Raw genomic sequence first — 56638 nt, 5'->3', positions numbered from 1 at the left:
TTGTCGGTCGTGTCGGCGAGTTCGAGTCGTTCGCGGATCGCGCGGCGCCGGCGTTCCGGGTCGATCGTCTCGAGCATCTGCCGCGCCGCCTTGCGGCTGCGCGGATCGTTGCGCAGGTCCGGCAGCACCGCGACGAACACGTAGACGGCGACTGCGACGTACGAGCCGATCAGCAACAACCAGATCCAGTACAGGGGCCGGCCGCTGCGCACGACGTGGATGGCGCAGAGGATCGTCAGCGCGAGCGAGGCGAGCAGGATCAGCGGCATGGCGGCTGGGCGTGGCGGCGTCGAAACGGCGCATCCTGCGCATTCCGCCGCGGCCACGCAAGCCGTCGCGACGCGTCGCAGGATCTGCGACGAACGCGCGTGAACCTCTTCGCCGCAGTGGATGCCGTCTTTCGCCCCACGGACGGGGCGATCCCCTCCTTGGCATGTCCTCGCCCCGTACCGTCGTCAGCGGTGCGGGGCTTTTTTTCGGTTGGGGATGCCGTGGCCGCCGTGGGTCGCCTTCAAGCCGTCAAACGCCGTCGCTCCGGCGAACGCCGGCGCAGCCGTCCATGGCTGTCACCGGGACGGCGTTACGGCTGGTCGCCCGAGAACTTGGTCGCCTTCGCGCCCTTGATTTCGCCGACGGTCGCGGTATCGCTCACGAAGAGCTCGACCTCGCGGCGGAAATCCAGCGTGCCTTCGACGATCGCGTGCGGGCCGATCACGATGCGCGGGTTGCGCTGCTTGCCCCACGACCAGCCATGCGGCTTCTCGACGAGGATGCCGCCCTCGACGCGCGAGTCGGCGCCGACCTCGATGTCGCCGCTCACCGTCTCGATGCCGCCGCCGATGTGCGCGGCGTCGAGCACGTAGCGACCGTTCACGTTGGAGGCGCGGCCGGCGATCTCCGCGCCCTTGCCGAGCCGCACGCCGCCGTTCACGGTGTTCACCGTGCCGCTGATCCGCGCGCCGGCACCGAGGTCGATGCCGCCATTGACGGTCTCGAGCGACTCCGCCGTCGCGCGATCGCCGAGTTCGATCGAACCGTTGACGGTCGATACCTTGGTCGCGCTACCGCCACCGTCGATGCGGATCGAGCCGTTGACCGTGCTCAGGGCGCCGGCCTGCTGGTCGCCCTCGATGTGGATGGAGCCGTTCACCTTGTCGACGTCGATGCCGCGCGCGGAGGCGGTGCCGGCGAACAGCAGCGAGGCGAGGGCAAAGGACAGTGCGGTCTTGCAGTGCATGGCGGTCTCCGGTCGGGTACGTCGGCAGCTTGGATGCGCCGGCACGCGGAAAGGTTGAAAGCCCCGTCCAGCGCGTCGTTCCGCTAGCATTGGCGCCTGCCTACGCCACGGAATGTGCCACGTGTCACGACCCAAGCCGATCCTGCTGCTGATCCTCGACGGATGGGGCCATCGCGCCGAAACGGCCCACAATGCGATCGCCCAGGCCGACTGCCCGAATTGGCGGCGCCTGCTCGCCGAGTGCCCGCACACCCTGGTCGACACCCATGGCGAATTCGTCGGACTGCCGGATGGCCAGATGGGCAATTCCGAAGTCGGCCACATGAACATCGGCTCCGGCCGCATCGTCTACCAGGACCTCACGCGCATTGACGCGGCGATTGCCGACGGCTCGTTCGACGCCAATCCCGCGCTGGTCGGCGCCTGCGACGCGGCGCGACTCGGCGGCGGCACCCTGCACGTCTTCGGCCTGCTCTCGCCCGGCGGCGTGCACAGCCATGAACGGCACATCTTCGCGATGCTCGACCTCGCCGCGCGCCGTGGCGTCGCGCGCGTCGCCGTCCACGCGTTCCTCGACGGCCGCGACACGCCGCCGCGCAGCGCCGGCGCGAGCATCGAGGCGCTGGCCGCGAAGTGCGCCGCGCTCGGCAACACGCGCATCGCGACGGTCAGCGGTCGCTATTACGCGATGGACCGCGACCACCGTTGGGAACGCGTGCGCCTCGCCTGGAGCGCGATCGCCGAAGCCGTGGCCGAATACCACGCGATCGATGCCGCGACCGCCTTGCACGACGCCTACGCGCGCGGCGAGAACGACGAATTCGTCAAGCCGACCGTCATCGACGGCGGCGCGCGCGTCGCCGACGGCGACGCGATCGTGTTCATGAACTTCCGTGCCGACCGTGCGCGTGAACTCTCGCATGCGTTCGTCGACGCCGACTTCGACGGCTTCCCGCGCGTGCACGCACCGCGCCTGTCCGCGTTCGTGACCCTGACCGAATACGAGCAGGGCCTTGCAGCGAGCGCGATCGCCTGGCCGCCGCAGTCGATGCACAACACCCTCGGCGAATACCTCGCCGCGCAGGGCCTGCGCCAGCTGCGCATCGCCGAGACCGAGAAGTACGCGCATGTCACGTTCTTCTTCTCCGGCGGGCGCGAGGAACCCTTCGAAGGCGAGGATCGCATCCTCGTGCCGAGCCCGAAGGTCGCGACCTACGACCTCAAGCCCGAGATGAGCTGCCCCGAGCTCACCGACCGCCTCGTCGATGCGATCGGCTCGGGACGCTACGACTTCATCGCCTGCAACATCGCCAATCCCGACATGGTCGGCCACACGGGCGACGAGGCGGCCGCGATCAAGGCCGCCGAAGCGGTCGATGCCGCGCTCGGCCGCCTCGTTCCGGCGATCCGTGCGGCCGGCGGCGAGATGCTGGTCAGCGCCGACCACGGCAACCTCGAACAGATGGTCGACGCGAACGGCGTGCCGCACACCCAGCACACCGTCGGCCCGGTCCCGCTCGTCTACGTCGGGCGCAAGGCGCGCCTGCGCCACGGCGCCCTGCGCGACCTCGCGCCGAGCGTGCTCGCGCTCATGGGCCTGCCGCAACCGCCCGAGATGAGCGGGCGCAACCTCGTCGAATTCGACTGAGCCGTGCGGCGGTACCTGCCCGCGCTGTGCTGCCTCGCGGCGGTGCTCGCCTGCGCTTTCCCCGCGCGCGCGCAGGACGCCGGCGAGGCACAGCGGGCGGCGCAGGAGCAGGAAACGAGGAAGAAGCTCGACGCCGTGCGCGCCGAACTCAGGCAGCTCGCCGAACAGCAGCGCGTCGCCGGTGGCGAACGCGACGAGGCTGCGCGTGCGCTGCGCGACAAGGAACTCGCGCTCGCCGCGGTGGCGCGGGACGTGCAGGCGCTCGACACCCAGGTCGCCGCGCAACAGGCACGACTGGACGAACTCGACGCGGGCAAGGCGAAGCTCGATCGCACGCTGGCGCAGCAGCGCGCGGCGCTCGGCGGCCTGCTGCGTTCGGCCTACGCGCTCGGCCGCGGCGAGGAGCTCAAGCTGCTGCTGCAGCAGGACGACGTCGCGGCGATCTCGCGCGTGCTCGCCTACCACCGCTACTTCCAGCGCGCGCAGGTCGAGCAGATCGAACGCCTGCGCGCCGACCTGCAGCGGCTCGCCGACGTGCAGGAAGAGATCCGCCACGCGGCCGACGAGCTCGCCGCGACACGCGACGCGCGCCGGCAGGAGGGCGCGAAGCTCGACGCCGAACGCGCGGGGCGCGCCGAACTGCTCGGCCAGCTCGAAGCGAAGATGAAGGACCAGGCCGCGCGCATCGCCGCCCTCGGCCGCAACGAGGCCGAGCTTGGCAGCCTGCTCGAACGCCTGCGCGACGTCTTCGCCGACATCCCCGAGCAGATCGCCGGCGCGGCCTCGTTCGCGAGCCAGCGCGGCCGGCTCGCGTGGCCCCTGCAGGGCAGGATCGTGACTCCGTTCGGCGCGCCCGACGAATCGGGCCGGCGCAGCAGCGGCCTGCTGCTCGCGGCGAAGACCGGCAGCGCCGTGCACGCGGTGTCGCACGGTCGCGTCGCGTTCGCCGACTGGCTGCGCGGCTACGGCCTCATGCTGATCATCGACCACGGTGACGGCTACCTCAGCCTGTACGGTTGCAACGAGACCCTGCTCAAGGACGTCGGCGACTGGGTCGATGCGGGCGAGACGATCGCGACGAGCGGCGCGAGCGGCGGCCAGAAGGTGGCCGGCCTGTATTTCGAACTGCGCGCGAAAGGCAAGGCGGTCGATCCGCGCGGCTGGCTGCGCTAGCTGAACGTTTCGCCGGATTCGCGGTCATAGCAGCGCGCGCGCCGCGTCGCGGGACTACACTGCCCGCGTGGCGCGTGTGCGCAGGTCGCCGCGGACCGGCTCGGGTTCGTGGCGGCAGGTTTCCAGCGGTGGAGCGACCGGATGGCCGCGCCATCGTCCACCCCGAGGTCCGGCCCGATGGTCCAGCGTCTGCTGCTTTCTTCCCTGTTCCTGTGCGCCGTCGCGCCCGTGTTCGCCGACGAGCCGCCCGGCGGCGCGAGTGCGCCCGCCGATGTGAAGGCGCCGATCGACGCCCAGGCGCCGGTGGCGCCGGCCGCTCCGCCGAAGAGCGCGCCGCTCGACCTCGGCGACATCCGTGCGTTCACCGCGGTCTACAGCCTCGTCAAGCAGGCGTACGTCGACGACGTCGACGACCATCGCCTCATGCAGGCGGCGATCCGCGGCCTCCTCGGCGGGCTCGACCCGCACAGCGAATACCTCGGCAAGGAACAGATGGAGGATCTCACCGAGGACACCACCGGCAGCTATGCCGGCCTCGGCATCGAGGTACTGCAGGTCGACGGCAGCCTCAAGGTCATCGCGCCGATCGACGACTCGCCGGCCGAACGCGCCGGCATCAAGGCCGGCGACACGATCGTGCGCATCGACGGCAAGCCGGTGCAGGCCGACGACGTCGACAGCGCGATCGCGCAACTGCGTGGCAAGCCCGGTTCGCCGATCACGCTCAGCGTGCTGCACGAGAAGCAGACCACGCCGGTCGACATCGCGCTCAAGCGCGAGGTGATCCGCGTCGCGAGCGCGGGCGGCCGCCTGCTCGAGCCCGGCTACGCGTACCTGCGCGTGAGCCAGTTCCAGGCCGAGACCGGCGCGCAGCTGCGCAAGCGCATCGAACGGCTCGCGGCCGAGAACAAGGCGCCATTGCGCGGCGCGGTGCTCGACCTGCGAAGCAATCCGGGCGGCCTGCTCACCGCGGCGATCGAGGTCGGCGACGAATTCCTCGAGGGCGGCGTGATCGTCAGCACGCGCGGCCGCATCAAGGATTCGGAGATGACGTTCCGCGCGACGCCGGGCGACCTGCTCGCGGGCGCGCCGATGGTCGTGCTCGTCGACAACGGCACCGCGTCGGCGGCGGAAATCGTCGCCGGCGCATTGAAGGACAACCACCGCGCGCTGCTCATGGGCCGGCGCACGTTCGGCAAGGGCTCGGTGCAGACCGTGTTGCCGCTCGACGCCGAACATGCGGTCAAGCTGACCACGGCGCGCTACTACACGCCGAGCGGCATCTCGATCCAGGCCGCGGGCATCCAGCCGGACATCGCGCTCGCCGACCTCGCGCTGAGCGAGCGCGACAGCGATCCTTCGCCGATCGTCGGCGAGCGCGACCTGCGCAACCACCTCAAGGGCGCGAACGAGGGCAACGCGGTCGAGACGCCGCCGGCGGCCGACCGCGACCTGCAGCGGGACTACGCGCTCAACGAGGCGCTCAACGCGCTGAAGGCGCTTGCGTTGCGGGCGCCGCATGCAGCGGCCGCGCCCGGCAAGGGTTGACGACGGCGGACGGCGACGCTGCCCCGGCCGCGTTTCCTTACCTGTGGCTCGTGCGAATTCCACTCGCGGCGACGGCCGCCCTGCTGCTGCTCTTGTTCGGCGGCGGCAAGGCCGGGCCGCTGTTCGTCATTGCGTTTTTCTCGTTGCTCCTCGTTTTCTCGCTGCTGCAGGTGTTTGCGCTCCCGCTTGCGGTCCGTGCGTGCATGCGAGCGCGCGCATGGCCGGCCCGTGCCCTGCTCGCGATGGGCTGCGGGGTGCTGCAGATCGCGTTCGTTGCGTGGTTCGTGGTACGCATCGTGTTCTCCGATCTCACTTGACGTGAAACATCCATGGAGAGAAATGCCATGAAGAACTGGCTGCACGCGAACCGCCGCATCATCGCGTTCCTGCTCCTGCTCGGCGTGTTCCGCAGCGCGGTCGCCGACTGGAACCCGGTGCCGACCGCATCGATGCGCCCGACCATCCTCGAAGGCGACGTCGTGCTCGTGAACCGGCTCGCCTACGACGTGCGCCTGCCGTTCTCCGACACGGTGCTCGCGCGCCTCGGCGATCCGCGCCGCGGCGACATCGTCACGTTCTCCTCGCCACGGGACGGCACGCGCCTGATCAAGCGCATCGTCGCGCTGCCGGGCGACACGGTCGAGATGCGCGAAAACCGCCTGCTCGTCAACGGCGAGGAAGCGCGTTACGAGTCGCTCGGACGCGAATCGCCCGCACATCCCGGCCAGCACGGCATCGCCGCCGAACGCGAACGCGAGGCCGTCGCGGGTTCCGAGCGCGTCGTGCAGTGGCTGCCCGGCAGTGCCGCGCGGTCGAGTTTCGGTCCGGTCACCGTGCCCGCCGACCAGTACCTCATGCTCGGCGACAACCGCGACAACAGCGAGGACTCGCGCTACATCGGCTTCGTGCCGCGCGCGAAGCTCATCGCGCGGGCCGAACGCATCCTCGTCTCGGCCGATATCGTCGACCACTGGCAGCCGCGCTTCGCGCGGTTCGGCGCGGCATTGCATTGACGCCGGCGGCGGCGGACCATACGCGGCCCACGCACCGGAGTCGCGATGAACACCCCGCAGGACATCACCGAGGACCAGTTCTTCGAACTGGTCGACCGCTTCGTCGCGCAGGCCAACGAATTCGGCCAGCGCTTCCCGCAATCGCGCGTGAGCGCGGCGATCCTGTTCGCCGCCGCGCGCTTCAACGCGTTCCAGTGGGTCAACCGCAGCCAGCTGCTGCAGCAGACGCCCGACGAGGCGACCGTCGCGTTCCGCGCCGAATACGAGGCGATGTTTCGCGAGAACCTGCGCAGCTTCGGCGTGTTGCAGCCGGACGCCTGAGCCGTCCGCCGCGCGCCGCTATTTCGCGCGCGGCGGCGCGAGCGGGAACGGCATGATCTTGTCGCCGCTCGCGGCGTCGCGGATCGCGGCGACGCCGCGGCGCGCGACTTCCTCGATGCGCACGATCGCGTGCATCGGCACGTGCAGCATGGTCGTGTCCTTGAATTCCTCACGCAGGCGCTCCTCGCTCGGGTCGACGACGAGGGCTTCGCCGGGCGTGTCGAACACGAGTTCGCCGACCTCGGTGAAGCCCCAGAGGTGGCTCGACGCGACGTGGCGGGCATAGAGCTCGATGCTCTTGCCCTGCGACAGGAAGCTGACCTTGTAAAGTTTCGTCTTGCGCATGCGGCGATTGTAGCTTCCGCGCGAGACATCGCACGGCGTCGTCGCCGGGCCGGGAATGGCAGGCATGCGTTCCCGCCATCATCCAGTGATCCATCGATGGCCGAGCCGGGGACGGGGCAGGAGGCCTTTTCCCCGGCATCGACTAATTCCGCAACCTCCGCGCAATCGCCGGCCGCGACAGCAGCGCGAGCAGGATGCCGATCACGAAGCCTGCGATGTGCGTCCACCAGGCCACCGCGCCGAACGCCGGGCCGACGTAGGTGAACAGCAGTTGCAGCGCCGCCCAGAACCCGATCAGCAACGGTGCAGGGATGCGCACGAATTCGAGGAACACGCCGAGCGGCAGCACGAGGCCGAGGCGCGCGCGCGGGAACAACGCGAGGTAGGCGCCGACCACCGCCGACACGGCGCCGCTCGAGCCGACGATCGGCGCGCTCGTGCCGGCCAGGGTGAGGGCGCCGACGAGGTTGGCGAGCGCGCCGCCGGTGACGAACATCGCGAGGAAGCGCGGCGATCCGAGCGCGCGTTCGGCCGACACGCCGAACACGACGAGGAACAGCAGGTTGCCGGTCAGGTGCAGCCAGTCGGCATGGATGAAGATCGCCGTGACGAGGCGCGCCGCACGCAGCTCGAGCAACTGCTGCCACCACGGTGCAAGCGGATCGAGCAGGGTCGAGGGCACCGTGCCCCAGCGCGACAGCGTCGCGAGGCGCTCGCCCGGCGGCAGGGTCACCAGCCAGAGGAAGGTCGCCACGCAGGCGGCGACGATCAGCAGGGTCGCCCATGGAGGCCCGGTGCGGCGCGAACTCGGCAGGTAGACGAACATGCCGGGCGTCGCCTGCGTCAGCGTCCGTCGCGCGGGTACAGGAAACGCTGGCCCTTGAAGTCGAGCACCATGCCGTCGGCACTGATCTCGTGCAGCACGACGCCGTTGCCGAGATCGTCGCCTTCGACGTGGCGCTCGCCTTCGAGCACGATGAAGCGCTCGGCCGGGACGTCCGAATAGACGTGCATGGTCAGCTTGAGGTCGGGCAATTCCTTGCGCGTGCCGTAGGGCAGCTCCCACACGCTCGGCAGCGGTGGTGCAGCGGGCTTGGCCGGCGCGGCCTGCGTCGCGGGCACGTTCGCCGTCGTCGCCGGCGGTGCCGGCTTCGCGCCGGCGGGCGGCGTGGGTTTGGCCGGCGCGTTCGCCGTGTCGGCCGCGGGCTTGGCCGGCGCTGGCGCCGGCGTCTTCACGCCGACCGTCGCGTCCGTCTTCGCCCCCGCCTTCGGCGTCGCGGCAGGCGCGGGCGCGGCCGGCGCCGGTGCAGGCGGCTTGGCCGTCCCCGGCGTGCCGACGAGCGCCGCGTTCGGCGGCGGGTTCGCGACACCCGGGCGGTCTTTCGTCGGCATCGGCGTGAGGACCGCGGCAGCGGACGCCGGCGGCGCCTTCGCCGGCGGCGCGGGCTTGGGTTCCGGGCGCGCGACGCGTGCGGGCGCGGTCGGCGGGATTGCCTTCGCCTCGGGCGCCGGCGCCGCGCTCACCGGCTGCGCCTCGTCGACGGGCGGGCCCGGGGGCGTGCGTACGAACCACCAGCCGGCACCGAGTGCGAGCACGATGAGGCCGGCGAGCAGGGGCAGCAGGCTGCGGCGTCGCCGGCTTTGCGGCGCGGGCGTGCCGAGCGTCGGCATCTCGCCGAGGCGACGCTGCTGTTCGGACTTCTTCAGGGCTTCGAGGATCAACGACATGAGGGGTTCCGGCTGCGTTCGCGTTGCAGGTTATTCCACGGTGCGGGCCAGGTGCGGCCCGGCGTCGTCCAGCGCCGACAGCGCGAACAGGGTTTCCGGGCCGATGATTCCGTCGGCCTTGATGCCATAGGCTTGCTGCAGCTTGCGCACGCGTTCCTCGAAGGCTGCATCGAACGTCGCCGGCGAGGCTGCACCGGCGCCGCCGTCGAACGTCTTCAGGCGCTCGGTCGCCCAGGCGACCCCGCTGCCGCTCGCGCCGCGCTCGAGCGTCGCCGGAATGTCCGCCGGCAGCCGCCAGAGCACGACGAAATCGCCGTTCCAGAACTTGGACAGCGAATCGCGCGCGAGTTCGTAGCGCGCGCCGGCAAGATCGAGTCGGACGTGCTGCTTGCCGACGCCCTGCAGCAAGGCGTGCGCGGGATGATCGCCCTTGCCGAGCAGGAGGATCAACGGGCGATCGAAGCGTACGAGCTGTTCCAGCGTCGCGCGGCCGCGCAGGCAGGCGACGCCAGGCGCGACGAGCGCCGCGCACCGGCTCGCCTCGCGCACCGACACCGAGTCGGCATCGACTTGCCAGCGTGCGAGCAATTGCGTGAACGCGGTGAGTTCCGTTTCGGGCTTCTCGGCCAGGCGCGCCTCGAGCCGGGTCGCTTCGACATCGACGGCGGGCGGAGCCGCCGTCGTCGGCGGCGCCGGCACGAACTTCGGCGGCTCCGGCCGTTGCTGCCACCACCACGCGCCGGCGGCGGCGCCGACGGCGAGCAGGGCGGCGGTCGCCCACGCGCCGTAGCGGCGGAACCAGTAGCGCGCATGGCCCGGCAGCGTCTCGTCCGCGGCGCGATCGACGAGGCGTTCGCCGATGCTGTCCTGCTCGCGCGCATAACCGGCCATGAGGGCGCGATCGGCGATGATGTTGACCAGGCGCGGGATGCCGCCCGAGCGCTGGTACAGCGCCTTCATGCCGAGTCGCGAGAACGGGATGCGCATGCAGCCGGCGACGGCCATGCGATGGCGCACGTACGTCTCGGTCTCCGCCGCATCGAGCGGCGTCAGGTGGTAGCGCGCGGTGATGCGTTGGGCGAGCTGGCGCAGCTCCGGCCGCTCGAGCATCTCGCGCAGCTCCGGCTGGCCGAGCAGGATGATCTGCAGCAGCTTCTGCGTCGGCGTTTCGAGGTTGGTGAGCAGGCGTACCTGTTCGAGCGACTCGGTCGAGAGGTTCTGCGCCTCGTCGACGATCAGCACGACGCGCAGGCCCTGCGCATAGGCGTCGAGCAGGAACGCATTCAGCGTGTCGGTGAGCGCCTTGAGGCTGCCACGCTTGCCCTCGATCGGCAGCTTCAGCTCCTCGCAGACGGTCTCGACGAGCTCGACCGGCGACAGCTTCGGGTTGAGCACGAGCGCGATGCGCGTGTTCTCGGGCAACTGCTCGAGCAGCAGGCGGCACAGGGTCGTCTTGCCCGTGCCGACCTCGCCGGTCAGCTGGACGAAGCCGCCGCTGCCACCCTTGCCAATGCCGTAGAGCAGGTGCGCCAGCGCGTCCCGGTGCCGTTCGGACAGGAACACGTAGCGGGGGTCCGGGGTGATCGAGAACGGCGGCTCGCGCAGGCCGTAATACTCAAGATGCATGCGCGTACTTTACCCGACCGGGGCTGGGCGACGCCCGCGCGCCCGCCACGGCCTCGCCCGGCGGCCATGGCGTGGCTTCCTGCAAGGGTCTTCCGGCGGCCCGGCCGCGCAGCGCTGCGATCCGCGGCACCGGGCGGCGCGCGGCGCCGCCCGCGGACTCAATGCGCGCGCACGTGCCGCGCGTGGCGCGGTGGCGCGGCCGCGGCTTCGCCGGAGAACAGCGCGATCGCGGTGCGCGCGACCTGGCCGGTGTCGTAGTAGGCGTAGGCGCCGACGCCGAGCGCGCCCACCACCGGCAGCCAGCGCGTGATGCCACGGCCGACGAGGCGCCTGGACAGGCTCACGCCGATCTTCGCCGCGATCTTCTCGATCAGGCGCAGCGGCAGGTCCTGGACCAGCAGGCGCGCACCGACCTGCACGCCGACGTCGCGCAGGGCCTGCGCGGCGGCGTGGCGGAACAGGCAATAGAGCATGTGCGAACGCGTGAGGTCGGCGCCGACGCCGTACACCGCCGCGATGTCGGCGACCATCTGGCGCTGGATGCGCCAGATCGCGACGAGCTCGGGCACGATCGTGAGCCAGCCGAGCGGACCGGGCGGCAGCGCGAGCGAGCCGGCGGCGAGCGCCGCCTTGTTCGCCGCCGCCGAGGCGATCGCGCGTGCGCGATCCTCGGGCGTGCGGCTCGCGCGTTCGTCGCTGCCGGGCACCTGGCCGGCGATGTCGAGCACCGCGCGCGTGAGGCGCTCGCCGAGGCTTTCGTCCGCCGTGTCGACCCGGCGGGCGGGAACGTGACGGGTCATCCGACCCTCCATGCACCGTCGTTGGCGCGAGTGTCGCATGCAGCGGCTGTATGCGCGGCGACCGGCGTTCGGTGCGCGTCGCTGCGTGCACCGCCCGCCGCGGCTCGGCGCGTCCGGTACTTCCAGTGGCGGCAGGTCGGCGACCCGCTCGATGCGGCCGAACTATCCGGTCAGCTGCGCGTCCTTGCCCGTGCCGGCGACAGGATTGCCGAGCCGGAAGCCGAATGCGACGTGCTGCTTGAATGCGGCCATGCTGCACAGCAGCCGGTCCGCGTGGGCGAAGTGCGGAGACCCCACTTGATCGTTTCGTCCGCGGGCGGGCATGCCGCGCATGCGCATTCGCGCAGGTGCGCGAGGATCGGCTGGGCGAATGGCGCGGCCCCGGCGATGCAGGCGTCGACGCGTGGATCGCGGCAATCCATCGCGCCGGCGGATGAGGGCGTCAGTGCGTGCCGACGACGACGATGGTCTTGCCCGACACCTCGATCATGCCCTGTTCCTCGAGCTGCTTGAGTACGCGCCCGACCATCTCGCGCGAGCAGCCGACGATGCGGCTGATCTCCTGGCGCGAGATGCGGATCTGCTTGCCCTTCGGGTGGGTCATCGCATCGGGTTCGTCGATGAGGTCGAGCAGGGTCTTGGCGACGCGGCCGGTCACGTCCATGAAGGCGAGCCGGCTGACCTTGCGCGAGGTGTGCAGCAGGCGGTTGGTCAGCTGCGAGCCGATCGCGAACAGGATCTTCGGGCACTCGTCGCGCAGTGGCCCTTCGAACAGGTTGAACATGCGCTCGTAGCCGATCTCGGCCAGTTCGCATGGCGTGCGCGTGCGCACCATGACTTCGCGCCTTGGGGTTTCGACGAACAACCCCATTTCGCCGATGAACTCGCCGCGGTTGAGGTAGGCGAGGATCAGCTCGCGGCCTTCCTCGTCCTCGGACGAGACGGTGAGCGAGCCGTCGATCACGTAGTAGAGGATGTTGGCCGAGTCACCGGGCCGGATGATCGCGGTCTTGCTCGCGTAGCGTCGGCGGTGGCAGGCGCCGAGGAACCGCTCCATCGCGGCGCGATCGGGCGTGAGCATCGGCGGCGCCTGGACCTTGTTGACCTCGCGCTGCAGGTTGTAACGGAAATCGGCGATCTTGGCTTGCGCTTCCATTGGGTCCCCTCCGCGCGGGGTGGGCCCGCGGCGGTCGTGCTGGCCATGGCGGAACGCACGGGGCTCCATGCGTTTGCGAGCCCGCCGGGGGCCGGATGATTCATCTTATTGCAATTTGTGTCGCGCGTGGCGACACGCGGCGGACGAACGGGCCCGGAACGCCGCGCGGCGGCCGCGCGCATCCGGTTTCATCGTGCTGCCGCTTGGCCCATAATCCGCCCCCTTGGCGGGGCTCCGCGGAACTCCGCGGCGGCCCCTTCGCTCGTTCCCGCTTCCGAGGTAGTACGCCGTGGTCAAACCGATCCCGCGCCTGCAGCTGCAGGGTTTCAACAACCTGACCAAGGCGCTCAGCTTCAACATCTACGACATCTGCTACGCGGTGTCGGAGGACCAGCGCCAGCGCTACATCGAGTACATCGACGAGCAGTACGACTCGGACCGCCTCACGCAGATCCTCACCGACGTCGCCGAGATCATCGGCGCGAACATCCTCAACATCGCGCGCCAGGACTACGACCCGCAGGGCGCGTCGGTGACGATCCTGATTTCCGAGCACCCGGTCGTCGACAAGCTCGGCAAGGACGTCATCTCCGACGCAGTGGTCGCGCACCTGGACAAGAGCCACATCACGGTGCACACCTACCCGGAGACGCACCCGCACAACGGCATCGCGACGTTCCGCGCCGACATCGACGTCGCCACCTGCGGCGTCATCTCGCCGCTGCGCGCGTTGAACTACCTCATCGACAGCTTCGAGTCCGACATCGTCACGATGGACTACCGCGTGCGCGGCTTCACGCGCGACGTGAAGGGCCGCAAGCACTACATCGACCACAAGATCAACTCGATCCAGGACTACCTGGCCAAGCACATCCGCCAGAAGTACGAGATGTTCGACGTCAACGTCTACCAGGAAAACATCTTCCACACGAAGATGCACGTGAAGGACTTCGACCTCGACACCTACCTGTTCGAGGCGAACGCCGACGACCTCTCGTTCAAGGACCGCCAGCGCATCGAGCAGCTGCTCAAGCGCGAGATCGAGGAGCTGTTCCACGGGCGCAATTTGATGTGATGGGAATGGGGAATAGGGAATAGGGAATAGGGAATGGTGAAAGCGGCTTGCACCAAGCCGCTTGGGCTTTGCAAGGAATGAGGCACGGCGGCGGGAATGGTGGCTTCTGACCATTCCCCATTCCCCATTCCCCATTCCCCATTCCCCATTCCCCATTCCCCATTCCCCATTCCCCCTACAACCGATACGCCACCGCCTTCATCACCCGCGAGGCGAACCGCATCAGCGAAGGGATCGGCGCGGGCAAGGCGATCGCGCCCGCGGCAAGCGCGTGGTCGGCGTGGCGCGCTTCATCGTCCTTCATGCGTGCGACGATCGCGCGGCTGCGCGCGTCGCCGTCGGGGAGGATCTCGAGGTGTTCGCCGAGGTGCGCTTCGACCTGGCGCTCGGTCTCGACGACGAAGCCGAGGCTGACCCGGTCACCGACGAGGCCTGCGCCTGCGCCGATGGCCCATGCGCCGGCATACCAGAGCGGATTGAGCAGGCTCGGCCGGCTGCCGAGTTCCTCGAGGCGTTCGCCGCACCAGGCGAGGTGATCGGTTTCTTCGGCGGCGGCGGCGAGCATCTGCCGGCGCAGCGGCGCTTCGCGCGCGACCGCGGCCTGGCCGAAGTAGAGCGCCTGCGCGCAGACCTCGCCGACATGGTTCACGCGCATGAGCCCCGCCGCATGGCGGCGCGCGCGCGCGTCGAGCGCGGGGTCGGCGATGTCGCCTGCGGGTGACGGCTGCGATGCGGCCGGTTTGGCGACGGTGACGGTTTCGAGCGCGCGACCGACCTCGACGAGCAGGCGGTCCAGCGGCGAGAGCGAGCGTTCGATCATGGCGCCATTGTCCGCAGAAGCGCACCGCCCTGCCATCGTCGCGACACTACGTACCGGCGTCCGTCTCGAGCTGCATCGCGAGCAGCGTGAGTGGGTGGTGCACCGGCAGCGCCGACGTGCGCGCCGCGAGTCCGTTGCCGAGATGGATGCGGCAGCCGATGTTCGTCGTCAACAACAGGTCGGGCGCGAGCGCGGCGGCCTGGTCGAGCTTTTCGGCCCGGAGCCGGTCGGCGAAGGCGGGATGCTCGATGAAATAGCTGCCGGCGGCGCCGCAGCAGCGCGGTTGGCCGGGCAGTTCCAGCACGGCGAGCTGCGGCACGCGCGCGAGCAGCGCGCGGATCGCCTCGAGCCCGCCGGCGACGTTGACCTGGGTGCACGGCAGGTGCAGCGCCGCGCGCCGCGCGAGCGGGCGGAAGCGCAGCGCGTCGAAGCCCGGGTCGGCCGCGAGGAAGGCATGGATGTCCGGCACGGCCAGCGTCGTGCCGGCGGCGACCTCGTCGCGAAGGTCGCCGTGGCAGCCGCTGCTGCAGCCGAGCACGACGTCGGGTCGCAGCGCGAGCAGTGCGTGGCGGGTCGCCGCGGCCTCATGGGCGGCCGCTTCGACGAAACCGCCGTGACGCGGCAACGCACCGCAGCAGTGTCGATCGAGCTCGACCACGCGATGCCCGGCCGCCTCGAGCAGGACGCGCGCGGCGGCGAGCGTGTCGGCCTCGTAGACGCTGCCGACGCAGCCGCGGACCAGCGCGATCGCGCGCCCCGTCGCGGGCGCCGCACGCCGTGGCGCGGCGAACCCGGGCACGCGCGGAGCCGCGGGCACCGTTTCGACGAGCCGGCGCCCCCGTGACCCGCGTGGCAGCAGGCGCGCGACCCTGGGCAGCCAGCGGGCCACGCGCAGCGTCGCGCCGAGCCGGGCCAGCCGGCGCAGGAGGTGCGGCGAATGCAGCCAGCGCTGCAGGTGCCCGGGCGGCGTCGCGGCCACGAGCGCGGCGCGGGTCTGCACGAGCAGGTCCTCGTAGCGCACCTGCGAGGGGCAGACCTTCTGGCAGGACAGGCAGCCCAGGCAGTGGTCGAGGTGCGCGAGCGTCGCCGCACCTGGCGCCAGCCGCCCTTCCGCCAGCGCGCGGGCGAGCGCGATCCGCCCGCGCGGCGATTCGGCTTCGGTGCGTTCAAGGCGGTAGGTCGGGCAGTGCGGCAGGCACAGGCCGCACATCACGCACTGGTCGGCCAGCGCCGCCACGCCGGGGTCGGCGCGGGGGACGCCGGATGCAGGTACGGACATGCGTTCCATGCTATCATCGCCGGCTCGCACCGGATGGCGCGCCCGCTTGCGGGCCGGCTGCGCATCCGCTATTCTCCCGCGCCCTCATTTCCGACGGCCCGGTTTTATGGGCCCAGCCAGAGTCTTACCGATATGAAAACGATCAGCGCCAAGGCTGAAACCGTCAAACGCGACTGGTACGTGGTCGACGCCGCCGGCAAGACCCTCGGCCGCCTGTGCACGGAGCTTGCGCATCGCCTGCGCGGCAAGCACAAGACGATCTACACCCCGCACGTGGATACCGGCGACTACCTCGTCGTGATCAACGCGGAGAAGGTCGCCGTGACCGGCAACAAGATGGAAGACAAGAACTACCATCGCTTCACCGGCCACATCGGCAACCTCAAGACGACGTCGCTGAAGGACATGCTCGCGCGTCATCCGGAGCGCGTGATCGAGATCGGCGTCAAGGGCATGCTGCCGAAGAACCCGCTCGGCCGCGCGATGTACCGCAAGCTCAAGGTCTATGCCGGCCCGAACCACCCGCACACCGCGCAGCAGCCGCAGGTGCTCGAGGTCAAGGCCTGAAATCCGAGCCCGCGCCTCCCGGCGCGGACTAATCCACGAAGCTGAAGAACAGACACATGGCGATCCAGCAGAACTACGGCACCGGCCGTCGCAAGTCCTCCGCAGCGCGCGTGTTCCTGCGCAAGGGCAGCGGCGCGATCACGGTCAACGGCAAGGCCCTCGACGACTTCTTCGGTCGCGAGACCTCGCGCATGATCGTGCGCCAGCCGCTCGAGCTGACCCAGAACCAGGACAAGTTCGATGTGCTCGTCACGGTCGAAGGCGGCGGCATGACCGGCCAGGCCGGCGCGATCCGCCTCGGCATCGCGCGTGCCCTGGTCGAGTACGACGAGACGCTGAAGTCGCCGCTGCGCAAGGCCGGGTTCATGACCCGCGACGCGCGCGAAGTCGAGCGCAAGAAGGTCGGCCTGCACAAGGCCCGCCGCGCGACGCAGTACTCAAAGCGCTGATCGATCGTTCCGCTGCCGTCGACGGCGGCAGCGGCGGGCCCTCGGGCCCGGGGATGGGAGCCGGCTCAGACGGCATCGCCGCGGCTCCCGCGAAGTCCCGCCCTCATTGGGGGATCGTCTAACGGTAGGACAACGGACTCTGACTCCGTTTATCTAGGTTCGAATCCTAGTCCCCCAGCCACTCGTCTAAGCCCCTGTCTCGACAGGGGCTTTTTCGTTTCTGGCCCTCGTGCGCTTGGTCACCGGCTTGGACACAAGCCAAATGCATCCCGCACTATCTGGTCCGAACTCGATCGGGCACCTACCACTTCCGACTCAAGATCCCTGCGGCGCTCCAAGCAGCACTGGGCGTGCGCGTCGTCAAACGGAGCCTGGCGACTCGGGATGCGCGGGAGGCCGCTCTGCGTGCGTGGAGCCTGGCTGCGCGTTACGCTGCCGCCATCGCGCGCGTCAGGGAGGACGGTATGCCCAAGCCCCCATCCATCGACGATTTGGTGAGGCAGGCGGACCTAGGCGGCCTTCGCCCCTTCGAGCTGGAGCTCGACCCCGCGACCCGAATGCCGACCCGCATCAAGACCGACGGCACAGCCGAGGACAACGCGGCTGCCTTGGCAGCGATGAAGGTGGTCTTCGCCAGCCCCCTGCCCGAACGTGCCGCGCCCTCGCCGCCAACACCACCGAAGCGCGTGAGCATACGTCTCGGCGAACCGGGGGCTTTTTTCGTCGCCCTTTCCATGATCCTCCTTTGCGCGGCGCTCCCCGCGCTTGCACAGACGCTCGGCGACCTCGGCCGGGGCGGCCACCTGCACGAAGAAGAATCGCGTTTCCTGCCGGGCATGTACCACTACCGGAAGGCGTGCGAGCTGTTTGCGAGAGGCGACGCCGCGGCTGCGATCGGGCAATGGACGGTCGCCGCCGGTTGGGCGGTGAAGGAGGCGCAGTACGACCTCGGCATCGTCTACTTCAAGGGCGAGGGTGTCGCGACGGACCGGCCGCTCGGGCTCGCATGGCTCGCGCTCGCCGCCGAGCGCAAGGACCGTGCGTTCTCGAAATCACTGGCTGCGGCCTGGGCCGGGACGTCGAGTGCCGAACACGCGCGGGCGAACGAACTCTTTCGCGACCTCGTTGCGCGATACGGCGACGACGCCACGCTCGCCAAAGCGATCGCGCATTTCGATCACGAGCTTGCGCAGATCACCGGATCGCGCGTCGGGATGCCTGGCCATGTAAACGTCTGGACGCCCGAACACGGCAACCTGGACGCCGCCGTGTACCGCAGGCAATTGCAGGAACGCTCCCGGCAGAACTTCGGTTCGGTGCCGGAGGGGCGCGTAAGCATCGGGGAGATCCAGGTCCCCGCGGCGAAGTGAGCGCGCTCGCCGCGCTGGGCGACACACAAAAAGGCCCCCGCATCGCAGCGAGGGCCGGGTCCAAGACAGACAACTCCGACGCCGGGAGTGTTGCGGCGTCGCTTACCAAATACGGCTGGCGCGGCGCGTTTTCAACGGTGGCGGGGCGGGCGTTCAGCCACGGTCGGGCGCGTGCGCGTGCGCAGGCAGGCGAGGCCGGCGCCGCCGAGCAGGGCCGCGAGCAACATCGCCACGCGCGCGGAGAGGCCGGGGACGGCGGTCGGCTCGAGCACGGGCGCGCCCTGTTCGAACGCGCCGATGTCGGGGGCGGCGCCGTACGCGCGCGAGAAGGCCGCGCCACGTTGGTCGAATGCGAGGCCATCCACGTTGCTGCCGGCGTCCAGCGCCGGGCTGCCCGGGGCGAGCGCATGCGTACGCGTCGGGCCGCCATTCGAACGCAGCGGGCCGAGCAGCGGGTCGTCGCCGAGCGTGTCGGCGGGCAGTGCGAGCGAGCCGTCGCCGGGGCCGATGAGGTCGTGGTGGCCGGCGATCGTGAGCGACGTGCGTCCCTGCAGGTTCGGCGACCCGGTCGGGTCTGCCGTGTTGCCGTAGACGATGGTGCTGTAAAGCGCGCTGCCGTCGGCCTCCACCCACGCGCCGCCACCCGCGCTCGCGCGGTTCGCGGTGATCGTACTGCTCACGGCGCGCACGGTGGACGGCCAGCGCATGAACAGCCCGCCGCCCGCGCCATCCGCGGCGACGTTGCCTGAAACCGTGCTGTTCGACAGAAGCAGGGGATTGAACGTGGCGATGCCGCCGCCGCGGCCCTCGCTGTAGTTCGAATCGATCGTCGAGTCGCGGATGTTGCCGCCGACGATCGTGACGATGCCGCCGCCGATGTCGTAGCTCGTGCGGCCATCGCGTACTTCGTGCACGGCGCGGTTGCCGCTGACCGTGCTCGCGGTGAGGTCGAGGTTGTAGGTGAAGATCGCGCCGCCGAACGCGGCGGTGCCCGCATCCTCGTGCACGCCCTTGGCGACGCTGCCGGAAACGATGCTGTGGTCGAGCGTCACCGCGTAGGCGTAAAGGGCGCCGCCGTACGAGCCTTCGCCCCCTGCGTAGCAGCTGCGCACGCTCGTGTCGTCGAGATACAGGAACGCGGCGGATGCGATACAACCGCCGCCGGAGACGTGGAAACCGGTCGCGCGGTCGCGGCCGTTCTCGATCGTCAGCCGCTTGACCGTCAGCGCCCCGTTCGCCGGGTGGATCAGCACGCGGTCGAGGTGGTTGCCGTCGAGCGAGAGATGATAGCGGGACGGGCCGGTCAGGGTGAGGCTGTCGACGTCGACTTCGATCGCGCCGGTGGTCAGCGTGATGCGCGAGCACGTGAGCTGGCTCAGGTCGATCTCGTCGTTGTCGTTCGCGGCCGCGACGGCGGCACGGAGGCTGCCGGGGCCGTCGTCGGCACAGTTCGTCACGGTCAGCACGTCGGCGGGCGCGGACGGCCGGCCCGGGCGCGCGCGCTCCGCGGCGAAGGCCGGGAATATGCGCCGCGCGGGATCAGTGCGCAGCTGCGGTGCCGTGGCCGCCTGCGTCGCGAGCCCGTCGGTCGCGGCGACGCAGGTGCTGGCCGCGAGGGCCGTCGCGAGCAGGCGGCGCGGCAGGCGGTGCGGACACGGGGTCATGCGGTGTTCTCCCAGACGCCGGCCTGAGCAGCCGGTCCCCCGATGGGAGCATGGCCGCGGCGGGACGGTCAACGCTTCAGCGCATCTCCTCGGCACCCACGAGCACCACGTCGGCGCGTCGCTGCGCGAACAGGCCGACCGTGACGACGCCGGCGATCTGGTTGAGCTCGCGTTCGAGCTCGACCGGCGCGGTGATGCGCAGGCCGTGCACGTCGAGGATCCAGTTGCCGTTGTCGGTGACGACGCCATCGCGCCAGACCGGCTGGCCACCGCGCCGGACGATCTCGCGCGCGACGTAGCTGCGCGCCATCGGGATCACCTCGACCGGCAACGGGAACCGGCCGAGCACGTCGACGCGCTTGGCCGGATCGATGATGCAGACGAAGCGGCGCGCGGCCGCGGCGACGATCTTCTCGCGCGTGAGCGCGGCGCCGCCGCCCTTGATCAGGCACTTCTGGCCGTCGCACTCGTCGGCCCCGTCGACATAGAGCGGGATGTCGCCGACCGCATTGAGATCGAGCAGCGGGATGCCGCGCTCCTTCAGCAGGCGCGAGGATTGCTCCGAGCTCGACACCGCCCCTTCGATGTCCGCGCGCCGCTCGGCCAGCGCGTCGATGAAATGCGCCACGGTCGAGCCGGTGCCCACGCCGACGATCATGCCGTCCTCGACGTAGCGCATCGCGGCGCGCCCGGCGAGGCGCTTCTGGTCGTCCTGGCTCATCGCGTGCTCCGCTGGCTGGTTCGAGGTCGCGCATGGTACGCGTTTCGCGGGTGCGGCTCACTGCCGGCGACGGTACGCGCCCGCCGCGGCTCCGCGCCGGCGGGCGTCCTCCGTCACTCCAGCGCGAGGATCACGTCCCATTGCGCCTTCGTCACCGGCAGCACCGACAGGCGGTTGCCTCGCTTGAGCAGCGCGAAGTCGTCGAGGCGCGGCTGCTCCTTGAGCTCGGCGAGCGTGATCGTGCGCTTCAGCTTGCGCTTGAATGCGACGTCGACGAGCATCCAGCGCGGCTCCTCGCGCGTGCTCTTTTCGTCGTAGTACTCGCTCTTGCGGTCGAATTGGGTCGGATCCGGGTACGCCGCACTCGCGACCTCGGCGAGGCCGGCGACGCCGGGCACCTCGCAGCTCGAGTGGTAGAACAGCACGCCGTCGCCCTCGCTCATCCCATCGCGCATGAAGTTGCGCGCCTGGTAGTTGCGCACGCCCGTCCACGGCTCCTTGCATACGCGCGCGAGGTCGTCGATCGAGAACACGTCGGGTTCGGATTTCATGAGCCAGTAGCGCATCGCGGCGGGCCGTCGGCATGGAAAGCCGCGAGCGTAGCGGGTTTTCGCGCGAGCGTCCGCCGCGCGCCGCGTCAGACGCCCTCGACCGGCGCGGTGAAGTCGAGCAGCTCGCGTTCGGTCGCGACGTAGTCGAGCCGCACGTCCCAGGGCTGCGCGTCGAGCGCGTCGATCTCCTGCATCGCGTATCCGACGCCGACGAGGACCGGCTTGCCGACATCGGTGCGGCCGGCGAGAAAGCCGAAGCTGCGGTCGTACCAGCCGCCGCCGAAGCCGAGCCGGTGGCCGTTGCGGTCGAAGCCGAGCAGCGGCACGAGGACGACGTCGATGTCGGTCGGCGCGAGCAGGTCGGCCGGCTCGCACACGGGCTCCGGGATGCCGAAGCGATTGGTTTCGAGCGCGGCGCCCGGCCGCCACGGCGCGAAGCGCAGCAGGCGGTCCGCGCCGATGACGGGCAGGCAGTACTGCTGGTCACGCGCACGCAGTCCACCCATCAGCGCGGCGAGCGGCAACTCGCCGTCGACGGCCCAATAGCCGCCGATGCGCCGATCGGTCATGAACTCCGGCACCTGTTCGAGCTGCGCGACCACCGCCTGCGCCGCCGCGATCCGCTCCGCCGCCGGCACTGCCGCACGCCGCTCGCGAAGCGCCTTCCTGAGCGCCGCGCGGTCGAGGGGCGTGGAGGAATCAGTCATGTCGCCGGGTCTCCTGAAGCTGCATGATGTGGCGGCCGGCAACGCAATGAAGCGAGTTCGGATGCCCGCTTTCGCGGGCATGACGTCCGAAGGGCTTGCAAGGTCGCCGCTGCGGCGTGACCGGTCGTGCGCGCGGCCACATGCGAGACGCGTGCATCAATCTGCGCGCATCGATCCGCAAAGGGGCCTTGCCTGAAAAGTGCGGCCATGGATGGCCGCTCTGGACGCGACGCCGATTCGCCCGCGCGGCCACGCATCGAGCCGCGTCAGGGACGAAAGCAAAAGAAGATGTCCTCCACCATGTGCCGGTGCGCATCGAACGACCTTGATCCCTGGGATCAGGTGGGAGGGCTGACGGAACCATAAGGCTTTCCGCTCGTGGCGGACCTGCACACAGGTTTTCGCTGGCCGTCCCGGGGTCGTCTATAGGAACAAGGCAATATGTAAGAGTGCGCTGCCGGACACTGCAGAGGACACCTGGTGCCTATTGTAGTGAGGCCGGCAACAGGCGTTCAAGCTTCAGGTTGATCGCTTGCAGTTTCTCTGCCAGCTGGGTCGACTCGCGCGAGCCGCGGGCGCGTTCGTCCAGCAGCTCGTGGCAGATGTTCAGCGCGGCGAGGATCGCGATGCGGTCGAGTCCGGCGGTACGCGCGCCGTTGCGCATCTCGCGCATCTTCTCGTCGAGGTAGCGCGCCGCTGCGAGCAGGCCGGCGCGCTCGTCCGGCGTGCAGGCGACGTGGAATTCGCGGTCGAGGATGTGGACGGTGACAGGTTCGCCGGAGCCATTCATGCCTGGTTCTGCTCCAGCGACTTGAGTCGCATGATCATCGCCTCGACGCGCGAGCGCGCCTGCTCGTTGCGTGCGATCAGTTGCGCGCGCTCGTTGGCGAGCTGCTCCTGGCTGTTGCGCAGGCTGCGGTTCTCTTCCTGCAGCGAACGACACAGGTCGAGCAGACGGTCGACCCGTTCGCTGATCGCCAGCAGGCTTTGTTCGAGCGCGGACATGCGACCGAATATAGCGGGAATCCGTGGCAGGGAACAGCGAGCCGGTGCGCGGCTTTGCGGCCCGGCAAGCCGGCCCGGCGAGCCCCTCAACCACGCTCGCCGAGGGCGGTCCGGCGGCGCTGGGCGCGTTCGCGCAGGAACGCCAGGCACTGGTCGGCCGGCAGCGGGTAGGACAGCCAGTGGCCCTGCACCTCGTCGCAGTCCTGCTCGCGCAGGTAGTCGACCTGTTCGACCCGTTCGACGCCCTCGGCGACGACGTTGAGGCCGAGCGAATGGGCCATCGCGATGACCGTCGCGGTGATCGCTTCGTCGTCCGGGTCGGTCGTGATGTCGCCGACGAATTCCTTGTCGATCTTCAGGGCGTCGATCGGCAGGCGCTTGAGGTAGCTCAACGAGGAGTAGCCGGTGCCGAAGTCGTCGATGGCGAGGTTGACGCCGATCGCCTTGAGCCGGCGCAGGGTCGTGATCGACTGCTCCGCATTGGCCATGACCATGCTCTCGGTGAGTTCCAGCTCGAGCTGGTTGGGCGCGATGTCGTGCTCGGCGAGCACGTCGCACAGGCGCCGGATCAGGTCGCCGCGCAGCAGCTGCGCGACCGAGATATTGATCGACATCGTGATGTCGTGCAGCCCCGCGTCGCGCCATTGCGCGAGCTGCGCGCAGGCGTGCTCGACCACCCAGTCGCCGATCTCGATGATCATGCCGGTTTCCTCGGCGATCGGGATGAACACGCCGGGCGAGACGTCGCCGAGGTCGCCGCTGCGCCAGCGCAACAGCGCTTCGACGCCGGTGATGCGGTCGTCGAGCAGGGACAGCTTGGGCTGGTAGTGCAGGGTCAGCTCGTTGCGTTCGAGCGCCTTGCGCAGCGCGGCGACCGTGGTCGCGCGCAGGCGCGCGGCGGCATCCATCGCCTCGGTGTAGACCATCCACGTCTTGCGGCCGTGTTCCTTGGCCTGGTACATCGCGGTGTCGGCGAACTTGAGCAGGTCGCTCGCGGCCTGGCCGTGGTCGGGGTGCAGGCTGATGCCGATCGACGGCGAGATCACCACTTCCTGGCCGTTGTCGAGTTCGAGCGGCTGCTCGAACGCGGCGATGATCTTGGCCGCGACGTGCTCGGCCTCGGTGCTGCTGCCGATGTCCTCGATCACCACCGTGAATTCGTCGCCGCCGACGCGCGCGACCGAATCGCCCTCGCGCACGACGTGGCGCAGGCGCGCGCCGGCGGCCTTGAGCATGCTGTCGCCGGCGGCGTGGCCCATCGAGTCGTTGACGTGCTTGAAGCGGTCGAGATCGAGGAACAACACCGCGACCTTGCGCCCGTTGCGGCGCGCGCGCGCGATCGCGTGGGCGATGCGCTCGCTCAGCAGGGTGCGGTTCGGCAGGCCGGTCAGCGCGTCGTAGTTGGCGAGGTAGCGCAGTTCCTGTTCCGCGCGCTTGCGGTCGGTGATGTCGGACGTGACGCTGACGAAGTGCGTGCGCTTGCCGTTGGCGTCGCAGATCTCGGAAATCTCGACCCAGCTGAGGAATTCCTCGCCGGTCTTGCGCCGCTGCCACAACTCGCCGCGCCAGTGGCCGTCGCGGTTGAGCACCTCGCGCAGCTCCAGGTACTGCTCGACCGGATGGCGGGCGCAGTTGAGGATCGCCGCGGAGCGCCCGGCGATCTCCTCGACGCGCCAGCCGGTGATGCGCGTGAACGCGGGGTTGATCGTCACGAAGCGGAACTCGAGGTCGGTCACCGCGACCGCCTCGCCCATGCTGCGGATCACCTCGTGCGCGACACGGCGCTCGTGCTCCGCGGCGCGTTCGGCGGTCACGTCGCGCGCGGTGCCGCACATGCGCAGCGGCTGGCCGTCGCTGTCGCGTTCGACGATCTTGCCGCGGGTGAGCGACCACGCCCAGGTACCGTCGCGGTTGCGCACGCGGTGTTCGGATTCGAACGTGTCGGTGACGCGGTTGATGTGCTGGTCGAGGCGCCGCTCGAGCGCGGGCAGGTCGTCGGGATGGGTGTGCTCGCGGAACCACTCGCGCGTGAGCGCGATCGGCTGGCGCGAGACGCCGTCGAACAGGTCGCCGGAGCCGGTCACGACGATCGTGCCGTTGGCCATGTTCCAGTCCCAGAAGTCGTCGCCCGAGCCCCACAGCGCCAGGCGCAGGCGGTCCTCGCGCTCGCGCAGGTCGCGGTGATGCGAGCGCTCCTCGCGACGCCGCTGGCGCTGCGCACGCCAGATCACGAACGCGACGATCGCCGCGCTGACCAGGTACAGCGTGCGTGCGGCGAGGCTGTCCCACCATGGCGGCGTCACGCGCAGCTCGGCGCGCGCGACGCGATCGCTCCAGTAGCCGTCGCGGTTGCTCGCGCGCACCTTGAACGTGTAGCGACCGGGGTCGAGGTTGGTGTAGGTCGCGTCATGGCGCGTGCCGGCGTCGACCCAGTGCTCGTCGAACCCCTCGAGTTGGTAGGCGAAGCGGTTGCGTTCGGGCGCGGCGAAATCCAGCGCGGCGAACTCGAAGCGCACGACGCGTTCGGCGGCGGCCATCGTCAGCACGCCACCCTCGCTCTGCGCCGGCGTGCCCTGCGAGCCGACGCGCACCGCGGTGAACACGACCGGCGCCGCGTAGCGGCTGCCGACGATCGTCTGCGGGGCGAACAGGTTGAGGCCGTTGACGCCACCGAATGCGATCTGGCCGTCGGCGAGCGTCGCGGCGGCGCCGCCGTTGAACTCCATGCCTTGCAGGCCGTCGGCGAGCGTGAACGCGCGGAACGTGCCGCTCTGCGGGTCGAACGAGGCGATGCCGCGGTTCGTGCTCAGCCACAGGCGCGCGAGGCGGTCGTCGCGGATCGCGTAGACGGTCGCGCCGGGCAGGCCGTCGCGCGGCTGCCAGCGCGAGAAGCGAGCGCGGTGGGCGTCGAGCGCGTCGAGCCGGTTGAGGCCGGCCTGCGTGCCGACCCACAGGTGGCCGTCGGCGCTTTCGTGCAACGAGCGGATCAGGTTCGCCGACAGCGAGTGCGGGTCGCGCGCGTCGCTGCGGAACACGCGCACGCTGCCTGACTGCGGATCGACGAGGTTGAGGCCGTTGATGTTGCCGGACCAGATGCGGCCCGCGCGGTCCTGGTACAGCGCGAGCACGCGATCGTCGCTGAGGCCGCCAACGATGCCGTCGCCCGCCGCGCGCTGGTAGCTCGTCCAGCGCTCCGTGCCGGGCTCGTAGCGCGCGATGCCCGCGCGCGTGGTGCCGAACCAGAGGCTGCCGTCGGCGGCCTGCAGCAGGCTGCGCACGTTGGCGTCGGCAAGGCCGTGCGCACCGGTCGGATCCTGCGGCAGGAACGTGATCGTGCGCCGCGCCGGGTCGAACAGGCCCGCGCCGTGGTCGGAAGCGATCCACAGGTGGCCGTGGTCGGCCTGCGCGAACGCATAGACGACGATGTCGCTGATGCGCAGGTCGCCCCGGATGCCGTGCAGGGTGACGTCGTCGTAGTACTCGAAGCGGTTGCCGTCGCGCAGGTAGCGCTTGAGGCCGTCCTTCGCACCGATCCACAGGCTGCCGGCCTCGTCCTCGAACACCGCGCGCACGTAGTTGGTCGCGGTGTGCGGCCGCTGCGGATCGCGGTCGGCGATGTAGTGGAACGGCGTGCCCTCCGGGTCCACCTTGCTGATGCCGCGCTCGTGGGTGCCGAGCCAGAGCAGGCCGGAGCGATCGAAGCGCATGCTGGTGACGACCGCATCCGGCAGGCTGCCGGGCGTGTTCGGGTCCGGGCGGAGCCACTGCGTGTCGCCGTGCACCGGGTCGAACAACGCGATGCCCGCGTTCTGCACGCCGAGCCATAGCCGGTGGCGCGCGTCTTCGACCATCGCGCTGATCAGGTGCTCGCCGCTGTCGGGCCAGATGCGTTGCGCCGTACCCTGCGCGTCGATCAGGTAGAGGCCGTCGCTGGTGCCGACCTGCAGGCGGCCGTCGAAGCGCGAGAGCAGGGCGCGTGCGTCGGCGATCGCATCCGCCGCGACGCGTCGCGGTGCGTCGTCGCCGTCGGCCAGGCGCAGCAGCCCGATCGAACTTGCCGTCCACAGCGTGCCCTTGTCGTCGACGTGGAACTGGCGGAACAGGACGCCGCGGTTGTCGCTCGAGGCGACCGGCCAGCGCCGCGTGGCGCGGCCCGTGCGCGGGTCGAGCAGGACGATGCCCTGGTCGCAACCGATCCAGAGGCCGTGGCGCGCATCGGCGAGCACGGTATGCACGTTGGCGACGTCGCCGAGGTCGGCGCGTTCGAAGGCGCTGGTGTGCGGTGCATGCCGCACGAGACCCGAACCCAGCGTGCCGATCCACAGCGTGCCGTCGCCGTCCTCGACCAGCGAGGAGATCGGTCCTTCCGGCAGGCTCGTCGGGTCGTCGCCCGAATGGGCGAACGTCGTGAACGCATAGCCGTCGTACTGCTGCAGGCCGCTGTCGGTGCCCACCCAGAGGAAGCCGTCGCGATCCTGCAGGAACGAGCTCACCGTATTCTGGGCGAGCCCCTGTTCGGTGCTGATGGTCTGGAAGTAGAAGTCGCGTCGCAGGGCATCGGTGCCCGCGTGCGCCGGTGCCGCGAACGCGCAGGCCAGCGCAACCAGCCCGCCGCACCAGCGGCGAAGCGGGCGCGATCGGACCGATGACGACGCGGGTCTCGGACGGCTCACGGGCATTGACGGAATCGGGGCTGAACGCAGTGTAGGCAAACACCGCCGCCGGTTCCATGCACGGGGCGCCCGGTGCCCGCCCATGCGGCGCGAGCCGGCCTGCTAGACTGCGACCTTGCCCGCGGAACGGACCGATGGCCGCACTTCCCAGTCATGAGGAACTCGCCGGCGTGCTCGCCACGCTGCGCCTCGGCGTGCATCCGAGTGACCTGCACGGCTCGCTGACGGGCTATCTCTGCGCGGGCGGCCTCGCCGGCGACGACGACTGGCTCGAGCGCCTCGAGCTCGCGCCGGGCGACGCGGATGCGGGGCAACACGCCGCGCTGCGCGCATTGCTCGCCGCGGCGCGCGCGCAGTTCGAACAGGACCCGGCACGCGTCATGCCGCTGCTGCCGGCCCGTGGCGCTCCGCTCGCGCGGCGTGCCGACGCGCTCGTCGAATGGTGCCGCGGCTTCCTCGGCGGCTTCGGCCTCGTCGGAACGACGCTGCGCGCGCACCTGTCCGACGACGCGACCGAGATCCTCGCCGACCTCGGCACGATCGCCGGCTCCCGGCTCGAGGTCGGCGGCGGCAAGGAGGACGAGCAGGCGTTCACCGACGTGCTCGACTTCGTGCGCACGGCGACCGCGGTGCTGCACCGCGAGACCAGCGCCGGCCGCCGCACGGCGCGCTCGCTGCACTGAGCCGGCCACGCGCCGGCGTTGGGTATCCCGCGCGAATCGCGGATACTACGCGCGACTTCGCAGCCCTCGCGCGCACCACCGATGATCGAACCCAGGGAATACGCGCGCCGGCGCAAGCAGCTGATGCGCATGGCCGGTCCCGACGCGATCGTGATCGTCGCCGCCGCGCCGGAGCGCGTGCGCAACAACGATGCGCACTATCCGTACCGCCAGGACAGCGATTTCCACTACCTGACCGGTTTCCCCGAGCCCGACGCCGTGCTCGCGCTCGTGCCGGGCCGCGAGCCGAGCGAGACGATCCTGTTCTGCCGCGAGCGCGATGCCGAACGCGAACGCTGGGATGGCCCGCGCGCGGGCACCGAGGGCGCGGTCGCGACCTGGGGCCTCGACGATGCGTTCCCGATCGACGACATCGACGACATCCTGCCCGGCCTCATCGAAGGCCGCACGCGCGTCTACTACCACTTCGGCCGCGACAGCGAGTTCGACCTGCGCATCATCGGCTGGGTCAACCGCGTGCGCGCGCAGGTGCGCCTCGGCGCGAAGCCGCCGCACGAGTTCGTCGCGCTGTCGCACCTGCTGCACGACCTGCGCCTGTACAAGTCGCGCGCGGAACTGCGCCTCATGCGCCGCTCCGCGCAGATCGCCGCGGAGGCGCACGTGCGCGCGATGCGCGCGACGCGGCCGGGCCTCAACGAGCACGAAGTCGAGGCCGAGCTGCTGCACGCGTTCCGCAAGCACGGCGCGGTGCCGAGCTACGAACCGATCGTCGGCGGCGGCGCCAACGCGTGCGTGCTGCACTACCGCGCGAACAACGCGGAGCTGCGCGACGGCGACCTGCTGCTCGTCGACGCCGGCGCCGAATTCGAATGCTATGCGTCGGACATCACGCGCACCTGGCCGGTCAACGGGCGCTTCTCGCCCGAGCAGCGCGCGCTGTACGACATCGTGCTCGCGGCCCAGCTCGATGCGATCGGGGAGGTGCGTGCCGGGCGCTCGTTCGACGCCTACCACGAGGCCGCGGTGCGCACGATCACGCGTGGCCTGTGCCGGCTCGGCCTGCTCGCCGGCAGCGTCGAGAAGAACCTGCGCGAACATGCCTATCGGCGCTTCTACATGCACAAGACCGGGCACTGGCTCGGCCTCGACGTGCACGACGTCGGCGACTACCGCATCGACGGCGAGTTCCGCGAGCTCGAACCGGGCATGGTCGTCACGGTCGAGCCGGGCCTCTACGTCGCACCCGACGCGAAGGGCGTGCCGGCGAGGTTCCGCGGCATCGGCATCCGCATCGAGGACGACGTCGTGGTGACCAACGGCGATCCGGAAGTGATCTCGGCCGGCGTGCCCAAGCATGCGGACGAGATCGAGGCACTGATGGCGGGTGGGCGATGAGCCTTGCGCAGATCGTGTTCGCATTGGCGGCTGCGGCGTCGGAGCTGGGGGCTGGGGGCCGAGGCCCGGCCAGTCCGCAATCCGGCGCGCCCGCACTGATCGGAACGGCGGCGCTCGCCCTGATGGCCGGCGCGACCGCGGACACCCGCGCTTCGCAGCCCTCCGCCCTCCGCCCTCAGCCCTCGACCGCCACGCGCGCTCCGCAGCCCCCGACCCTCGCCTACGGCCTGTTCGGCCCGCTGCACCTCAGCCGCCCCGCGCACGACATCGCCCACACCGTCCTGCTGTTCTCCGACCGTGAAGGCTGGACCGCGCGCCAGCAGACGCTCGGCGACGCGCTCGCGGGCGCGGGGGCGTTCGTCGTCGGCATCGACCTGCCGGCGTATCTCGCGCGCATGGAGGCGATCAAGGACACGTGCTCGTATCCGGCCGGCCATGTCGAGGAAGTCGCGCACTGGATCGAGCGCCACGAGGGCGTCGCCACCTACTCGGTGCCACTCGTCGTCGGCGACGGTGCCGGCGCGACGTTCGCCTATGCGCTCGCCGCGCAGGCGCCGGCCGGCACCTTCGAGGGCCTGCTCACGCTCGGCTGGGATGCGGCGCTGCGCTTCCCCAAGCCGTTCTGCGCCGGCGATGCCGGCGCGATGACGCAGGCGGACGCGCCCGGCGGCTGGCGCGTGCAGCCGGTGAAGCAGCTGCCGCTGCCGTGGTCGGCGCATCCGTTCGCGGCCGGAGCGCGCCTCGACACCGGCAGCGTGCCGCTCGCGTCGGCATGGCATTGGCTCGGCGCGGTCGCGCCGGCCCTCGCCGCCGGCGATCCGGCGCATGGGATTGCCGACGCATGGCGCCGCTGGCGGCGCGGCGCGGATACGCAGCGCACGACCCTGCCCGACGACGTCGCCGACCTGCCGCTCACCGAAATCGCGCCGACCGCGGGCGCGAAGGATCCGGCCAATGCGCACCGCATCGCGATCATCGTCACCGGCGACGGCGGCTGGGCCGGCCTCGATCGCGGCGTCGCCGATGCGCTCGCGGCCGAGGGCGCGCGCGTGATCGGTTTCTCGACGCTCAAGTTCTTCTGGCACAAGCAGACGCCCGATGCCGCCGCCGCGGCGATCGCGCGCGTGATCACCCATTACGGCGCGGCCGATGCCGACGCGCGGTTCGTGGTGATCGGCTATTCGTTCGGCGCGAGCCTCGTGCCGGTCATCGTCAACCGGCTACCTGCCGCGGCACGCGCGCGCGTGCAGGGTGGCGTCATGATCTCGCCCGACGACGCGGCGGTGTTCGAGATCCACGTCGGCGACTGGTTCGGTTCGACCCATCACGACGATGCGCTGCCGATCGGACCCGAACTCGCCCGGTCGCAGGTGCCGCTCGTGTGCGTGCACGGCGACGACGAGGACGACAGCCCCTGCCGCGGGCCGCTGCCGGCGGGAGTGCGCGCGGTCGGCTTGCCGGGTGGCCATCACTACGACGGCGACTACGCCGCGCTCGGCGCCGCGATCGTGGCGAACCTGCCGGGTGCGACAGCGCGTTGAGCCCACCCGCTGGAGCGGATCGACCGGCATCGTCTATGCTTTCGCGCGCCCGCGATCGACGCAACGGATCGACGCGGGCTGCTCGAGGGGGAGAGCCATGGGCCGGTGGCCTGGAAAACGCGTCGTCGTGGTGGTCGCGCTCGCCTGCGCGGCCGGCGGCGCGTGCGCGCAGACGCTCGACGAGGACGAAGCGCGCATCGAGCAACTGATGGCGGCGCGGCCGGTCGAGCCCCCGGTTGCCGCGCCCCCGCCCGCGCCGAAGCCGGCCTACGACGATTCCGTCAAGGAGACGCCGGTCGTGGCGGCCGTCGTCGCGCCGCCACCGGGCGCGAATGACGAATGGCTCGCCGCGCCGGCGCAGGACGACAGCATCCCCTTCGACGAACTGCGCTACCACGTCGGCGAGCGCGTGCTGGTCACGACGACCAACGAACGCGAGCACAACGGCATCATCACCTCGGCCGATGCGCGCGAGGTCACGATGGAGATCCGTCGCAAGGGCGGCCTGGCGACCTACGTGCTCAAGAAAGAGCAGATCCTGCGCATCGAGCCCCGCTGAGGACGCCGCATGTTCCCCGCACTCCTGCTCGTGGTCGTTGCGGTCGCCGCCGGGCTGCTCTACGTGTTCGCGGCCGTGCGTGTCTGGCGTTCGGAACCCAGGCTCGCGCTCGCGATGCTGCTGGTCTGGCCGGTCGGCGCGTACGTGCTCGCGCGCTACTGGAACCGCGAGGAAGAAGGCGTGCGCGTGCCGCTGCTCGCCGCGTTCGGTGTGTTCGCCCTCTGGCTCGGCTTCTTCGCGCTGCGCCCGGGCGAGGTCGCGCCCGGGGCGGCGGCCGGCGGCGGGGACGCGATGGACGCGACCGCCGATGCCCACGGCGCGGCGCAGCGGCGCCGCGCGCTCGCACACGTGGCGACGAGCCGCGGCCGCGTCGACATGCCGGTGGCGAAGGCGTCGATCGTCGTGCCCGAGCATTTCCGTTTCATCGATCGCGTGGCGCTGCAGCGCGCGTTCGCGGGCAGCGGCGACGGGCCGGGGCCGCGCACGGTCGGCTGGCTCGTGCACGAGCGCGTCGACCTCGCCGCGGAGGATGCATGGTACGTCGACGTCGAGCATTTCGCGGACGGTTTCGTCAGCGACGAATCGTTCGCCGGCCAGTCGCGTGAAACCCTGCTCGCGGCGGGGCAGCGCGCGACCAAGGCGCTGTCCGACCGGCAGGAAGCGGGCGAGGCCGAATTCAGCCTCGTCGACTACGTCGAAACGCCGCGGCTCGACGCCTCGCGGCACACCGTCGCCTGGGTCGAGGAGATCGCCTACACGGGCAAGCACGCGTACCACGCGCTCGACTGCCATGCGGTCCGCCTCGGCCGCTCCGGCGTGCTGGCCTTCTCGATCACCGGCATCGCGCCGGCGCGGCGCGAGCTGTGCCTGCGCAGCGTGCGCCTGCTCGCCGGACGCAGCAGTTTCGAGCCGGGGCAGACCTACGCCGATCGTTCGCGTCTGCTCGACCGCAAGGCCACGTACGACCTCGTCGCGCTCGTCACCGGCGCAGCGCCGGGGTTGCGGCGGCATTGATGCGCCGCGTGCCGGCGCTCAGCGGCCGCTGAGGAAGCGCCGGTAGCCACCCGAGACGAGCGCCGCGATGTCGATGAGCAGGCCCGGTACCCATAACCCGCGCGGATAGGCGAGGTAGGAGCCGGTCCATTCGGGCTGGAACTTCTCCTTGTAGCGGCGCAGGCCCTGGTAGTTGTAGAAGCGGCCGCCGTACTGGAACGCGAGCGCGGCGAGGCGCTCGTTGATGCGCGCGTACGGGTTGTCGCCGACGCTCGACAGCGGTGCCATGCCGAGGCTGAAGGTCGCATGGCCTTGTTCCTTCGCCCACTGCATCACGCGCGCGAACAGGAAATCCATCGTGCCGCGCGGCGCGTCGTCGACGTGGCGCATGAGGTCGACGCTCGCCGTGCCGTTCGGCCCGTACGGCGGCAGCACGTTGGCGAACGCGATGAGTTCGCCCGAGCGGCGCACCAGCGCGAGCGGGCTCCAGGCGAGATAGTCCGGATCGAAGCGGCCGAGCGAGAAGCTCTTCTCGTGCGCGCCCTTGTCGGCGAGCCAGGCGTCCGAAACGCGCTCGACCTCGGTCATCAGCACGGTGTCGAATGGCGGCTCGACCATTTCGAACGCGAGCTGTTCCTTCACCGAGCGGTTGACCGCCTGGCGCAGGTCCTCCCAGCGCTTGCCCGCCAGCGTGAACTCGTCGAGGCGGATCGTCGCGAGCTCGCCGAGCTTGAACAGGTCGAAGCCGAGGTCGTGGTAGAGCGACAGGTCCGGCTCGAGCACCTCGTAGAACACCGGCGCGCGGTCCTGCGCATCGGCGAACTGGCGGAAGTCGAGGATCGCGCGCTTGATCGCGCCCTCCGGTCCGCACGGCGAGCCGAGTGCGACGAGGCGGTCGCGCACGGCCGCGTACGCGACCACCGTGCGATGGTCGCCCGACCAGAACAGGTGCTTGTCGCTCATGAAGGAAAGGTGGCCGAACTCGCCGCCGCCATGCTCGCGATAGACCTCGCGTGCGCGCTCGAGCTCGGCGTGGTCCGGCAGCTTCAGCGACGGCCGACGCACCGCGAACGACTGCCATACGAGATAGCCACAGACGCCGAGCCCCGCCGCGAACAGGCCGCGCACGATGCGCGAGGAGTGTTCGCCGAAACCGAAGTACCAGAGGTCGAAACTGTCGTCGCCGAGCATGGTGCCGACGCCGACGGCGAAGAACGCGCACACGACGACGATGAGGCCGGCGAGCCAGGTGAACGTCGTCAACGAGGTCAGGCTCATCGCGCGCTGGGTGAACTCGCGCTTGCGCACGCGCAGCAACGCGGCGATCGCCAGCAGGAACAGCGCCTCGCCGAAATGCAGGCCCTTGGTCACCGCCAGTACCGCGGCGAAGATCAGCAGCGGCTGGGCCAGGTTGTAGGCGACGCGCAGGCGGCCGTCGATGCCGCGGCCGAGGCCGAGCAGCAGCACGCCGGTGAGGACCGACAGCCAGTACGAACCCTCGACCGCGGCGAGCGGCAGGTTCGCGCGCACGACCACGGTGTGCTCGTGCACCGCGGGGATCGCCGCCGACGCGAGCAGCAGCAGGCCGGCGCCGAACGTGAGCATCGCGAGCACGCGGATGCCGAAGCCGGCGAGCAGGTTCGCCGGCAGGCCGAGCACGCCGAACAGCGGATGCGTCTGCAGGCGCGCGGTCGCGCGCGCGATGCCCGGCAGCTGGCCGACGAGCATGCCCGAGCCGAGGTAGAGGCCGGCGAGCAGCGGCAGCAGGTAGTAGGCGATGCGGAACAGGAACAGGCCGGCCAGCACCTGCGCGTTGTCGTAACCGCCGCTCGACAGCGCGAGCAGCATGAGCCCGTCGAACACGCCGAAGCCGCCCGGGATCAGGCTGAGCAGGCCGAGCGTCTGCGCGGCCGCGAAGCTGCCGAGCAATGGACCTGGCTTGACGTGCGCCCCGGCGAGGTAGAGGCAGCCGTACAGCACCGCGGCGCTGAGCACCCAGTCGACGAACGAAAGCGCGGTAAGCGCGAGCTTGAGGCGCAGGGGTGGCAACTCGCGCCCGCCCGGCAGCCAGCGCATGAGGCGGCGCCGGCCGGTCAGCACGAAGAACGCGGGCAGGTACGCCGTGGCCGCGGCGAGCACCGCGAGCGCGACCCAGTGCGTCGTCGCGCCCGGCGTGATCGGGCGCGAGCCGAGCGCGAGGGTGATCACGATGAGCACGGACAGTCCCAGCGGCAGCGACAGCACCTGCAGGCCGATCAGCGCCGCGCCGCGCGCGAGTTCCACCTTGCGCGCGGCAAAGGCGAGCAGGCGCACGCCCGAGCCGATCGCGCCGGAAAGGTTGAGGATGTTGGCGAGCGAATTGGCGACGAAGGCGAGACGCAGCATCTCGCCGGCCGGCATCGGCAGGCCGAGCCAGCGCGCGATGACGACGTCGACGAGGCCGGTGAACGCGACCGCAACGAGTGCGAGCGCGCCGACCCCGAGCGCTGGCAGGGTCGGCACCTGCAGCAGGGTGCGCTGGATCTGCGGCAGGTCGAACTCGTCGACGCCGTGCCAGACGAGGGCACCGACGAGCGCGAGGAAGGCGATCGGCACGAGCCAGCGCAGATAGGCCGTCCAGCCGCGGCGCGCGGGGGACACGGGGACAGTGTCGGTGGTGCTCATCGGCGCTCGCGTCGTCCTTGAATCCGGTGCGCGATTCTAGCGGTGTCCGGCGCACCGGAACCCGCGCCGTGGGGCGGAACGATCGGAGCGGTTCGGGGCGGGTGCCAGCCGGAGCACTCGGCGGCGATGGTCAGGGCGGTGGCGTCTTCTCCGCCGCATCGCGGGCGGCCGCCGCGTCGGCGGCGAGTTCGAACCACATCGCATTGAGGATCGCGAAGGCGAGCGCGAGGCCGAGGCCGAGGATCCAGCTGAAGTACCACATCGCGAGAGCTCCTTCAGTACATGCCGTGCGTCTGCTTCACATGCTCGAGCGAGACGCGCCCGCGCAGCACGCGGTAGACCCAGGCGGTGTAGGCGAGGACGATCGGCAGCAGCAGCGCGGTGACGAGCAGCATGAGGCCGAGCGTCGTGCGACTGCTCGATGCGTCCCACACGGTGAGGCTGCTGCGCGGATCGAGGCTCGAGGGCAGCAGGAACGGGAACAGTGCCAGGCCGGCCGATGCGATCGTGCCGCTCACGGCGACCGAACTGGCGACGAACATCGCGAGGTGATGGCGGCGACCGCACAGCGGCAGCGTCGCGAGCGCGGCGGCGAGCGCGACGATCGCGGCTGCGACGGCCCAGCCGCCGAGCGGCGAATCGACGAGCCAGTTGCTCCCGACGATGACGGTTTTCGCGAGCGGATTGGACGGGCCTGCCGGGGTCGAGCCGCCCTGCAATGCATACCCGGTCACGCCGAAATACAGCACGAACCCCGCCGCCACGTACAGCGCGACGAAGGCCGGCGCGAGCAGGCGCACCGCGCGCTCCGCGCGCGCGAGCACGACGCCCTCGCTCTTGACCGCGACCCACGCCGCACCATGCAGCAGCAGCAGCGCGACCGAAACGAGCCCGGTCAGCAGCGGGTACGGACGCAGCAGGTCGAAGAACCCGCCTTCATGGGTGAGCCTCAGCGTTTCGTCGTAGCGGAACGGCACCCCGAGGAAGAGATTGCCGAACGCGACGCCGAACACGAGCGCGGGCACGATGCCATGCAAGGTCAGCAGCCAGTCCCAGAAGCCGCGCCAGCGCGCGTCGGTGAACTTGTTGCGGAAATTGAAGCCGACCGGCCGCACGATCAGGGCGAGCAGGGCCAGCAGCATCGCGAAATAGAAACCGGAGAAGGCGGCCGCGTAAAGCAGCGGCCACGCCGCGAAGATCGCGCCGGCACCGAGGATGAGCCAGACCTGGTTGCCTTCCCAGACCGGTTCCACTGTTTCGAGCACCGCGCGGCGCTCGGCATCGTCGTGGCCGAGCACGCGCAGCAGCGCGGCGATGCCGAGGTCGAAGCCGTCGGTGACGGCGAAGCCGACCAGCAGTACCCCGAGCAGCGCCCACCAGACTATGCGCAGGGTTTCATAGTCGGGCATCACGATCCTCCTTGCGCACCGTGCGCGTTACATCGCATGGACGGCGCCGCCGTCATGGTCTTGCCGCCACGACCGAATGGTCCGGCACGGGCTCCGGCGTTGCCGGCGGCCACATGCCGAGGCCATCGGGTCCCTTGCGCGCGTACTTGAGCATGAGCACGGCGTCGACGACCGCGAGCGCGCTGTAGAACAGCACGAAGCCCGCGAGGCTCGTCGCGACCTGCGCCACCGATACCGACGAGACGCCGAGCGCGGTCGGCAGCACGCCTTCGATCGCCCACGGCTGGCGGCCGTATTCGGCGACGATCCAGCCGAGTTCGATCGCGAGCCACGGCAGCGGCAGGCTCCACAGCGCCGCCTTGAGGTACCAGCGGCGGCGATCGAGCTCGCGCCGCGCCGAGAGCCAGAACGAGTACGCGAACAGGGCGATGAACCACAGCCCGCAGCCGACCATGATGCGGAATGCCCAGAACAGCACGGGCACGTTCGGGATCGTGCTCGCCGCGGCCGCGCGGATGTCGTCGGGACTCGCCGTCGCCGGATCGGCGAGACTGCGCTTGAGCAGCAGCGCATAGCCGAGGTCGCGCTCGTGCGCCTCGAACTCGGCGCGCGCCGCCGCGTCGTTGCGATCGACGCGCAGGCGCTGCATCGCCGCGTATGCCTTCATGCCGCCGGCGATGCGCTGCTCGGCATCGCCGACGAGTTCGCCGATGCCGGGCAGGACGCGATCGAGCGAGCGCGTGCCGATGATGCCCATCAGCCACGGGATGTGGATCGCGTAGTGGGTCGTGCGTTCGGCGACGTCGGGGAGGCCGAAGGCGGTGAACGCTGCCGGCGCGGGTTCGGTCTCCCACATCGCCTCGATCGCGGCGAGCTTCATCTTCTGGTGTTCGGTCACCGTGTAGCCTGATTCGTCGCCGAGCACGACGACGCTGAGCGCGGAGGCGAGGCCGAAGCTCGCCGCGACCGTCATCGAGCGCTTGGCGAAGTCGATGTTGCGGCCCTTGAGCAGGTACCAGGCACTGATCGACAGCACGAACATCGCGCCGAGCACGTAGCCCGCGCTGACCGTGTGCACGAACTTGGACTGCGCGACCGGGTTGAACACCACCGCGCCGAAATCGGTGACTTCCATGCGCATGGTGTCGAGGTTGAAGCGCGAGCCCACCGGGTTCTGCATCCACGCGTTGGCGATGAGGATCCACAGCGCCGACAGGTTCGTGCCGAGCGCGAGCAGGAAGGTCACGACGAGGTGCTTCACGCGCGAGAGGCGGTCCCAGCCGAAGAAGAACAGCCCGATGAACGTCGCTTCGAGGAAGAACGCCATCAACCCCTCGATCGCCAGCGGCGTGCCGAAGATGTCGCCGACATAGTGCGAGTAGTAGGCCCAGTTGGTGCCGAACTGGAACTCCATCGTCACGCCAGTGGCGACGCCCATCGCGAAATTGATGCCGAACAGCACGCCCCAGAACTGGGTCATGCGTTTCCATACCTCGCGCCCGGTCATCACGTAGACCGCTTCCATGATCGCGAGCATCCACGACAGGCCGAGCGTGAGCGGCACGAACAGGAAGTGGTAGAGCGCGGTCAGCGCGAACTGCAGGCGCGACAGGGTGACGACGGTCTCATCGATCATCGGGAGCCTCGTGGGCAGGCGCGAGCAGGTGGTCGGCGACGGCGGCAGGACGCGTGTCCGCGTGCGGCAGCGGGCGGATGCAGAAGAACCAGATCAGCGCAAGCGCGACGAGCTTGAACACGATGATCGCGCCGAACTCGACGCCGAAGCGGCGCCCGCCGCGGCTGCGGAACCAGGACGCTTCGGCGGGGCGATGTGATTCGGCCACCGCGTCAGGTTACGCCGGTCCGACTCCGCTGTCTCGCGACAGGTTGCCGCGGCGTGCCGGTCGCCCGGAGGGCGGCCTGCTTCGTCTTCGGCAACGACGCCAGCGCGCGCCGATACGACCACTCGACGAGCTCGCGCAGGTACGCGGCGGACACCGAACGCACGTCGACGACCGTGACCCAGTGGAAGCGCGCCAGGTAGCGCGCGGGCTTGATGCCGGCAACGCCGGTGAGCTCGAGGAAGCGCTCCGGCGTCGTGCGGAAGCTGAAACGCCACTTCTCCGGTTCGGAGAGTTTGAAATACGCGAACTGCCTGCCGCCGACGTCGTAGAGGAGGATGTTGTACGGCGGATCGAGCGCGCGCGAGGTCGCGCCGGGCAGGCGCGCGCAAAAGGCCTCGAGCGCGCGCGTATCCATGCCCGTGCAGCGTCAGCCGAGCGCGGCGAACGCGTCGCGCGTGAGGTTCTCCGGCTCGCCCTCGGTGCAGGCCACGTCGTCCTCGATGCGGATGCCGCCGTACTTGCGGAACGCATCGACGCGCGCCCAGTCGACGTCCTTCGCCGCCGGCTTGTTCGCGAGCTCGGCGAGCAGCATGTCGATGAAGTAGAGGCCGGGTTCGATCGTCACCACCATGCCCGGTTCGAGTGCGCGCGTCATGCGCAGGTACGGGTGGCCCGGCGGCCGCGGCAGCGTACCGCCGCGGTCGCTCGCCTGGAAGCCGGCGACGTCGTGCACCTGCAGGCCGATCGGGTGGCCGAGGCCGTGCGGGAAGAACGTCGAGGTGACGCCGGCATCGAGCGCGGCCTCCGCGCCCATGCGCACGAAGCCGTGGTCCTTGAGGATGCCGCCGAGCACGAGGTGCGCATGCACGTGCAGGTCGGGATAGGCTTGTCCCGCGCGCACCTTCGCGACGAAGCCGCGTTGCGCGGCGTCGACCGCGTCGATCAGCGCCTGGAACTCGCCGGCATCGGCGGCGGCGTAGGTGCGCGTGATGTCGCTCGCGTAGCCGTGGAAGCTCGCGCCGGCGTCGATGAGGAAAGAATGCGCGCGCGCCGGCGGCGCGTGCGCGAGTTCCATGTAGTGCAGCACCGCGGCGTGTTCATTGAGCGCGATGATGTTGTTGTACGGCAGCTCGTTGTCGCCCTGGCGCGCGCTCCCCATGTAGGCGACGTGGATGTCGAACTCCGATGCGCCGGCGCGGAACGCGCGTTCGGCCGCGCGGTGCGCGCGCGCGCCGATCTTGCTCGCGACGCGCATCATCGCGAGCTCGTAGGCGCTCTTGTACGAGCGCTGCCAGTGCAGGTAATCGAGCACGCCTTGCGGATTGTTCGGGGCGAAACCGTCGAGCGCCGCACCCGCCTCGCCGATCACCGCGCAGCGCGCGACGTCGTTGGGCAAGTGCGCGCGCGCCTCCTTCGCTTCGCGGATCACGACGATGTCGAAATGCTCGACCCAGTAGCCCGCGGGCGCGTCGGGCACGACGTGCCAGTAGTCGTGCGGCTGCAGGTAGACGAGCTTGGGCTTGCGCCCGGGCGTGTGGACGATCCACGAACCGGGTGCCTTCGTGACCGGCAGCCAGTGCTTGAAATGCGGATTGACCGCGAACGGGTACGGCCGGTCGTCGAGGAACTGCATCGCCGGCTGGCCCGCGGCGATCACGAGATGGTCGAAGCCCTCGCGCAGCAGCGCCTTGTCGGCGCGCGCCTGCAGCGTGGCAAGGTGCTCGGCGTAGAGAGGGTGCAGGTCGGGATGCTGGATGTCCATCGCAGGCTCCGGAACGGAACCCGCATTGTGCCGTCAACGCAGGGTCGCGTGCAGCCTGGAACACGAAGCACCCCGCGGCACGCGAGCAGCCGGAGCAAGGAGCAAGAATGTCTTCGCGTGCCTGGCGTGCTTCGTGTCCGCCCTTGCGCATCCGCCGCGTCAGCCGCGCGCCGGCCTGAACTCCCTGCGCAGCCAGTCGTCGAGCAGGCGCTTCTCGAAGCGCAGCGGATCGCTGTCGTCGGGCGTGCTGCGCATGAGGAACGCGCTGTCGCGCAGCCTGCGTTCGCCCGAGGCGAGCACGCGGCCATCCGCGCCGGTCAGGGTGAACCGCAGGTCGATGCGCGGCGGGTAGATGTCCTTGACGATGCGCACGTCGTTCCACTCCGGGCCGCGCCAGGGTTCGACGCGCCCCGCGCGGTCGATGTCCGTGAAGGTCACGTCGAGGCGCTCGCCGGCAGGCAGGATGCGGTCGGCGCTGCGCTCGAGGTGCCGGGACAGCAGCGCGAGCCATTCTTCCGGGCGCATCTGGCGGATGCCCGGGTTGTCGCGCGTATCGGAAAACGCGTGCGGATCGGTCCAGTCGACGTTCACGCGCGCGGACGGTTCGGCCGCGGCCGCGAGGGTCGCGAAACCTGCGGCGGCGAAGACGATCGCGGCGGCGCGTGCGGCGAGTTGGCGGGTCATGTCGGGCTCCTTCGTGTTGCGATGCTTTCAGGACGGTGCTTGGACCCCCGCCGTCGCGCCGGGTTGCATGCGCACACAGCGATGGCAGCGCGCGTTGCGCCACGATTCAGCAGCGACTGGGAGCGGGTCGCGCCGCGTGCAACGTGCTGCAGCGGACCACCGGCATGGCACGCAACGGCGTTCGCCAGTCCGATCGAGTGCGCGGGAGGAGGCGCGCCAGGGGGCCGTTCCTGGGCCGCTGCGACGCCCGGCGGCATTCCGCCGTCGCAACGACGTATGACCAACGAGGGGATGCACGATGGGCAAGAAAAGAAATTCCGCGCTCGCCGCCGCGATCGTTGCCGCGGCCTTCGCCCCGGCTGCGCATGCGATGCACGTCGATCCGCACGGCCTGGGCCAGGTGCTCGTTTTCCCGTACTACACCGCGAACGGTGGCAACGACACGCTATTGGTGATCAGCAACGCGACGGCGCAGGCGAAGGCGCTGCGCGTGCGCTTCCACGAAGGTTACGACGGGCGCGAGGTGCTCGACCTCGACGTCTACGTCGCGCCGCACGGCGCATGAGCGGCCAGCGGCACGTCTGCCGGCGACGATGCATCGGTCGCGCGACTCGTCACGAGCGACTCCAGCTGCACGGTGCCTGCGCTCGCCACGCACGCGATCGACTTCCGCACGGCGTCCTACGCGGGCGAGAACACCACGACCGGTCCGAGCGGCAACGCCGATGGCGGTCCGCAGACGGCCGATCGCACGCGCGAAGGCCATTTCGACGTCTTCGAGATGGGCGAAGTGACCGGCAACCAGCACGGCAGCGCCGACGCGATCGCGGCGGGCGATTGCGCGGCCATCGCGTCCGCGTGGTCGGCGGGCGGCTACTGGCGCGCCGACGCGGGAGCCGACCTGACGCCGCCCGCCGGTGGCGTGTACGGCGCCGAATATGTCATCGACGTCGCGCGCGGCACGATGTTCGGCGTCGACGCGCTCGCGATCGACGGCTTCCGTTCGGCGCACACGGCGCCCGGCGCCGTGGCGCCCGACCTCGACAGCGCGAGCGCGCAGGCGAATGGCCGCTACGCGGCGCAGGTCGCCGTCGATGGCGCGCTGCGCACGCTCGAATACGCCGATCCCGTCGATGCCGTGAGCGCGCTGTTCATGGCCACGACGCTCGAAGGCAGCTATGCGCGCAGTCCGGCGCTCGGCGCCCGCACCGGCTGGATCGTCACCGCGCCGACCAAGCGCTGGTATGTCGATCCCGCGCGCGTCGGCGACCTCGCCAAGGCACCGTTCGAAACGAGCTTCGTTCATTCCTACACGAGTGGCCAGATGACCAGCGGCGGCGTCGTCACCGAGCGCTGGGCGAGTTCGTATCCGTACGCGTGCACGACGGTCGGCGCGGTCGGCCATGCCCGCGACGGCAGCGCGGTCCCGCTCGCCGCGGTCAACTCCGGTGGCGGCGCCGACGCCGCGGGCAGGGCCGCGAACCCGGCCCTCACGCCCTGCCTCGAAACCTCGGTGCTCACGTTCGAGACGAGCGCCGGTGCAGGCGACATCGAACTGCCGGTGTCGGCGACCGGCTCGCGCCTGACCAATGCGACCGATCCCGGCGCGCACGTGTCGCGCAACTTCAGTGGCATCGAGCTCCTGCCGGAGGCGGGCAGCGTTTCCATCGACCTCGCCCACGACATGACCGGGGCGGCGGTGCCCTCGCGCGCGCTCGCCGCGGCAGCGAACGGCGACGTGCTGGCCGGACTGCCCGTGCTCGCCTTCGCGACGACGACCTGGGTGAACGGCAACGCCGCCGGCGTGCTCGCCAACTACGGCGCGAGCGCGGCAGTGCGCAGCCGCGTCGCCTGCACGAACGCGGGCGGGCCCTGCCGCTGAAGGCCTCGTGCGGATGGCGGCCACCGGGCCGCCGTCTGCATGGCGGCGCATCGGCGGTTCGCCGGCGAACGCCCGCCGCCGCGGGTGTTCCCGCCAACTGGCTGCGTCGCCGCGAACGTGTTTCAATGCACGCCGAAGCGGGGGTGCCGGCAATGGCCGGCTGAGAGAGTCCCTTCGAACCTGATCCGGTTAGCACCGGTGTAGGGAGCTTGGTGGGACGCGCGCATCCGCGCGCGTCGGCGGATACCGCGCATGCGCGGACTTCCGCGGCAGGCTCCCTCCGTAGATCGACGCCGAGGAGCTTTGCATGAACGCCGTCCCGTCCGCGCTGCTGCGCGAAACCGCCGAACTGTCCGGCTCCGTGACGCGGCCGATCCCCGGCTCGCGCAAGATCTACGTCGACGGGTCGCGCGCCGACCTGCGCGTGCCGATGCGCGAGATCGCGCTCGCCGACACGCCGTCGGTGTTCGGCGCCGAGAAGAACGCGCCATTCACGGTCTACGACACCTCCGGCCCGTACACCGACCCGGCCTACCGCGTCGACCTCGCGGCCGGCCTGCCCGCGCTGCGTGCGCGATGGATCGAAGAGCGCGGCGACAGCGAGCGGCTCGCCGACTTCAGCTCGCCGTTCACGCGCCGCCATGCGAATGCGCCGTCGCTCGCCGAAGTGCGCTTCCCGGCGATCCCGAAGCCGCGCGTGGCGAAGGCGGGCATGAACGTGTCGCAGATGCACTACGCGCGGCGCGGCATCGTCACGCCGGAAATGGAATTCGTCGCGATCCGCGAGAACCAGCGCCTCGAGGCGATCCGCGAGGCGCACCTGCTGCGCCAGCACCCGGGCCAGTCGTTCGGCGCGTCGATCCAGAGAGTGATCACGCCCGAGTTCGTGCGCGAGGAAGTCGCGCGCGGCCGCGCGATCATCCCCTGCAACATCAACCATCCGGAAAGCGAGCCGATGATCATCGGCCGCAATTTCCTCGTGAAGATCAACGCCAACATCGGCAACTCCGCCGTGACGAGCTCGATCGCCGAGGAAGTGGAGAAGATGGTGTGGGCGATCCGCTGGGGCGCCGACACGGTGATGGACCTCAGCACCGGCAAGCACATCCACGAGACGCGCGAATGGATCCTGCGCAACTCGCCCGTGCCGATCGGCACCGTGCCGATCTACCAGGCGCTGGAGAAGGTCGGCGGCGTCGCCGAGGACCTCACCTGGGAGCTGTTCCGCGACACACTCGTCGAACAGGCCGAGCAGGGCGTCGACTACTTCACGATCCACGCCGGCGTGCGCCTGCCGTTCGTGCCGCTGACCGCGCGGCGCGTCACCGGCATCGTCAGCCGCGGCGGTTCGATCATGGCCAAGTGGTGCCTCGCCCATCACCGCGAATCGTTCCTCTACGAACGCTTCGAGGAGATCTGCGAGATCATGAAGGCGTACGACGTCGCGTTCTCGCTCGGCGACGGCCTGCGCCCGGGCTCGATCGCCGATGCGAACGACGCCGCGCAGTTCGCCGAACTCGACACGCTCGGCGAGCTCACCCAGGTCGCCTGGAAGCACGACGTGCAGGTCATGATCGAGGGCCCCGGCCATGTGCCGATGCACCTGGTCAAGGAAAACATGGAGCGCCAGCTCGAGAAGTGCGGCGAGGCGCCGTTCTACACGCTGGGGCCCCTGACCACCGACATCGCGCCCGGCTACGACCACATCACGAGCGCGATCGGCGCGGCGATGATCGGCTGGTACGGCACCGCGATGCTCTGCTACGTGACGCCGAAGGAACACCTCGGCCTGCCCGACAAGCAGGACGTGCGCGACGGCATCATCACCTACAAGCTCGCCGCGCACGCGGCCGACCTCGCCAAGGGCCATCCCGGCGCGCAGGCGCGCGACAACGCGCTCAGCAAGGCACGCTTCGAGTTCCGCTGGGACGACCAGTTCAACCTCGGCCTGGATCCGGAGAAGGCGAAGGAGTTCCACGACGAGACGCTGCCCAAGGAAGCGCACAAGAGCGCGCATTTCTGCTCGATGTGCGGCCCGAAGTTCTGCTCGATGAAGATCACCCAGGACGTGCGCGACTACGCGAAGGAGCACGGCGTCGGCGACGAGCAGGCGCTCGCCGAGGGCATGGCGGAAAAGGCCGCCGAGTTCCGCGCCCAGGGCGGCGAGGTCTACCGCCCGGGTTGAGCCGCCGGCCTTCAGCTGGCGGACATGCGCGCGCCGTACCCTAGGGCGGCGTCGCCCGCGCCGCGGGCACGCCATCCCATCCCGGAGGAGGCAGGCATGGCCGCGAGTCCGCGTAGCGACAAACCGTTCCTTTCCGACATCCAGACGATCCGCAAGCGCGCCCGCGCGCACATGGAGCGCGGTGCCGTCACCGACAGCTACACGCTCGATCGCGCGACGGTGCTGAAGCTGCTCAACGAGGCGCTCGCGACCGAGATCGTCTGCGTGCTGCGCTACAAGGCGCACTACTACCTCGCCTCGGGCATCAACGCGAAGAGCGTCGCGGCCGAATTCCTCGAGCACGCGGCCGAGGAGCAGTCGCACGCCGACCGCATCGCCGAGCGCATCACCCAGCTCGACGGCCAGCCGAATTTCTCGCCGGACGGCCTGTCCGGCCGCAGCCACTCCGAGTTCGTCGTGCCCGAGGACCTCGCCTCGATGATCGAGGAGAACCTCGTCGCCGAGCGCATCGCGATCGACAGCTACCGCGAGATCATCAACTACGTCGGCGACCGCGACACGACCACCAAGCGCCTGCTCGAGGAGATCCTCGCGGTCGAGGAAGAACACGCCGAGGACATGAAGACGCTGATGGAGAACTTCGGCCAGAAGGGCGAGCCGGCCAAGCCGGGTTCCGCCGGCGGGAAGAAGAAGTAGGGCCGCGATGGCCTAGAATGGCGGCGTGAGGGCGGGCGATCGGCGCCCGCGGCGCCGCCCGTCCCGGGCGGGGCGCACCGTCGGCAACGGGGAATGGCATGCAAGGAAATGGCTTCGGTCGCGTTCGTGCGTGGCTGCTGCGCGGCATCGGCGCGGTGTTCGCGCTCGCCGTCGTGCTCGTGCTCGCGCTGATGTGGTGGTGGGATTACGAGCCCGGCCATTTCGACGTCGTCCCGACCGCGCAGGCGCGCCTCGCCGCGAAGGGCGAGCGCGTCGTGACCGGAAGCGTCACGACGGCCGCGCTGATCACGACGGCGGAAACCCTGCTCGACAAGCGCGGCGGTTATCTCAGCAACGACCGCCTGCCGCCCGGCGTTTTCATGGACAACGTCCCGAACTGGGAATTCGGCGTGCTCACCGCCACGCGCGACCTCGCCCGCGCATTGCGCAACGATTTCAGCCGCTCGCAGACGCAGTCGGTCGAGGACAAGGACCTGCAGGAAGCCGACCCGCTGTTCAGTTCGCCCAACGATCGCTGGCTGCTGCCGAGTTCGGAGAGCCAGTACCGCAAGGCGATCGCGCGCGTCGATGCCTACCTCACGCGCCTCGCCGACGGTGACGACAGCAACGCGCAGTTCTACGCGCGCGCCGACAACCTCGCCGACTACCTGCAGGTCGTCTCGGCGCGGCTCGGCTCGCTGTCGCAGCGCCTGTCGGCCGCGGCGGGCCAGGTGCGCATCGATACCGACCTCGCCGGCGACGAGCATGCACGCCAGTCGACCCCCGCGCCGAGTCCGCGGCTCGTGAAGACGCCATGGACGAAGATCGACGACAACTTCTACGAAGCACGCGGCTACACCTGGGCGCTGCGCGAGCAGCTCGAGGCCGTGCGCGCCGACTTCGCGCCGATCCTCGCCAGCAAGAACGCGACCGTGAGCCTCGAGCAGGTGATCCGCGAACTGGAGGAATCGCAGAAGGCACTCGGTAGTCCGATCGTGTTGAACGGCACGCCGTTCGGCTTCTTCGCCAATCATTCGCTCGTGATGGCCAACTACATCTCGCGCGCGAACGCGGCGGTGATCGACCTGCGCGAGCTGCTCAAGCGCGGCTGAGGGCGACGCCGAAGCGAAAGCCGAAGCCTGAAACACGAAGGACACGAAGGAAAAGCGGAATCAGGAAAAGAGCTTGAAACACGGAGCACGCGGAGCACACGGAAAAAGCAAAAGCGGGAAGAGCTTTTGACTCGAGAGCTTTTCCTCCGTGTGCTACGTGTTTCAATCTTCAACTCTCTTCGCTTTGCTTTTCCTTCGTGTCTCAGGCTCTTGATCTGCTTTTCGGCCCGGCAGCAACGCCCGTTGGGCCGGCCGGTGGGCTGGGCGAATGGTTGCCGCGGTCGCGCGCGCGGCGGTCGGCGTGCCAAGATTCGCGTTCTGCCGGCTGCGAGTTCCCGATCCCGTGTTTCCTTCGACCGACCCCGACTGGCGCGCCGTCCTGCTGCATCCGCTGGCGGTGGCGGCCGTGTTGCTGTTGCCGATCGTGTTCCTGCTCGGGCCGCTGCCGATCGACGAGACGCGCTATCTCGCGGTGGCCTGGGAGATGCGCCAGACCGGCGAGTTCCTCGTGCCGCACCTCAACGGGGCGACCTACGCGCACAAGCCGCCGCTGCTGTTCTGGCTCATCAACGCCGGCTGGCTGCTGACGGGCGTGCACGCGTGGACCGCGCGTGCGATGACCCTGTTGTGCTCACTCGCGAGCCTCGTGCTCATGCAGCGCCTGGCACTGCGCCTGACCGGGTCCACCGCGACCGCGCGCACGTCGATGTGGTTGCTGCTCGGCGCGATCTACTTCGCGCTGTTCTCCAACGCGATCATGTTCGACGTGCCGCTGGCGACCTGCGTGCTGCTCGCGATGCACGGCATCCTCGATCTCGCCAATGCACGCACGCGACGCGGGGTCCTCGTCACGGGTGGCGCGATCGGCCTCGGCATCCTGGTCAAGGGACCGGTCATGTTGCTCGATGTCGCCTTCGTCGCGCTTGCCGCGCCGTGGTGGAGCGCCGACCGCCTGGCCGGCCGGCGCGGGCGCTATTTCGGCGCCTTCGCGCTGTCGATCCTCGTCGGCGCGCTGATCGGCCTCGCCTGGGCGGTTCCCGCGGCCCTGCACGGCGGCGAGGCCTACGCGCGCGCGATCTTCCTCAACCAGACGCTCGATCGCATCGGCGGCGTCAAGGGCACGAGCGCGCACGGTCGCCCGGTGTGGTGGTACCTCGTGGTGTTCCCGCTCATGCTGTTGCCCTGGCCGCTCATGCTGCGCGCGGGCGCGACGAAGCTGCGCGAACTCGCGACCGAAACGCCGTGGCGATTCGGCGTCGCCTGGGTGCTGCCGACATTCGTCGCGTTCTCGCTCGTCGCCGGCAAGCAGCCGCATTACCTGTTGCCGACGATCCCGGGCGTCGCGCTGCTGCTCGCGTTCGCACGCGAGCGCGGCGCACTGCGCCTGCGCGCCGGCGCATTCGGCGCGTTCCTCGTGCTGTTCGGCGCGGCGACCGCGGCGCTCCCGTGGCTCGCGCCGAAGCTGCCCTCGCTGGCATTCGCCGCGGACGTATCGCCGCTATGGGGATGCCTCATCGTCGCGATCGGCGGCGCGCTCGCGATCGGTCGCATGCGTCTCGTCCAACCGGCCGGCGCGGCGGTCGCGATGGTCGCGGTCGGGTTGGCGATCAAGCTCGCCGTGCTGCAGGGTTCGGGCGATCGCTACGACATCCGCGCACTCGCCACGCGCATCCATGATGCGCAAGAGGCCGGCCGCCCGGTCGTCCATCTCGGCTGGCATCACGGCGTGTTCGAATTCGCCGGCCGCCTGACGCAACCCGTGCCCGCACTCGACACGCTCGAGGCCTTCCAGGCCTGGGCGCACGAGCATCCCGACGGCTACGTCGTGAGCTTCTACCGCCGCTTCCGCTTCCGCGCAGACCCGGTCTACGCGCAGAAATTCCGCGGCGGCGAAGTGTCCATGTGGAACGCCGCCGACGCCCTCGCCTCGGGCGTCGACCCAGCATCCTCGCATGCCGGCGACGAACCCGACGAAAGCGACGATTGATCCGGGTCGCTGCGCGGCGCAGGACAGCCGAGCCTTCGTGCCCTCATCTTTCCAGCTTGGTTCCTGCTTCGGCTTCGACCCCGGCGTCAGGGTGCGGGCTTGTTCGCCGTGGCCTCGTAGCGTTCGACGCCGGCGGTGATCTCGGCCTTGGCGGCCGCGGCGTCGGCCCAGCCTTCGAGCTTGACCCACTTGCCCTTCTCGAGGTCCTTGTAGTGCTCGAAGAAGTGGCCGATGCGTTCGAGCCAGTGGCCGGATACCTGGCCGATGTCGGCGATATGGCCATAGCCGGCGAAGATCTTCGCGTGCGGCACGACCACGAGTTTCTCGTCGGCGCCCGCCTCGTCGGTCATGCGCAGCATGCCGACCGGGCGGCAGCGGATCACCGAGCCCGGCACCAGCGGCAGCGGCAGGATCACCAGCGCGTCGAGCGGGTCGCCGTCGCCACCGAGCGTGCGCGGCACGTAGCCGTAGTTGCACGGATAGCGCATCGGCGTCGACAGCACGCGGTCGACGAAGATCGCGCCGGAGGCCTTGTCGACCTCGTACTTGACCGGCTCCGCGTCCTTGGGAATCTCGATGATGACGTTGATCTCGTCGGGCACGTTGGCACCGGCGGGGACGCGCTCCAAACCCATGTCGTTGTCCTCAGGCTGTTCGAATCGGCGCGCCGCAGTCGGCGCGCGGCGGGCCGTCCCGCGCGGCGCGAAGGATACGGCAAAGCCTGCGGCAGTGCAGCAAACGCCGTCGCGGCGAAGCGGGACGCAGCCGCGAAGCGGCATCCGCAGGGCGGTACGCGCGCAGCGCGTGCCGCCGACCACCTCAGGAGGCGAGTTCGGCCTTGAGCTTGGCCACCTGCTCGGGGAACCACTGCCCGTTCTGCTCGAGCACCTCGGCGACGACCTGCTTCGCATCGTCGCGGCGGCCGAGCGCCTTGAGCGCCTTCACGCGATACAGCGCGACGCCGAGCCGGTTCTCGCCGTAGGCCTTGTCAGCCGCCTTCTCGAGCCAGGGCAGGGCCTCGGCGGCGCGCTTGCGCTCGAGCAGGCTGCGCCCGAAGCGGTATGGATAGACGTAGTCGTCGGGCCATGCCGCGACGAGCTTCGGGTACAGCGCGTCGAGTTCGGCCTCTCGATGCGCGCGCGCGAGGTAGACGCGCAGGTTGTCGGCGAGGTTGCGGTCCTTGCCGTAGTCGCCGCCGAGGCGCCTGCGGGCATCGGCGATCGCGCGGTCGAGCACGGCCTTCTCGGCCGCGGCGTCGCCGAGCGCCGCGTCGACGTCGGCGGTCGTGACCACCGCGCTGCGCTGGTCCGCGCATGCGGGTGTTGCGACGTAGATGTCGCGCGCGAGCATCGCCTCGAGGGCGGCGCGCTGTGGCTGGAGGAGCGCCGCGCGTTCGGCCTTCGGCTGCTTTTCGCTCGCTTCGAGCAGCGCATCGACGACGTAAGGGCGATCGCAGCCGATGTCGCCGGCGAGCACGCGGCGTGCGGCGGCGATGGCGCCTGCATGGTCGTCCTGCGCGCGTGCCCTGGAAAGGTCGAGGCGGTCGCGCTGCAAGGTCACGGTCGGGTCCTTGTCGGCGTTCGCGCGCACCTGCGCCGGCAACGTCCCATACCACGCGAGGCCGTCCTTGCCCGCATCGCGCGCCTGGAAGGCGCCGAGCACGGCGGCCACGGCCTCGATCGAACCGCCCGCGGCCTGCTGCTTCAGCGCGTCGAGCGTGTTCGATCCGGCGATGATGCGGTCGATCATCGGGTAGAACTTCGCGCGCGGCTGCTCGGCCAGGATGCGGCCGAGCTCGCTGCCCTGCTCGTCGAGCACGACGTAGGCGGGCAGCGCCTTGACCGCGAGCTTCTTCATCCATGCCGCGCCATCGGGCGAATCGGCGTCGACCGCGGCGACCACGGCCTTGCGGCCGAGCGCGTCCCACTCGGTGCCATTGAGCACGTGCGTTTCCATGAAGTAGCACGAGTAGCACCAGGGTGCGCTGAAATCGAGCAGCAGCGGCTGGTGCGCGCGCTTCGCCTTGGCGAGCGCGGCGTCGACGTTCGCGGGGGCGGCCGCGTGCGACGCGCCGGCGACCGCGAGCGCGAACAACAGTGGCGTGCGCATCATGGCGCCGCCTTCGACGCGAGCTGCTGCCACAGGAAGGTGTACGCGAGTGCGTGCATGAAGGCCGATTGCCGGTTGTCGGCGGCGGCGCCGTGGCCGCCTTCGGTGTTCTCGTAGAACCAGGCGTTCGAGTAGCCGAGTTCACGCATGCGCGCCGCCATCTTGCGCGCCTGCACCGGGCCGACGCGATCGTCACTGGTCGCGGTGTAGAACAGCACGGGCGGATAGTCCTTGCCCGGGGCGAGGTTCTGGTACGGCGAAAAGGTCTTGATGAAGGCCCATTCCTCCGGCTTGTCGGGGTCGCCGTACTCGGCGATCCACGACGCGCCCGCCGACAGGTGCGTGTAGCGCTTCATGTCGAGCAGTGGCACTTCGCAGACGATCGCGCCGAACAGCTCGGGGTACTGCGTCAGCATGTTGCCCATGAGCAGACCGCCGTTGCTGCCGCCTTCGGCGCCGAGGCGGCGGCGCGAGGTGATGCCTCGCTTGACGAGGTCCGCGGCGACCGCGGCGAAATCCTCGTACGCGCGCGGGCGGTTCGCCTTGAGTGCGGCTTCGTGCCAGCGCGGGCCGTACTCGCCGCCGCCACGGATGTTGGCCACCGCGAACGCGCCGCCGCGCTCGAGCCACGAACGGCCGACGCTGCCGCTGTACATCGGCGTCAGCGCGACTTCGAAGCCACCGTAGCCGTACAGCAGGGTCGGCGTGTCGCCGTCGGCCTTGATGTCCTTGCGCGCGATGACGAAGTACGGCACGCGCGTTCCGTCCTTCGACGTCGCGAAATACTGGTGCACGTCCATGCCCTTCGCGTCGAAGAAGACCGGCGCGCGCTTGATCGGCGCCGCATCGGCGCTGCCGAGCACGCCGTAATAGAGCGTGGTCGGCGCGAGGTAGCCGCTCACGCTGAGGAAGTAGGCCTCGCTCGTGTCGGCATCGATGCCGTGCGCCTCGATCGTCGAGAGCGCGGGGGCACCGCCGAGCTTCTCGCGGCGCCATTCGCCGCTGCGCGGCGTGAGCACCTCGAGCCGGCTCGCGACGTCGTCGAGGATGTTCAGGATGAGGTGGTTGCGCGTCCACGAATGCGCCGACAGCGACGTCGTCTCGCCCGGCTCGAACAGGACGGTGAATTTGCGCTTGCCGGGTTTGTCCTGGTTGGCGAGGAAGTCGGTGAACTTCGTGGCGAGCAGCGCGCCCTGCGGGTAGGTCGTGCCATCGAGCTTCCATGCGTCGCGCAGCTGCACGAGCAGCCATTCGCGATGCGTGTCGATCGTGGCGTCGGCCGGCACGTCGAGCTTGACGAGCTTGCCGTCCTTGCCGCGCACGAACGTTTCGCTGGTGTAGAAGTCGATCGCGCGCGTGACGAAGTCGCGCTCGAAGCCGGGCGTGAGGTCGCGGCTGGCGGACACCGCGAGGTCGTCGTCGCTGCCTTCGTAGACGAGCGTCGCGGCGGACAGCGGCGTGCCGCGCTTCCACTCCTTGACGATGCGCGGGTAGCTCGATTTGGTCATCGTGCCGGGACCGAAGTCGGTCGCGACGTAGATGCGGTCCTTGTCGATCCAGGCGACGTCCGATTTCGCTTCGGCGAGTTCGAACCCGCCCTTGACGAACCTGCGGTCGGACAGGTCGAACTCGCGCACGACGTTCGCGTCGCCGCCGCCCGGCGAAAGCGCGACGAGGCAGCGCCGATTGGCCGGACGCAGGCAGGTCGCGCCCTGCCAGACCCAGTTCCTGCCCTCGGCCTTGGCCAGGGCGTCGAGGTCGATCACCGTCTCCCAGCGCGGCTTGTCCTTGCGGTATTGCTGCAGGGTCGTGCGCCGCCAGAGGCCGCGCGGGTGGTCCTGGTCCTTCCAGAAGTTGTAGTAGCGGTCGCCGATGCGGGTGACGGCGGGGATCTTCGCGTCCGAATCGAGCACCTCGAGGATGCGCGTGCGCGTGCGTTCGAATTCCGGTGTCGAGGCGAACGCCTGCCGCGTCTCGGCGTTGCGCTGCTCGACCCATTCCAGCGGTTTCGCGCCATGGATGTCTTCGAGCCAGAGCCAGGGATCCTCGACCTGGGCGGCCGCGGGGCGGGGCGGGGTATTCATGCAGCCGGTTCCGATCAGCAGCAGCGTGAGGGTGGCGAGGCGCGGGAGCAGGCGCATGGACCAGTACCGTATCGTCGGAAAAATCCATCGTGCGCAAAGCTGAACGCCCTTGTCCAGCGGCCGGGGACAAGTTGCCAATCCAGTCACGTTTTCGCGTTCGGGGCGCTTGAAAACCAGACTCCCTGCAAAACCGGCCGGAAGAATGATAGGCTGGGCCGGCAGTACCAGGTGCGACTACGTCTTGAGGCCTAGTCCGCGGGTGATGCAGACAACCAGGGGGGAAAACTCATGTATCGCAGAAGTGCGCCCTTCATGGCGCAGGCGTTTCTGTGTGCGTCGGTCCTGTTCGCGGCAACGGTGTACGCCGCGCCTGAGCCGGCGAGCGACATCCAGGGCGTGCGCATGCCGACCGCGGCCGGCGTCACGCACACGTCGGCCGAACTCATGCAGATCGAGGCGACGCGGCCGCAACGGCACGGTCCGCGCCCCAGGCGCGAACACGAAGCGTTCGAGCGCGACAACCTGCAGCCCAATCCGGAGGCTCCGGCCGTATCGCGCTATCCGTCGTCGGCGGCCAGCGAACCGGATCGCGGGCCGCGTGCGATCCATACGCCGTCCACGTCCTTCGATGGCGCGACACTGACCGATACCGGCGCGTTCCCGCCGGACTCGATGGGCACGGTCGGCCCGTCGCAGTACGTGGTCGCGGTCAACGGCCGCATCCGTTCGTTCACCAAGGCCGGCGTCGCCGACGGGGTGCTGAACCTCGATACCGACGCCTTCTTCGCTTCCGTGATGACGCCGGTGGGCGGTTCGGTCGTGCTCAACTTCACGAGCGACCCGCAGGTGCGCTACGACCGCTTCAGCGCACGCTGGTTCATCAGCATCATCGACGTGCCCTGCACCAACGCGAGCTGCAGCGCGACCGCGGCGAACCGCTGGCTGCTCGCCGTGAGCGATGCGGCGAGCAACGGCGTGATCAGCGCGTCGACCGCGTGGACGTTCTTCTTCGTTACCACCGATCCGGGCTCGAACTTCTGCGACTACCCGTCGCTCGGCATCGACGTCAATGCCCTCTACTTCGGCTGCAACATGTTCTCGAGCGCGGGCGCCTTCGTCGGCACGAACGCGTATGTCGTGCAGAAGTCCTCGGCGCTGGGCGCCGGCCCGCTGGTCGTCACGAGCTTCCCCAATGTCGGAACCGCTAGCGCTGGTCCGTTCGCGCCGCGTGGTGCAGACAACTTCGACCCCTCGGCGACGCAGGGCTACTTCGTCGGCGTCGACACCGCGGTGTACAGCCGCCTCGTCTTCCGTCGCGTGTCCAATCCGGGCAGCGCCACGCCGACGATCTCGGCGAACATCAATCTCACCGTGCCGACGACCGGGGCGACCAATCCGGTCGAGCACTCGGGCAACACCGGCGGCAACAACGGCCGACTGGACTCGCTCGACGATCGCCTCTACGCCGCGATGATCCGCAACGGTCATTTGTGGACCGCGCACAACCTGCGCGTGAGCACGACCGGTGTCGCGAGTACCACCGGCGCAGCCCGCAAGGCGGCGCGCTGGTACGACATCCAGAACCTCTCGACGACGCCGTCCCTCGTCCAGTCCGGCACGGTGTACGACAATGCAGGGACGCTCACGACCGCGCTGCAGTACTGGATCCCCTCGATCACGGCGACCGGCCAGGGCCATGCGGTGATCGGTTTCAGCCAGGCGGGTACACCGCTGGGTGCGACGCCCGCCTACGCTGGACGGCTCGCCGGGGACCCGCTCGGCGTGATGACCGGTCCGCCGACCGCCGCCGCGATGCAGTACGGCATCACCTCGGCCAACTACAACCCGCCGTCCGATCCGGGTGGCGGGTCCGGCCGGCGCTGGGGCGACTACTCGTTCACCGTCGTCGATCCGCTCGACGACATGAGCGTGTGGACGATCCAGGAGTACAACCAGTCGCTCAACAGCTATGCGGTGCGCGTCGGCAAGCTGCTCGCGCCGCCGCCGGCGACGCCGACCTGCTCCGGTTCGCCGATCGCCTTCGCGGGCGGCACGGGCAACGTCACGATCGATGCGACGTCGAGCAACGGCTCCGGCTTCTATGATCCCGGTGCCGACCTGCCTCCGCCCGCACTCCCGTTCAACCACGTCTCGGCGACGGTCACGAATGCGACCGTCAACAGCGTGACCTACAACTCGCCGACGCAGGTCGTGCTCAACATCACCGCGAACGCGGCCGGCCTGCAGGACGTCACGATCACCAACCCGGATGGCCAGTCGGTCACCGCGAACGGCTGCATCGACGTGTCCGCTCCCGACCACGTGGTCGCGCCGAGCGTGTCCGGAGGAAACGGTACGATCAGTCCGTCGACGCCGCAGACCGTCAATGACGGCGCGACGACCGCGTTCACGCTGACGCCGGATCCGGGCTATCACATCATCACCCCGGTCGGCGGCACTTGCGGCGGCAGCCTCGCCGGCAACACCTACACGACGAATCCGGTCACGGCCGACTGCACGGTGATCGCGAGCTTCGCGATCGACACGCACACGGTGACCCCGAGCGTGTCGGGCGGCAACGGCACGATCAGTCCGTCGACGGCGCAGACGGTGAACCACGGCGCGACGACCGCGTTCACGCTGACGCCGGACTCGGGCTACCACATCGTGACGCCGGTGGGTGGCACCTGCGGCGGTTCGCTCGCGGGCAACACCTACACGACGAACGCGGTGAATGCCGACTGCACCGTCATCGCGAGCTTCGCGATCGACACGCACACGGTGACGCCGAGCGTGTCGGGTGGCAACGGCACGATCAGCCCGTCGACGGCGCAGACGGTGAACCATGGCGCGACCATCGCGTTCACCCTGACGCCGGCCCCGGGCTACTCGATCGTCACGCCGACGGGCACCTGCGGCGGTTCGCTGGCGGGCAACGTGTTCACGACCAATGCGGTCACCGCGAACTGCACCGTCATTGCTTCGTTCGCGCAAGTCACGCACATGGTCACCCCGAGTGTGTCCGGAGGCAACGGCACGATCAGCCCGTCGACGCCGCAGACGGTGACTGAAGGCGCGACCATCGCGTTCACGCTGACGCCGGCGACGGGCTACCACATCGTGACGCCGGTCGGCGGTACCTGCGGTGGTTCGCTCGCGGGCAACACCTACACGACGAATGCGGTGAACGCGGATTGCACGGTCATCGCGAGCTTCGCGATCAACACGTACACGGTCACGCCCAGCGTGAGCGGCGGCAACGGCACGATCAGCCCGTCGACGGCGCAGACGGTGAACCACGGTTCGACCATCGCATTCACGTTGACGCCGGCCACGAACTACCACGTCGCCAACGTGGCGGGCACCTGCGGCGGTTCGCTCGTGGGCAACACTTACACTACGAACGCGGTGAACGCGGACTGCACGGTGATCGCGAGCTTCGCGATCGACACGCACACGGTGACCCCGAGCGTGACGGGCGGCAACGGCACGATCAGCCCGTCGACGGCGCAGACGGTGAACCACGGTTCGACCATCGCATTCACGTTGACGCCGGCCACGAACTACCACGTC

The 56638-nt window shown here is 69.9% G+C and carries 51 protein-coding genes, 1 tRNA gene, 1 other RNA gene, 1 pseudogene and 1 riboswitch (1 of these 55 only partly in view); of the genes and pseudogenes, 24 read left to right on the top strand and 30 right to left on the bottom strand.

From position 1 onward, the window contains the following. Together EV148_RS02180 and EV148_RS02175 are read right to left on the bottom strand one after the other, a co-directional pair. Positions 1–269, bottom strand: the 5' portion of a protein-coding gene (locus tag EV148_RS02180; protein ID WP_131992780.1) for a tetratricopeptide repeat protein. The gene continues 484 nt to the left of window position 1, outside the view; only the first 269 of its 753 coding nucleotides appear in the window; the start codon lies at positions 267–269; the stop codon falls past the left edge of the window. Between the two features lie 311 nt (positions 270–580). Further along, positions 581–1237, bottom strand: a complete 657-nt coding sequence (locus tag EV148_RS02175; protein WP_131992777.1) for a DUF4097 family beta strand repeat-containing protein — start codon at positions 1235–1237, stop codon at positions 581–583. Positions 1238–1358: 121 nt separating this feature from the next. On the opposite strand from EV148_RS02175, the gene gpmI reads away from it, so the two are divergent. From gpmI to EV148_RS02145, 6 genes are all read left to right on the top strand, one after another. Further along, a complete protein-coding gene (gpmI, locus tag EV148_RS02170; protein ID WP_241987944.1) occupies positions 1359–2885 on the top strand; it encodes a 2,3-bisphosphoglycerate-independent phosphoglycerate mutase in 1527 nt (508 codons plus the stop codon). Positions 2886–2888: 3 nt separating this feature from the next. Further along, a complete protein-coding gene (locus tag EV148_RS02165; protein ID WP_131992771.1) occupies positions 2889–4058 on the top strand; it encodes a murein hydrolase activator EnvC family protein in 1170 nt (389 codons plus the stop codon). Positions 4059–4235: 177 nt separating this feature from the next. Beyond that, entirely contained in the window at positions 4236–5606 is a 1371-nt protein-coding gene (locus tag EV148_RS02160; RefSeq protein WP_131992768.1) for a S41 family peptidase, read from the top strand. Then, the gene (locus EV148_RS02155; RefSeq protein ID WP_131992765.1) at positions 5603–5923 is read left to right on the top strand and encodes a hypothetical protein; all 321 of its coding nucleotides are present in this window, start codon (positions 5603–5605) and stop codon (positions 5921–5923) included. The genes EV148_RS02160 and EV148_RS02155 overlap by 4 nt, the downstream gene beginning before the upstream one ends. 27 nt (positions 5924–5950) lie before the next feature. Next, the gene (gene lepB / locus EV148_RS02150) at positions 5951–6619 is read left to right on the top strand and encodes a signal peptidase I (protein WP_131992762.1); all 669 of its coding nucleotides are present in this window, start codon (positions 5951–5953) and stop codon (positions 6617–6619) included. A gap of 45 nt (positions 6620–6664) precedes the next feature. Then, complete coding sequence (locus EV148_RS02145) at positions 6665–6940, top strand: DUF3144 domain-containing protein (protein WP_131992759.1); 276 nt, start codon at positions 6665–6667, stop codon at positions 6938–6940. Between the two features lie 18 nt (positions 6941–6958). Here EV148_RS02145 and EV148_RS02140 read toward each other — a convergent pair whose 3' ends face one another. From EV148_RS02140 to crp, 7 genes are all read right to left on the bottom strand, one after another. After that, positions 6959–7285 carry a DUF1820 family protein gene (locus EV148_RS02140; RefSeq protein WP_131992756.1) on the bottom strand — a complete coding sequence of 109 codons (327 nt, stop codon included), beginning with the start codon at positions 7283–7285 and terminating at the stop codon, positions 6959–6961. 142 nt (positions 7286–7427) lie between these two features. Next, positions 7428–8111 (bottom strand): rhomboid family intramembrane serine protease, encoded by a 684-nt coding sequence (locus tag EV148_RS02135; protein ID WP_131992753.1) that lies wholly within the window; start codon positions 8109–8111, stop codon positions 7428–7430. A 17-nt stretch (positions 8112–8128) separates the two neighbouring features. Then, a complete protein-coding gene (locus EV148_RS02130; protein ID WP_131992749.1) occupies positions 8129–9013 on the bottom strand; it encodes a general secretion pathway protein GspB in 885 nt (294 codons plus the stop codon). A 30-nt stretch (positions 9014–9043) separates the two neighbouring features. Next, a complete protein-coding gene (locus tag EV148_RS02125) occupies positions 9044–10639 on the bottom strand; it encodes an AAA family ATPase (RefSeq protein ID WP_131992746.1) in 1596 nt (531 codons plus the stop codon). A 158-nt stretch (positions 10640–10797) separates the two neighbouring features. Further along, positions 10798–11439, bottom strand: coding sequence for a hypothetical protein (locus tag EV148_RS02120; protein WP_131992743.1), 642 nt, complete (start codon positions 11437–11439; stop codon positions 10798–10800). Positions 11440–11601: 162 nt separating this feature from the next. Beyond that, positions 11602–11736, bottom strand: coding sequence for a DUF1801 domain-containing protein (locus EV148_RS18800; RefSeq protein WP_241987943.1), 135 nt, complete (start codon positions 11734–11736; stop codon positions 11602–11604). 145 nt (positions 11737–11881) lie between these two features. Beyond that, on the bottom strand, positions 11882–12496 hold the full coding sequence (crp, locus tag EV148_RS02115; protein WP_414650076.1) for a cAMP-activated global transcriptional regulator CRP: 615 nt from the start codon (positions 12494–12496) through the stop codon (positions 11882–11884). A gap of 388 nt (positions 12497–12884) precedes the next feature. Between crp and speD the strand changes: the two genes are divergently transcribed. Further along, positions 12885–13670, top strand: coding sequence for an adenosylmethionine decarboxylase (gene speD, locus EV148_RS02110; protein ID WP_131992740.1), 786 nt, complete (start codon positions 12885–12887; stop codon positions 13668–13670). 175 nt (positions 13671–13845) lie between these two features. Here speD and coq7 read toward each other — a convergent pair whose 3' ends face one another. Together coq7 and EV148_RS02095 are read right to left on the bottom strand one after the other, a co-directional pair. Further along, positions 13846–14490 (bottom strand): 2-polyprenyl-3-methyl-6-methoxy-1,4-benzoquinone monooxygenase, encoded by a 645-nt coding sequence (coq7, locus tag EV148_RS02100; protein WP_131992734.1) that lies wholly within the window; start codon positions 14488–14490, stop codon positions 13846–13848. A gap of 46 nt (positions 14491–14536) precedes the next feature. Next, positions 14537–15769, bottom strand: coding sequence for a (Fe-S)-binding protein (locus EV148_RS02095; RefSeq protein ID WP_206750687.1), 1233 nt, complete (start codon positions 15767–15769; stop codon positions 14537–14539). A 132-nt stretch (positions 15770–15901) separates the two neighbouring features. Between EV148_RS02095 and rplM the strand changes: the two genes are divergently transcribed. The 5 genes and pseudogenes from rplM to EV148_RS02075 all read left to right on the top strand — a co-directional run bounded on the left by rplM (position 15902) and on the right by EV148_RS02075 (position 18155). Further along, positions 15902–16336 (top strand): 50S ribosomal protein L13, encoded by a 435-nt coding sequence (rplM, locus tag EV148_RS02090; RefSeq protein ID WP_131992728.1) that lies wholly within the window; start codon positions 15902–15904, stop codon positions 16334–16336. Positions 16337–16392: 56 nt separating this feature from the next. Beyond that, entirely contained in the window at positions 16393–16785 is a 393-nt protein-coding gene (gene rpsI / locus EV148_RS02085) for a 30S ribosomal protein S9 (RefSeq protein WP_131992725.1), read from the top strand. A gap of 107 nt (positions 16786–16892) precedes the next feature. Continuing rightward, positions 16893–16966 (top strand) — tRNA-Gln (locus EV148_RS02080). 13 nt (positions 16967–16979) lie between these two features. Continuing rightward, a pseudogene (locus EV148_RS19120) lies at positions 16980–17228 on the top strand (DUF6538 domain-containing protein); the annotation flags it as partial. 21 nt (positions 17229–17249) lie between these two features. Further along, entirely contained in the window at positions 17250–18155 is a 906-nt protein-coding gene (locus tag EV148_RS02075) for an SEL1-like repeat protein (RefSeq protein WP_131992722.1), read from the top strand. 131 nt (positions 18156–18286) lie between these two features. Here the strand turns inward: EV148_RS02075 and EV148_RS02070 are convergent, their stop codons facing one another. From EV148_RS02070 to EV148_RS02035, 8 genes are all read right to left on the bottom strand, one after another. Next, a complete protein-coding gene (locus EV148_RS02070; protein WP_131992719.1) occupies positions 18287–19819 on the bottom strand; it encodes a choice-of-anchor Q domain-containing protein in 1533 nt (510 codons plus the stop codon). A gap of 76 nt (positions 19820–19895) precedes the next feature. Beyond that, entirely contained in the window at positions 19896–20540 is a 645-nt protein-coding gene (gene rpiA, locus EV148_RS02065) for a ribose-5-phosphate isomerase RpiA (protein ID WP_131992716.1), read from the bottom strand. Between the two features lie 113 nt (positions 20541–20653). Further along, a complete protein-coding gene (locus EV148_RS02060; protein WP_131992713.1) occupies positions 20654–21106 on the bottom strand; it encodes an EVE domain-containing protein in 453 nt (150 codons plus the stop codon). A 71-nt stretch (positions 21107–21177) separates the two neighbouring features. Then, on the bottom strand, positions 21178–21798 hold the full coding sequence (locus EV148_RS02055; protein ID WP_131992710.1) for a 5-formyltetrahydrofolate cyclo-ligase: 621 nt from the start codon (positions 21796–21798) through the stop codon (positions 21178–21180). Between the two features lie 288 nt (positions 21799–22086). Then, a non-coding RNA gene (ssrS, locus tag EV148_RS02050) (6S RNA) lies at positions 22087–22274 on the bottom strand. 8 nt (positions 22275–22282) lie between these two features. Continuing rightward, complete coding sequence (locus tag EV148_RS02045; protein WP_131992707.1) at positions 22283–22588, bottom strand: cell division protein ZapA; 306 nt, start codon at positions 22586–22588, stop codon at positions 22283–22285. Next, a complete protein-coding gene (locus tag EV148_RS02040) occupies positions 22585–22803 on the bottom strand; it encodes a TIGR02449 family protein (protein WP_131992704.1) in 219 nt (72 codons plus the stop codon). Before EV148_RS02040 ends, EV148_RS02045 begins: the two co-directional genes overlap by 4 nt. Positions 22804–22889: 86 nt before the next feature. After that, positions 22890–27476: an EAL domain-containing protein gene (locus EV148_RS02035; protein ID WP_158287273.1), complete on the bottom strand. Its 4587-nt coding sequence runs from the start codon at positions 27474–27476 to the stop codon at positions 22890–22892. A gap of 134 nt (positions 27477–27610) precedes the next feature. Here EV148_RS02035 and EV148_RS02030 point away from each other — a divergent pair, with 134 nt between their 5' ends. From EV148_RS02030 to EV148_RS02010, 5 genes are all read left to right on the top strand, one after another. After that, complete coding sequence (locus EV148_RS02030) at positions 27611–28159, top strand: UPF0149 family protein (protein ID WP_158287272.1); 549 nt, start codon at positions 27611–27613, stop codon at positions 28157–28159. A gap of 81 nt (positions 28160–28240) precedes the next feature. Next, the gene (pepP, locus tag EV148_RS02025; RefSeq protein WP_131992695.1) at positions 28241–29554 is read left to right on the top strand and encodes a Xaa-Pro aminopeptidase; all 1314 of its coding nucleotides are present in this window, start codon (positions 28241–28243) and stop codon (positions 29552–29554) included. A gap of 122 nt (positions 29555–29676) precedes the next feature. Further along, positions 29677–31095 carry an AcvB/VirJ family lysyl-phosphatidylglycerol hydrolase gene (locus EV148_RS02020; RefSeq protein WP_158287271.1) on the top strand — a complete coding sequence of 473 codons (1419 nt, stop codon included), beginning with the start codon at positions 29677–29679 and terminating at the stop codon, positions 31093–31095. A 97-nt stretch (positions 31096–31192) separates the two neighbouring features. Continuing rightward, a complete protein-coding gene (locus EV148_RS02015) occupies positions 31193–31654 on the top strand; it encodes a hypothetical protein (protein WP_131992689.1) in 462 nt (153 codons plus the stop codon). A gap of 9 nt (positions 31655–31663) precedes the next feature. Then, the gene (locus EV148_RS02010) at positions 31664–32668 is read left to right on the top strand and encodes a DUF2167 domain-containing protein (RefSeq protein ID WP_131992686.1); all 1005 of its coding nucleotides are present in this window, start codon (positions 31664–31666) and stop codon (positions 32666–32668) included. 18 nt (positions 32669–32686) lie between these two features. Here the strand turns inward: EV148_RS02010 and mprF are convergent, their stop codons facing one another. The 8 genes from mprF to EV148_RS01970 all read right to left on the bottom strand — a co-directional run bounded on the left by mprF (position 32687) and on the right by EV148_RS01970 (position 41010). Then, positions 32687–35311, bottom strand: coding sequence for a bifunctional lysylphosphatidylglycerol flippase/synthetase MprF (mprF, locus tag EV148_RS02005; protein WP_131992683.1), 2625 nt, complete (start codon positions 35309–35311; stop codon positions 32687–32689). Positions 35312–35441: 130 nt separating this feature from the next. After that, positions 35442–35573, bottom strand: a complete 132-nt coding sequence (cydX, locus tag EV148_RS02000) for a cytochrome bd-I oxidase subunit CydX (protein WP_131992680.1) — start codon at positions 35571–35573, stop codon at positions 35442–35444. Positions 35574–35586: 13 nt separating this feature from the next. Continuing rightward, complete coding sequence (gene cydB, locus EV148_RS01995) at positions 35587–36720, bottom strand: cytochrome d ubiquinol oxidase subunit II (protein WP_131992677.1); 1134 nt, start codon at positions 36718–36720, stop codon at positions 35587–35589. A 52-nt stretch (positions 36721–36772) separates the two neighbouring features. Next, positions 36773–38356 (bottom strand): cytochrome ubiquinol oxidase subunit I, encoded by a 1584-nt coding sequence (locus EV148_RS01990; protein ID WP_131992674.1) that lies wholly within the window; start codon positions 38354–38356, stop codon positions 36773–36775. After that, the gene (gene cydP / locus EV148_RS01985; RefSeq protein ID WP_131992671.1) at positions 38346–38564 is read right to left on the bottom strand and encodes a cytochrome oxidase putative small subunit CydP; all 219 of its coding nucleotides are present in this window, start codon (positions 38562–38564) and stop codon (positions 38346–38348) included. The genes EV148_RS01990 and cydP overlap by 11 nt, the downstream gene beginning before the upstream one ends. Positions 38565–38568: 4 nt before the next feature. Next, positions 38569–38979 (bottom strand): MmcQ/YjbR family DNA-binding protein, encoded by a 411-nt coding sequence (locus EV148_RS01980; protein WP_131992668.1) that lies wholly within the window; start codon positions 38977–38979, stop codon positions 38569–38571. A gap of 12 nt (positions 38980–38991) precedes the next feature. After that, positions 38992–40326 (bottom strand): Xaa-Pro dipeptidase, encoded by a 1335-nt coding sequence (pepQ, locus tag EV148_RS01975; RefSeq protein ID WP_131992665.1) that lies wholly within the window; start codon positions 40324–40326, stop codon positions 38992–38994. A gap of 159 nt (positions 40327–40485) precedes the next feature. Further along, the gene (locus tag EV148_RS01970) at positions 40486–41010 is read right to left on the bottom strand and encodes a DUF3016 domain-containing protein (protein ID WP_131992662.1); all 525 of its coding nucleotides are present in this window, start codon (positions 41008–41010) and stop codon (positions 40486–40488) included. A gap of 298 nt (positions 41011–41308) precedes the next feature. Between EV148_RS01970 and EV148_RS01965 the strand changes: the two genes are divergently transcribed. The 6 genes from EV148_RS01965 to EV148_RS01940 all read left to right on the top strand — a co-directional run bounded on the left by EV148_RS01965 (position 41309) and on the right by EV148_RS01940 (position 48872). Continuing rightward, a complete protein-coding gene (locus EV148_RS01965) occupies positions 41309–41575 on the top strand; it encodes a hypothetical protein (RefSeq protein WP_131992659.1) in 267 nt (88 codons plus the stop codon). Between the two features lie 72 nt (positions 41576–41647). Beyond that, on the top strand, positions 41648–42892 hold the full coding sequence (locus EV148_RS01960) for a hypothetical protein (RefSeq protein ID WP_131992656.1): 1245 nt from the start codon (positions 41648–41650) through the stop codon (positions 42890–42892). Positions 42893–43021: 129 nt separating this feature from the next. Further along, a riboswitch (TPP riboswitch) is annotated at positions 43022–43116 on the top strand. 83 nt (positions 43117–43199) lie between these two features. After that, on the top strand, positions 43200–45077 hold the full coding sequence (gene thiC / locus EV148_RS01955) for a phosphomethylpyrimidine synthase ThiC (RefSeq protein WP_131992653.1): 1878 nt from the start codon (positions 43200–43202) through the stop codon (positions 45075–45077). Between the two features lie 96 nt (positions 45078–45173). Further along, a complete protein-coding gene (locus EV148_RS01950; RefSeq protein WP_131992650.1) occupies positions 45174–45773 on the top strand; it encodes a ferritin-like domain-containing protein in 600 nt (199 codons plus the stop codon). A gap of 98 nt (positions 45774–45871) precedes the next feature. After that, a complete protein-coding gene (locus EV148_RS01945; RefSeq protein WP_131992647.1) occupies positions 45872–46885 on the top strand; it encodes a DUF2333 family protein in 1014 nt (337 codons plus the stop codon). A 343-nt stretch (positions 46886–47228) separates the two neighbouring features. Then, positions 47229–48872, top strand: a complete 1644-nt coding sequence (locus tag EV148_RS01940) for an ArnT family glycosyltransferase (RefSeq protein ID WP_158287270.1) — start codon at positions 47229–47231, stop codon at positions 48870–48872. Between the two features lie 86 nt (positions 48873–48958). Here EV148_RS01940 and ppa read toward each other — a convergent pair whose 3' ends face one another. The 3 genes from ppa to EV148_RS01925 all read right to left on the bottom strand — a co-directional run bounded on the left by ppa (position 48959) and on the right by EV148_RS01925 (position 53122). Beyond that, positions 48959–49507, bottom strand: coding sequence for an inorganic diphosphatase (gene ppa, locus EV148_RS01935; protein ID WP_131992641.1), 549 nt, complete (start codon positions 49505–49507; stop codon positions 48959–48961). 184 nt (positions 49508–49691) lie between these two features. Continuing rightward, positions 49692–50984, bottom strand: coding sequence for a thioredoxin family protein (locus tag EV148_RS01930; RefSeq protein WP_131992638.1), 1293 nt, complete (start codon positions 50982–50984; stop codon positions 49692–49694). Then, positions 50981–53122, bottom strand: coding sequence for a prolyl oligopeptidase family serine peptidase (locus EV148_RS01925; protein ID WP_131992635.1), 2142 nt, complete (start codon positions 53120–53122; stop codon positions 50981–50983). Before EV148_RS01925 ends, EV148_RS01930 begins: the two co-directional genes overlap by 4 nt. 255 nt (positions 53123–53377) lie before the next feature. Here EV148_RS01925 and EV148_RS01920 point away from each other — a divergent pair. Beyond that, on the top strand, positions 53378–56638 hold a 3261-nt coding region (locus tag EV148_RS01920), incomplete at its 3' end, for an InlB B-repeat-containing protein (protein WP_199222695.1).

Source organism: Dokdonella fugitiva, assembly GCF_004342425.1.
In the GTDB taxonomy this organism is placed as follows: Bacteria; Pseudomonadota; Gammaproteobacteria; order Xanthomonadales; family Rhodanobacteraceae; genus Dokdonella_A; species Dokdonella_A fugitiva.
This window is presented reverse-complemented; position numbering and strand designations above follow the sequence as displayed.

What these genes read in the sequence shown, in the direction of transcription:
- EV148_RS02040 (WP_131992704.1), bottom strand. Translation starts at nt 22,803, where the DNA reads ATGTCCGCGCTCGAACAAAGCCTGCTGGCGATCAGCGAACGGGTCGAC.
- crp (WP_414650076.1), bottom strand. Translation starts at nt 12,496, where the DNA reads ATGGAGCGGTTCCTCGGCGCCTGCCACCGCCGACGCTACGCGAGCAAG.
- EV148_RS01990 (WP_131992674.1), bottom strand. Translation starts at nt 38,356, where the DNA reads ATGATCGATGAGACCGTCGTCACCCTGTCGCGCCTGCAGTTCGCGCTG.
- EV148_RS02175 (WP_131992777.1), bottom strand. Translation starts at nt 1,237, where the DNA reads ATGCACTGCAAGACCGCACTGTCCTTTGCCCTCGCCTCGCTGCTGTTC.
- EV148_RS01965 (WP_131992659.1), top strand. Translation starts at nt 41,309, where the DNA reads ATGGGCAAGAAAAGAAATTCCGCGCTCGCCGCCGCGATCGTTGCCGCG.
- EV148_RS02015 (WP_131992689.1), top strand. Translation starts at nt 31,193, where the DNA reads ATGGGCCGGTGGCCTGGAAAACGCGTCGTCGTGGTGGTCGCGCTCGCC.
- EV148_RS01970 (WP_131992662.1), bottom strand. Translation starts at nt 41,010, where the DNA reads ATGACCCGCCAACTCGCCGCACGCGCCGCCGCGATCGTCTTCGCCGCC.
- EV148_RS02140 (WP_131992756.1), bottom strand. Translation starts at nt 7,285, where the DNA reads ATGCGCAAGACGAAACTTTACAAGGTCAGCTTCCTGTCGCAGGGCAAG.
- rpsI (WP_131992725.1), top strand. Translation starts at nt 16,393, where the DNA reads ATGGCGATCCAGCAGAACTACGGCACCGGCCGTCGCAAGTCCTCCGCA.
- cydX (WP_131992680.1), bottom strand. Translation starts at nt 35,573, where the DNA reads ATGTGGTACTTCAGCTGGATCCTCGGCCTCGGCCTCGCGCTCGCCTTC.
- EV148_RS02120 (WP_131992743.1), bottom strand. Translation starts at nt 11,439, where the DNA reads ATGACCCGTCACGTTCCCGCCCGCCGGGTCGACACGGCGGACGAAAGC.
- EV148_RS01980 (WP_131992668.1), bottom strand. Translation starts at nt 38,979, where the DNA reads ATGGATACGCGCGCGCTCGAGGCCTTTTGCGCGCGCCTGCCCGGCGCG.
- EV148_RS02130 (WP_131992749.1), bottom strand. Translation starts at nt 9,013, where the DNA reads ATGTCGTTGATCCTCGAAGCCCTGAAGAAGTCCGAACAGCAGCGTCGC.
- EV148_RS01945 (WP_131992647.1), top strand. Translation starts at nt 45,872, where the DNA reads ATGCAAGGAAATGGCTTCGGTCGCGTTCGTGCGTGGCTGCTGCGCGGC.
- pepQ (WP_131992665.1), bottom strand. Translation starts at nt 40,326, where the DNA reads ATGGACATCCAGCATCCCGACCTGCACCCTCTCTACGCCGAGCACCTT.
- EV148_RS02135 (WP_131992753.1), bottom strand. Translation starts at nt 8,111, where the DNA reads ATGTTCGTCTACCTGCCGAGTTCGCGCCGCACCGGGCCTCCATGGGCG.
- EV148_RS01930 (WP_131992638.1), bottom strand. Translation starts at nt 50,984, where the DNA reads ATGATGCGCACGCCACTGTTGTTCGCGCTCGCGGTCGCCGGCGCGTCG.
- rpiA (WP_131992716.1), bottom strand. Translation starts at nt 20,540, where the DNA reads ATGAGCCAGGACGACCAGAAGCGCCTCGCCGGGCGCGCCGCGATGCGC.
- EV148_RS02020 (WP_158287271.1), top strand. Translation starts at nt 29,677, where the DNA reads ATGGCCGGCGCGACCGCGGACACCCGCGCTTCGCAGCCCTCCGCCCTC.
- EV148_RS02070 (WP_131992719.1), bottom strand. Translation starts at nt 19,819, where the DNA reads ATGACCCCGTGTCCGCACCGCCTGCCGCGCCGCCTGCTCGCGACGGCC.
- EV148_RS02160 (WP_131992768.1), top strand. Translation starts at nt 4,236, where the DNA reads ATGGTCCAGCGTCTGCTGCTTTCTTCCCTGTTCCTGTGCGCCGTCGCG.
- coq7 (WP_131992734.1), bottom strand. Translation starts at nt 14,490, where the DNA reads ATGATCGAACGCTCGCTCTCGCCGCTGGACCGCCTGCTCGTCGAGGTC.
- EV148_RS02055 (WP_131992710.1), bottom strand. Translation starts at nt 21,798, where the DNA reads ATGACTGATTCCTCCACGCCCCTCGACCGCGCGGCGCTCAGGAAGGCG.
- lepB (WP_131992762.1), top strand. Translation starts at nt 5,951, where the DNA reads ATGAAGAACTGGCTGCACGCGAACCGCCGCATCATCGCGTTCCTGCTC.
- EV148_RS02030 (WP_158287272.1), top strand. Translation starts at nt 27,611, where the DNA reads ATGGCCGCACTTCCCAGTCATGAGGAACTCGCCGGCGTGCTCGCCACG.
- EV148_RS02075 (WP_131992722.1), top strand. Translation starts at nt 17,250, where the DNA reads ATGCCCAAGCCCCCATCCATCGACGATTTGGTGAGGCAGGCGGACCTA.
- pepP (WP_131992695.1), top strand. Translation starts at nt 28,241, where the DNA reads ATGATCGAACCCAGGGAATACGCGCGCCGGCGCAAGCAGCTGATGCGC.
- EV148_RS02010 (WP_131992686.1), top strand. Translation starts at nt 31,664, where the DNA reads ATGTTCCCCGCACTCCTGCTCGTGGTCGTTGCGGTCGCCGCCGGGCTG.
- mprF (WP_131992683.1), bottom strand. Translation starts at nt 35,311, where the DNA reads ATGAGCACCACCGACACTGTCCCCGTGTCCCCCGCGCGCCGCGGCTGG.
- rplM (WP_131992728.1), top strand. Translation starts at nt 15,902, where the DNA reads ATGAAAACGATCAGCGCCAAGGCTGAAACCGTCAAACGCGACTGGTAC.
- EV148_RS02125 (WP_131992746.1), bottom strand. Translation starts at nt 10,639, where the DNA reads ATGCATCTTGAGTATTACGGCCTGCGCGAGCCGCCGTTCTCGATCACC.
- cydB (WP_131992677.1), bottom strand. Translation starts at nt 36,720, where the DNA reads ATGCCCGACTATGAAACCCTGCGCATAGTCTGGTGGGCGCTGCTCGGG.
- ppa (WP_131992641.1), bottom strand. Translation starts at nt 49,507, where the DNA reads ATGGGTTTGGAGCGCGTCCCCGCCGGTGCCAACGTGCCCGACGAGATC.
- EV148_RS01950 (WP_131992650.1), top strand. Translation starts at nt 45,174, where the DNA reads ATGGCCGCGAGTCCGCGTAGCGACAAACCGTTCCTTTCCGACATCCAG.
- thiC (WP_131992653.1), top strand. Translation starts at nt 43,200, where the DNA reads ATGAACGCCGTCCCGTCCGCGCTGCTGCGCGAAACCGCCGAACTGTCC.
- EV148_RS02045 (WP_131992707.1), bottom strand. Translation starts at nt 22,588, where the DNA reads ATGAATGGCTCCGGCGAACCTGTCACCGTCCACATCCTCGACCGCGAA.
- EV148_RS02095 (WP_206750687.1), bottom strand. Translation starts at nt 15,769, where the DNA reads ATGTCCGTACCTGCATCCGGCGTCCCCCGCGCCGACCCCGGCGTGGCG.
- EV148_RS01925 (WP_131992635.1), bottom strand. Translation starts at nt 53,122, where the DNA reads ATGCGCCTGCTCCCGCGCCTCGCCACCCTCACGCTGCTGCTGATCGGA.
- EV148_RS02145 (WP_131992759.1), top strand. Translation starts at nt 6,665, where the DNA reads ATGAACACCCCGCAGGACATCACCGAGGACCAGTTCTTCGAACTGGTC.
- EV148_RS02060 (WP_131992713.1), bottom strand. Translation starts at nt 21,106, where the DNA reads ATGCGCTACTGGCTCATGAAATCCGAACCCGACGTGTTCTCGATCGAC.